This window comes from Salipiger thiooxidans (assembly GCF_900102075.1).
Taxonomy (GTDB): domain Bacteria; phylum Pseudomonadota; class Alphaproteobacteria; order Rhodobacterales; family Rhodobacteraceae; genus Salipiger; species Salipiger thiooxidans.
This window is the reverse complement of record NZ_FNAV01000018.1, coordinates 1-54,754: the sequence shown is the minus strand read 5'-3', so window position 1 is coordinate 54,754 and position 54,754 is coordinate 1. Positions and strand designations below refer to the sequence as shown.

General features: G+C 67.9%; 56 protein-coding genes, 1 tRNA gene and 2 pseudogenes (1 of these 59 cut by a window edge). 33 read left to right on the top strand and 26 right to left on the bottom strand.

Going from position 1 to position 54,754, the window contains the following annotated elements; genetic code table 11:
- Together BLQ77_RS22690 and pbpC are read left to right on the top strand one after the other, a co-directional pair.
- Positions 1-328, top strand: partial view of a putative glycolipid-binding domain-containing protein gene (locus tag BLQ77_RS22690; RefSeq protein WP_008886098.1) — the 3' portion only. The gene continues 224 nt to the left of window position 1, outside the view; the window shows 328 of its 552 coding nt (coding positions 225-552); its start codon lies off the left edge, out of view; it ends in the stop codon at positions 326-328.
- The gene (pbpC, locus tag BLQ77_RS22685) at positions 321-2,339 is read left to right on the top strand and encodes a penicillin-binding protein 1C (protein WP_089963042.1); all 2,019 of its coding nucleotides are present in this window, start codon (positions 321-323) and stop codon (positions 2,337-2,339) included. The genes BLQ77_RS22690 and pbpC overlap by 8 nt, the downstream gene beginning before the upstream one ends.
- Before the next feature lie 71 nt (positions 2,340-2,410).
- Here pbpC and BLQ77_RS22680 read toward each other — a convergent pair whose 3' ends face one another.
- Together BLQ77_RS22680 and BLQ77_RS22675 are read right to left on the bottom strand one after the other, a co-directional pair.
- The gene (locus tag BLQ77_RS22680) at positions 2,411-3,589 is read right to left on the bottom strand and encodes an acetyl-CoA C-acyltransferase family protein (RefSeq protein ID WP_089963040.1); all 1,179 of its coding nucleotides are present in this window, start codon (positions 3,587-3,589) and stop codon (positions 2,411-2,413) included.
- A gap of 505 nt (positions 3,590-4,094) precedes the next feature.
- Positions 4,095-5,441 (bottom strand): mechanosensitive ion channel family protein, encoded by a 1,347-nt coding sequence (locus tag BLQ77_RS22675; protein WP_008884344.1) that lies wholly within the window; start codon positions 5,439-5,441, stop codon positions 4,095-4,097.
- A gap of 325 nt (positions 5,442-5,766) precedes the next feature.
- Between BLQ77_RS22675 and leuC the strand changes: the two genes are divergently transcribed.
- The 3 genes from leuC to leuD are packed head-to-tail and all read left to right on the top strand — an operon-like array spanning position 5,767 to position 7,944.
- The gene (leuC, locus tag BLQ77_RS22670) at positions 5,767-7,188 is read left to right on the top strand and encodes a 3-isopropylmalate dehydratase large subunit (protein WP_089963038.1); all 1,422 of its coding nucleotides are present in this window, start codon (positions 5,767-5,769) and stop codon (positions 7,186-7,188) included.
- Positions 7,188-7,310, top strand: a complete 123-nt coding sequence (locus BLQ77_RS29720; protein WP_008884646.1) for a hypothetical protein — start codon at positions 7,188-7,190, stop codon at positions 7,308-7,310. The genes leuC and BLQ77_RS29720 overlap by 1 nt, the downstream gene beginning before the upstream one ends.
- Positions 7,311-7,338: 28 nt before the next feature.
- On the top strand, positions 7,339-7,944 hold the full coding sequence (gene leuD, locus BLQ77_RS22665; RefSeq protein WP_089963036.1) for a 3-isopropylmalate dehydratase small subunit: 606 nt from the start codon (positions 7,339-7,341) through the stop codon (positions 7,942-7,944).
- Positions 7,945-8,224: 280 nt separating this feature from the next.
- On the opposite strand, the gene BLQ77_RS22660 is transcribed toward leuD, so the two are convergent.
- Both BLQ77_RS22660 and BLQ77_RS22655 read right to left on the bottom strand, forming a co-directional pair.
- Positions 8,225-8,905, bottom strand: coding sequence for a 3-oxoacid CoA-transferase subunit B (locus BLQ77_RS22660; protein ID WP_083791766.1), 681 nt, complete (start codon positions 8,903-8,905; stop codon positions 8,225-8,227).
- The gene (locus BLQ77_RS22655; protein WP_008885812.1) at positions 8,905-9,558 is read right to left on the bottom strand and encodes a CoA transferase subunit A; all 654 of its coding nucleotides are present in this window, start codon (positions 9,556-9,558) and stop codon (positions 8,905-8,907) included. Before BLQ77_RS22655 ends, BLQ77_RS22660 begins: the two co-directional genes overlap by 1 nt.
- A 379-nt stretch (positions 9,559-9,937) precedes the next feature.
- On the opposite strand from BLQ77_RS22655, the gene BLQ77_RS22650 reads away from it, so the two are divergent.
- Both BLQ77_RS22650 and BLQ77_RS22645 read left to right on the top strand, forming a co-directional pair.
- Positions 9,938-10,756, top strand: coding sequence for a hypothetical protein (locus BLQ77_RS22650; protein ID WP_375360213.1), 819 nt, complete (start codon positions 9,938-9,940; stop codon positions 10,754-10,756).
- Positions 10,639-11,694, top strand: a complete 1,056-nt coding sequence (locus BLQ77_RS22645) for an endonuclease/exonuclease/phosphatase family protein (RefSeq protein WP_165617181.1) — start codon at positions 10,639-10,641, stop codon at positions 11,692-11,694. The genes BLQ77_RS22650 and BLQ77_RS22645 overlap by 118 nt, the downstream gene beginning before the upstream one ends.
- On the opposite strand, the gene BLQ77_RS22640 is transcribed toward BLQ77_RS22645, so the two are convergent.
- Positions 11,633-12,400 carry a Rossmann-fold NAD(P)-binding domain-containing protein gene (locus BLQ77_RS22640; protein WP_242661822.1) on the bottom strand — a complete coding sequence of 256 codons (768 nt, stop codon included), beginning with the start codon at positions 12,398-12,400 and terminating at the stop codon, positions 11,633-11,635. The genes BLQ77_RS22645 and BLQ77_RS22640 overlap by 62 nt on opposite strands.
- Positions 12,401-12,413: 13 nt before the next feature.
- On the opposite strand from BLQ77_RS22640, the gene BLQ77_RS22635 reads away from it, so the two are divergent.
- Positions 12,414-13,184: a LysR family transcriptional regulator gene (locus BLQ77_RS22635; RefSeq protein ID WP_242661821.1), complete on the top strand. Its 771-nt coding sequence runs from the start codon at positions 12,414-12,416 to the stop codon at positions 13,182-13,184.
- Between the two features lie 56 nt (positions 13,185-13,240).
- On the top strand, positions 13,241-14,344 hold the full coding sequence (leuB, locus tag BLQ77_RS22630) for a 3-isopropylmalate dehydrogenase (protein WP_089963035.1): 1,104 nt from the start codon (positions 13,241-13,243) through the stop codon (positions 14,342-14,344).
- A 259-nt stretch (positions 14,345-14,603) separates the two neighbouring features.
- On the opposite strand, the gene BLQ77_RS22625 is transcribed toward leuB, so the two are convergent.
- Positions 14,604-15,029 carry a hypothetical protein gene (locus BLQ77_RS22625; protein WP_165617180.1) on the bottom strand — a complete coding sequence of 142 codons (426 nt, stop codon included), beginning with the start codon at positions 15,027-15,029 and terminating at the stop codon, positions 14,604-14,606.
- Positions 15,030-15,181: 152 nt separating this feature from the next.
- On the opposite strand from BLQ77_RS22625, the gene BLQ77_RS22620 reads away from it, so the two are divergent.
- Together BLQ77_RS22620 and BLQ77_RS22615 are read left to right on the top strand one after the other, a co-directional pair.
- Positions 15,182-16,159, top strand: a complete 978-nt coding sequence (locus BLQ77_RS22620; protein ID WP_089963032.1) for a DMT family transporter — start codon at positions 15,182-15,184, stop codon at positions 16,157-16,159.
- Between the two features lie 44 nt (positions 16,160-16,203).
- Positions 16,204-16,280: transfer RNA gene (locus BLQ77_RS22615), tRNA-Pro, on the top strand.
- 128 nt (positions 16,281-16,408) lie between these two features.
- Here BLQ77_RS22615 and BLQ77_RS29715 read toward each other — a convergent pair.
- The 6 genes and pseudogenes from BLQ77_RS29715 to BLQ77_RS22585 form a co-directional block, all read right to left on the bottom strand.
- Positions 16,409-16,516, bottom strand: a pseudogene (locus BLQ77_RS29715) (tyrosine-type recombinase/integrase); the annotation flags it as partial.
- Positions 16,517-16,584: 68 nt separating this feature from the next.
- Positions 16,585-17,633, bottom strand: a pseudogene (locus BLQ77_RS22605) (IS5 family transposase).
- A 281-nt stretch (positions 17,634-17,914) separates the two neighbouring features.
- On the bottom strand, positions 17,915-19,186 hold the full coding sequence (locus BLQ77_RS22600) for a TRAP transporter large permease (protein WP_089963030.1): 1,272 nt from the start codon (positions 19,184-19,186) through the stop codon (positions 17,915-17,917).
- Positions 19,183-19,803 (bottom strand): TRAP transporter small permease, encoded by a 621-nt coding sequence (locus tag BLQ77_RS22595; protein WP_008883842.1) that lies wholly within the window; start codon positions 19,801-19,803, stop codon positions 19,183-19,185. The genes BLQ77_RS22600 and BLQ77_RS22595 overlap by 4 nt, the downstream gene beginning before the upstream one ends.
- A 10-nt stretch (positions 19,804-19,813) precedes the next feature.
- Positions 19,814-20,809 carry a TRAP transporter substrate-binding protein gene (locus BLQ77_RS22590; RefSeq protein WP_089963029.1) on the bottom strand — a complete coding sequence of 332 codons (996 nt, stop codon included), beginning with the start codon at positions 20,807-20,809 and terminating at the stop codon, positions 19,814-19,816.
- 119 nt (positions 20,810-20,928) lie between these two features.
- The gene (locus BLQ77_RS22585) at positions 20,929-22,143 is read right to left on the bottom strand and encodes a CaiB/BaiF CoA transferase family protein (protein ID WP_089963027.1); all 1,215 of its coding nucleotides are present in this window, start codon (positions 22,141-22,143) and stop codon (positions 20,929-20,931) included.
- Between the two features lie 120 nt (positions 22,144-22,263).
- Here BLQ77_RS22585 and BLQ77_RS22580 point away from each other — a divergent pair, with 120 nt between their 5' ends.
- Positions 22,264-23,172: a hydroxymethylglutaryl-CoA lyase gene (locus BLQ77_RS22580; protein ID WP_089963025.1), complete on the top strand. Its 909-nt coding sequence runs from the start codon at positions 22,264-22,266 to the stop codon at positions 23,170-23,172.
- A 59-nt stretch (positions 23,173-23,231) separates the two neighbouring features.
- Positions 23,232-23,921, top strand: coding sequence for a GntR family transcriptional regulator (locus BLQ77_RS22575; RefSeq protein ID WP_165617179.1), 690 nt, complete (start codon positions 23,232-23,234; stop codon positions 23,919-23,921).
- Between the two features lie 279 nt (positions 23,922-24,200).
- Here BLQ77_RS22575 and BLQ77_RS22570 read toward each other — a convergent pair whose 3' ends face one another.
- On the bottom strand, positions 24,201-25,826 hold the full coding sequence (locus tag BLQ77_RS22570) for an AMP-binding protein (protein ID WP_089963024.1): 1,626 nt from the start codon (positions 25,824-25,826) through the stop codon (positions 24,201-24,203).
- 176 nt (positions 25,827-26,002) lie between these two features.
- A complete protein-coding gene (locus tag BLQ77_RS22565) occupies positions 26,003-26,626 on the bottom strand; it encodes a ribonuclease T2 family protein (protein WP_008883881.1) in 624 nt (207 codons plus the stop codon).
- A gap of 142 nt (positions 26,627-26,768) precedes the next feature.
- On the opposite strand from BLQ77_RS22565, the gene BLQ77_RS22560 reads away from it, so the two are divergent.
- On the top strand, positions 26,769-27,545 hold the full coding sequence (locus tag BLQ77_RS22560) for a DUF1013 domain-containing protein (RefSeq protein ID WP_008884479.1): 777 nt from the start codon (positions 26,769-26,771) through the stop codon (positions 27,543-27,545).
- A 333-nt stretch (positions 27,546-27,878) separates the two neighbouring features.
- Here BLQ77_RS22560 and recR read toward each other — a convergent pair whose 3' ends face one another.
- From recR to BLQ77_RS22535, 5 genes are all read right to left on the bottom strand, one after another.
- Positions 27,879-28,472, bottom strand: coding sequence for a recombination mediator RecR (gene recR, locus BLQ77_RS22555; RefSeq protein ID WP_089963023.1), 594 nt, complete (start codon positions 28,470-28,472; stop codon positions 27,879-27,881).
- 123 nt (positions 28,473-28,595) lie between these two features.
- A complete protein-coding gene (locus BLQ77_RS22550) occupies positions 28,596-28,940 on the bottom strand; it encodes a YbaB/EbfC family nucleoid-associated protein (RefSeq protein ID WP_008884730.1) in 345 nt (114 codons plus the stop codon).
- 101 nt (positions 28,941-29,041) lie between these two features.
- Entirely contained in the window at positions 29,042-31,096 is a 2,055-nt protein-coding gene (locus BLQ77_RS22545) for a capsule polysaccharide biogenesis protein (protein ID WP_089963021.1), read from the bottom strand.
- Between the two features lie 10 nt (positions 31,097-31,106).
- The gene (locus tag BLQ77_RS22540; protein ID WP_207545878.1) at positions 31,107-32,246 is read right to left on the bottom strand and encodes a polysaccharide biosynthesis/export family protein; all 1,140 of its coding nucleotides are present in this window, start codon (positions 32,244-32,246) and stop codon (positions 31,107-31,109) included.
- Positions 32,247-32,342: 96 nt separating this feature from the next.
- A complete protein-coding gene (locus BLQ77_RS22535; RefSeq protein WP_089963019.1) occupies positions 32,343-33,635 on the bottom strand; it encodes a capsule polysaccharide biogenesis protein in 1,293 nt (430 codons plus the stop codon).
- Between the two features lie 90 nt (positions 33,636-33,725).
- Between BLQ77_RS22535 and BLQ77_RS22530 the strand changes: the two genes are divergently transcribed.
- Positions 33,726-34,313, top strand: a complete 588-nt coding sequence (locus BLQ77_RS22530) for a riboflavin synthase (protein ID WP_089963018.1) — start codon at positions 33,726-33,728, stop codon at positions 34,311-34,313.
- A gap of 16 nt (positions 34,314-34,329) precedes the next feature.
- Here BLQ77_RS22530 and BLQ77_RS22525 read toward each other — a convergent pair whose 3' ends face one another.
- The 3 genes from BLQ77_RS22525 to BLQ77_RS22515 form a co-directional block, all read right to left on the bottom strand.
- Positions 34,330-35,388: a YeeE/YedE family protein gene (locus BLQ77_RS22525; protein ID WP_008884545.1), complete on the bottom strand. Its 1,059-nt coding sequence runs from the start codon at positions 35,386-35,388 to the stop codon at positions 34,330-34,332.
- Between the two features lie 113 nt (positions 35,389-35,501).
- Positions 35,502-35,837 carry an ArsR/SmtB family transcription factor gene (locus tag BLQ77_RS22520; RefSeq protein WP_040384218.1) on the bottom strand — a complete coding sequence of 112 codons (336 nt, stop codon included), beginning with the start codon at positions 35,835-35,837 and terminating at the stop codon, positions 35,502-35,504.
- Positions 35,838-35,842: 5 nt separating this feature from the next.
- Positions 35,843-36,250: a thioredoxin family protein gene (locus BLQ77_RS22515; protein ID WP_089963017.1), complete on the bottom strand. Its 408-nt coding sequence runs from the start codon at positions 36,248-36,250 to the stop codon at positions 35,843-35,845.
- A gap of 74 nt (positions 36,251-36,324) precedes the next feature.
- On the opposite strand from BLQ77_RS22515, the gene BLQ77_RS22510 reads away from it, so the two are divergent.
- The 18 genes from BLQ77_RS22510 to BLQ77_RS22425 all read left to right on the top strand — a co-directional run bounded on the left by BLQ77_RS22510 (position 36,325) and on the right by BLQ77_RS22425 (position 51,205).
- Positions 36,325-37,062 (top strand): cytochrome c biogenesis CcdA family protein, encoded by a 738-nt coding sequence (locus BLQ77_RS22510; RefSeq protein WP_008883632.1) that lies wholly within the window; start codon positions 36,325-36,327, stop codon positions 37,060-37,062.
- 20 nt (positions 37,063-37,082) lie between these two features.
- The gene (locus BLQ77_RS22505; RefSeq protein ID WP_207545877.1) at positions 37,083-37,667 is read left to right on the top strand and encodes a thioredoxin family protein; all 585 of its coding nucleotides are present in this window, start codon (positions 37,083-37,085) and stop codon (positions 37,665-37,667) included.
- 145 nt (positions 37,668-37,812) lie between these two features.
- On the top strand, positions 37,813-38,286 hold the full coding sequence (gene soxX / locus BLQ77_RS22500) for a sulfur oxidation c-type cytochrome SoxX (RefSeq protein ID WP_008884149.1): 474 nt from the start codon (positions 37,813-37,815) through the stop codon (positions 38,284-38,286).
- A 39-nt stretch (positions 38,287-38,325) separates the two neighbouring features.
- Positions 38,326-38,745: a thiosulfate oxidation carrier protein SoxY gene (gene soxY / locus BLQ77_RS22495; protein WP_089963016.1), complete on the top strand. Its 420-nt coding sequence runs from the start codon at positions 38,326-38,328 to the stop codon at positions 38,743-38,745.
- Positions 38,746-38,772: 27 nt separating this feature from the next.
- Positions 38,773-39,102 (top strand): thiosulfate oxidation carrier complex protein SoxZ, encoded by a 330-nt coding sequence (soxZ, locus tag BLQ77_RS22490; RefSeq protein WP_089963014.1) that lies wholly within the window; start codon positions 38,773-38,775, stop codon positions 39,100-39,102.
- A gap of 64 nt (positions 39,103-39,166) precedes the next feature.
- Positions 39,167-40,021, top strand: a complete 855-nt coding sequence (gene soxA / locus BLQ77_RS22485; RefSeq protein ID WP_175583523.1) for a sulfur oxidation c-type cytochrome SoxA — start codon at positions 39,167-39,169, stop codon at positions 40,019-40,021.
- Positions 40,022-40,118: 97 nt separating this feature from the next.
- The gene (gene soxB, locus BLQ77_RS22480; RefSeq protein ID WP_089963013.1) at positions 40,119-41,816 is read left to right on the top strand and encodes a thiosulfohydrolase SoxB; all 1,698 of its coding nucleotides are present in this window, start codon (positions 40,119-40,121) and stop codon (positions 41,814-41,816) included.
- Positions 41,817-41,845: 29 nt separating this feature from the next.
- A complete protein-coding gene (gene soxC / locus BLQ77_RS22475) occupies positions 41,846-43,123 on the top strand; it encodes a sulfite dehydrogenase (RefSeq protein WP_008883974.1) in 1,278 nt (425 codons plus the stop codon).
- Positions 43,107-44,324 carry a c-type cytochrome gene (locus tag BLQ77_RS22470; RefSeq protein ID WP_089963011.1) on the top strand — a complete coding sequence of 406 codons (1,218 nt, stop codon included), beginning with the start codon at positions 43,107-43,109 and terminating at the stop codon, positions 44,322-44,324. The genes soxC and BLQ77_RS22470 overlap by 17 nt, the downstream gene beginning before the upstream one ends.
- A 725-nt stretch (positions 44,325-45,049) precedes the next feature.
- Positions 45,050-45,625: a hypothetical protein gene (locus BLQ77_RS22465; protein WP_089963009.1), complete on the top strand. Its 576-nt coding sequence runs from the start codon at positions 45,050-45,052 to the stop codon at positions 45,623-45,625.
- A 126-nt stretch (positions 45,626-45,751) separates the two neighbouring features.
- Positions 45,752-46,279 carry a hypothetical protein gene (locus BLQ77_RS22460; protein ID WP_089963008.1) on the top strand — a complete coding sequence of 176 codons (528 nt, stop codon included), beginning with the start codon at positions 45,752-45,754 and terminating at the stop codon, positions 46,277-46,279.
- A 141-nt stretch (positions 46,280-46,420) separates the two neighbouring features.
- Positions 46,421-47,341: a cation diffusion facilitator family transporter gene (locus BLQ77_RS22455; RefSeq protein ID WP_089963006.1), complete on the top strand. Its 921-nt coding sequence runs from the start codon at positions 46,421-46,423 to the stop codon at positions 47,339-47,341.
- Between the two features lie 108 nt (positions 47,342-47,449).
- Positions 47,450-48,082: an ATP-dependent Clp protease proteolytic subunit gene (locus BLQ77_RS22450; protein ID WP_008885278.1), complete on the top strand. Its 633-nt coding sequence runs from the start codon at positions 47,450-47,452 to the stop codon at positions 48,080-48,082.
- Positions 48,083-48,234: 152 nt separating this feature from the next.
- Positions 48,235-49,500, top strand: coding sequence for an ATP-dependent Clp protease ATP-binding subunit ClpX (clpX, locus tag BLQ77_RS22445; protein ID WP_089963004.1), 1,266 nt, complete (start codon positions 48,235-48,237; stop codon positions 49,498-49,500).
- A 63-nt stretch (positions 49,501-49,563) separates the two neighbouring features.
- Positions 49,564-49,929 carry a RidA family protein gene (locus BLQ77_RS22440; protein WP_008884747.1) on the top strand — a complete coding sequence of 122 codons (366 nt, stop codon included), beginning with the start codon at positions 49,564-49,566 and terminating at the stop codon, positions 49,927-49,929.
- A gap of 85 nt (positions 49,930-50,014) precedes the next feature.
- Positions 50,015-50,398, top strand: a complete 384-nt coding sequence (locus tag BLQ77_RS22435) for an NADH:ubiquinone oxidoreductase subunit NDUFA12 (protein ID WP_089963002.1) — start codon at positions 50,015-50,017, stop codon at positions 50,396-50,398.
- A gap of 4 nt (positions 50,399-50,402) precedes the next feature.
- Entirely contained in the window at positions 50,403-50,849 is a 447-nt protein-coding gene (gene mlaD, locus BLQ77_RS22430) for an outer membrane lipid asymmetry maintenance protein MlaD (protein ID WP_089963000.1), read from the top strand.
- Positions 50,846-51,205 carry a DUF2155 domain-containing protein gene (locus BLQ77_RS22425; protein WP_008884503.1) on the top strand — a complete coding sequence of 120 codons (360 nt, stop codon included), beginning with the start codon at positions 50,846-50,848 and terminating at the stop codon, positions 51,203-51,205. Before mlaD ends, BLQ77_RS22425 begins: the two co-directional genes overlap by 4 nt.
- Here the strand turns inward: BLQ77_RS22425 and aat are convergent.
- From aat to BLQ77_RS22405, 4 genes are all read right to left on the bottom strand, one after another.
- The gene (gene aat / locus BLQ77_RS22420; RefSeq protein WP_089962999.1) at positions 51,169-51,804 is read right to left on the bottom strand and encodes a leucyl/phenylalanyl-tRNA--protein transferase; all 636 of its coding nucleotides are present in this window, start codon (positions 51,802-51,804) and stop codon (positions 51,169-51,171) included. The two genes, BLQ77_RS22425 and aat, sit on opposite strands and share 37 nt — an antisense overlap.
- Before the next feature lie 49 nt (positions 51,805-51,853).
- Positions 51,854-53,209, bottom strand: a complete 1,356-nt coding sequence (gene accC / locus BLQ77_RS22415; protein ID WP_089962997.1) for an acetyl-CoA carboxylase biotin carboxylase subunit — start codon at positions 53,207-53,209, stop codon at positions 51,854-51,856.
- A gap of 10 nt (positions 53,210-53,219) precedes the next feature.
- Positions 53,220-53,714, bottom strand: a complete 495-nt coding sequence (gene accB / locus BLQ77_RS22410) for an acetyl-CoA carboxylase biotin carboxyl carrier protein (protein WP_089962995.1) — start codon at positions 53,712-53,714, stop codon at positions 53,220-53,222.
- A 232-nt stretch (positions 53,715-53,946) separates the two neighbouring features.
- Positions 53,947-54,363, bottom strand: coding sequence for an outer membrane protein, OmpA family (locus BLQ77_RS22405; protein WP_008885042.1), 417 nt, complete (start codon positions 54,361-54,363; stop codon positions 53,947-53,949).
- Positions 54,364-54,754 lie beyond the last annotated feature (391 nt).

The following is a 54,754-nucleotide window of genomic DNA, read 5'->3' as shown; positions in this document are numbered from 1 at the left end:
GAAGCTCGTCTGCGAGGGCGGGGCATGGTCGCTGAACGGCGCCCCGCAGCCGCAGCTCGACGGGTGCGAGGACGTGGATTTCGCCTTCACCCCTGCCACCAACCTTATGCCGCTGCGGCGGATGCCCGATGTCGGCCGGCTCTCGACCCGCTCGGCCTGGCTGCGGCTGCCGGGACCGACCGTGTCGCCGCTCGACCAGAGCTACATCCGCGAGCGCGGCAACATCGTCTCCTACCACGCCGAGCAGAGCGCCTACGCCACCCAGCTCGTGGTCGATCCCACCGGCTTCGTGACGACCTACCCGGGCCTGTGGGAGACGGATGCGTAAGCTCTTCGCGCTTGTCGTCGTCCTTTGGGCGGCGGCGCTGGGCCGGGACGCCGCCGACGACTGGATCGAGCGGACCGAGCTGCCGGTGCTGGTCCGCGCCACCTCGACAGAGATCCGCGACCGCGACGGCCAGCTCCTGCGCGCCTACACCGTGAGCGACGGGCGCTGGCGCATGGCGCTGTCGCTCGACCAGGTGGACCCGCTCTTCTTCGACATGCTGATCGCCTACGAGGACCGGCGCTTTCCCGACCACCCCGGCGTCGATGCCATCGCGACGGCGCGCGCGGTGTGGCAGGGGCTGCAGGCCGGGCGCATCGTCTCGGGGGCCTCGACGCTGACCATGCAGGTGGCGCGGCTGCTCGAAGAGGGCACCACCGGCGCATGGTCGGGCAAGCTGCGGCAGGTGAGGCTGGCGCTGGCGCTCGAGCGGCGGCTGTCGAAGCCGCAGATCCTGCAGCTCTACCTCGAGCACGCGCCCTATGGCGGCAACCTCGAGGGGCTGCGCGCCGCCACGCTGGCGTGGTTCGGCAAGGAGCCCTCGCGGCTCACGCCCGCCGAGGCGGCGCTTCTGGTGGCGCTGCCACAGGCGCCCGAGGCGCGGCGGCCCGACCGCCACCCGCAGGCGGCCCGCGACGCCCGCGACCGGGTCTTGGCGCGGATGCAGCGGGCCGGGGTGATCGACGGCGACACCGCGCGCGCCGCCCTGCGCGATCCCTCTCCCGAGGGGCGGTACGACTTCCCGCTGATCGCGCCGCATCTGGCCGACCGCGCGCTGGCGCTGGGGCCGGGGCGGCACGACCTGACCATCGACCGCGGGCTGCAGCAGAGCCTCGAGCGGCTGGCGACGGACTACATGGCCGGGCGCGACCGGCGCCTGTCGATGGCGCTCATCGTCGCGGATCACCGCAACGGCGAGGTGCTCGCCAGCGTCGGCTCGCCCGCCTATTCCGAGACCCGCGGGCAGGGTTTCGTCGACATGACACGGGCACTGCGCTCGCCCGGCTCGACGCTGAAGCCGCTGGTCTACGGGCTCGCCTTCGACCGCGGGCTGGCGCATCCCGAGACGCTGATCGCCGACACGCCGGTGCAGTTCGGCACCTACGCGCCGCGCAATTTCGACGGTCAGTTCCGCGGCGAGCTGCGGGTCTCGCGGGCGCTGCAGCTATCGCTCAACATCCCCGTGGTGCGGCTGACCGAGGCAATGGGCCCGGCGCATCTGATGGCCGCGCTCGAGACGGCGGGGCTGCACCCTGAGCTGCCGGGCGGCCAGCCGGGGCTGGCGGTGAGCCTCGGCGGGGTGGGGCTGACGCTCTGGGACATGGTGACGCTCTACGCCGGGCTCGCCAACGGCGGCGAGGCGCGCGACCTGCGCTGGCTGGCGGATGCGCCCGAGGCTGCCCCCGCCCGGCTGATGAGCGCCCGCTCCGCCTGGCAGGTGGGGCACATCCTCGCCGGGCTGCCGCCGCCGCCGCAGGCCGGACCGCCGGGGCGCGTGGCCTACAAGACCGGCACGTCCTACGGGCACCGCGACGCCTGGGCGCTGGGCTGGGACGGGCGCTACGTGGCGGGTGTCTGGATCGGGCGCCCGGACGGCACGCCGGTGCCGGGGGCCTTCGGCGGCGACATCGCGGCGCCCTTGCTCTTCGAGGCGCTGGGCCGCGCCCGCGTCACGCCCGAGCCCTTGCCCGCGCCGCCGCCCGACACGCTGCTGGTGAGCAACGCCATGCTGCCCGCACCGTTGCAGCGCTTCGGGCGGGACAGTGCGTCCGAACCGTCGCTGACCGTGACCTTTCCGCCCGACGGGGCGGCGCTGATCGCCGGGGGCGAGGGCGTGCCCCTGAAGCTGCGTGGCGGGGTGGCGCCCTTCACCCTGCTGGCCGACGGCGAGGTGGTGGCCACGCGGCTGCGCGGGGGCGAGCTGGTGGCGCCGATCCGGGGGCGGGGCTTCACCACGCTGTCGGTCATCGACGCCACCGGGCAGTCGGGGCGGGTGTCGATCGAGCTGCGCTGACGGCGGCCGGGTCTGCCCCGCGCCCCGGTCAGGGGCACGGGTGGTGCGTTCGCGGGCCAGGGCGCCCGGGATCAGATCCGCTCGATGGCGAGCGCGATGCCCTGGCCGCCGCCGATGCACATGGTGATCAGCGCCTTGCGGCCGCCGATGCGCTCAAGTTCGTATAGCGCCTTGACGGTGAGGATCGCGCCGGTCGCGCCCACCGGGTGGCCAAGCGCGATGGCACCGCCGTTGGGGTTCACCTTCACCGGGTCGAGACCCAGCTCGGCGTTCACCGCCAGTGCCTGCGCGGCGAAGGCCTCGTTCGACTCGATCACGTCGAAGTCCGGGGCGCTCAGCCCGGTGCGGGCCAGCAGCGCCTTCACCGCGGGGATCGGGCCGACGCCCATCACCTCGGGGCGGACGCCGGCATGCGCGTAGCCGAGGATGCGCGCGCGCGGCGTGAGCCCCGCGTCACGGGCGGCCGAGGCGCGGGCCAGCACCAGCGCCGCGGCGCCGTCGTTGATGCCGCTGGCGTTGCCGGCGGTGACGCTGCCGTCCTTCTGGAACGCCGGGCGCAGCCCCGCGAGGGTCTCGGGCGTGGTCGGCTTGGGGTGCTCGTCGGTGTCGAAGCTGATCTTGCCCTTGCGCGAGGCAATTTCGACCGGGACGATCTGGTCGCGGAAACGGCCCTCGGCGATGGCCTTGGCGGCGCGGGCCTGGCTCTCGACGGCGAAGGCATCCTGAGCTTCGCGGCTGATGCCGTGCTCGGAGGCCACGTTCTCGGCGGTGACGCCCATGTGGCCGGTGCCGAACGGACAGCTGAGCGCGCCAAGCATCATGTCGACGGTGCGGATGTCGCCCATCTTGCGGCCCCAGCGCTGGTCCTGGAGGATGTAGGGCGAGCGCGACATGCACTCGGCGCCGCCCGCCAGTGCGAAATCGGCATCTCCCAGCATCAGCGACTGCGCCGCCGAGACGATGGCCTGCAAGCCCGAGCCGCAGAGCCGGTTGACGTTCATCGCGGGCACGCTCTCGGGGGCGCCGGCCTGCATCGCGGCGACGCGGCTGAGATACATGTCGCGCGGCTCTGTGTTGATGATGTGGCCGAAGACCACGTGGCCGAGCTGGGCGCCCTCGACGCCCGAACGTTCGAGCGCCGCCCTTGCGGCGGTGGTGGCAAGGTCGATGGGCGGCACGCCGGCCAATGCTCCGCCGAACGTGCCGATGGCGGTGCGCGCACCGCCGAGAATGACGATCTCTTCCGTCATGATGACGCCTCCCTTAATTGGTCGAGGCGCACTATGGTGGCAGCGGTCGCGGATGTCAGCCGCGACGCGCCGTCATTGGCGGAATTTGCCGTCCGGACCCCCGTCAGCGCTTGCAGGGGGGGGGGGGACCGCGCGAATGGCCGAGGTGCCTGGGCGGTGGACCGGTCAGCCGCAACGTTCGGAGTGGTGCGGAAATCGGGAGCGCCGCGTCCGGGTCGGGGCCTCGCTGCGGCACATGCAGGCCGGACGCGTTGCCATGAGGGGGGCTGGCGGCATCGCGCCAATCGTCGGTTCGCTGTCTCATGACAACAGCTTGGCCCGACTCGGCTTGCGGAACGGTAAACGCCCGCCTCAGCCGGTTGTGCCGAACAGAACGGCGAATGGCCTGACGCTGAAAAGCCCGACGCCGAGCGGCCGGGTGCCGAAGAGGCAACCGCAGAGCGACCGGATGTCCAACGCCCAGACGACGAGCCGCACGTTGCCGATCCGTCAGCGACCGGACAGATCAGTCCGGAGTGCGCGCCACCGGCAGGCTCTCGTTCAGCACGCGGACCTCGCGCTGGGGGAAGGGGATCGAGATGTCGTTTTCCTTGAACGCGTCCCAGAGCGCCAGGTAGACGTTGCCGCGGATGTTGGTGAGCCCGCCCGTCGGGTCGCGGATCCAGAACCGCAGGATGTAATCCACAGAGCTGTCTCCGAAGCCGACGATGTGACAGACCGGCGGGCGGTTGGCGAGCACCCGGTCCACCCCCAGCGCGGCCTCGACCGCGATCTTGCGCACGGCATGGGGATCGTCGCCGTAGGAGGTGCCGAAGGAGATGTCGAGCCTGACGAACTCGTTGGAATGTGACCAGTTCACCACCTGACCGGTGATCAGGTCCTCGTTCGGGATCAGGTATTCCTTGCCGTCGCGGGTGGTGATCGAGACATAGCGGGCGCCGAGCGCGTTGATCCAGCCAAAGGTGTCGCCAAGCGAGATCACGTCGCCGGGCTTGATCGACTTGTCGAGCAGGATGATCACGCCGCTCACGAGGTTCGAGACCACCTTCTGCAGGCCGAAACCGAGACCGACGCCGATCGCGCCGGACAGCACCGCAAGGCCGGTCAGGTCGACGCCCACCAGCTTCAGCGCGAGGAAGAAGGCCGCACCGTAGAGCGCCACCTGCAGGAACTTCACCGAGAGCACCTGCATCGAGGGGCTCATGTTCTCGTTCTGACGGATATTCGCGGCGGCGGCGGCGGCCAGGAAGCGCGCCGCGGCCACCAGCGCGATCAACAGCGCCGCGGCCTGCAGCATCAGCCAGATCGAGAGCCGCGTGCTGCCGATCTCGATGGCGAGCCCGTCGAGCACGGCCTGCGTCTCATCGGCGAGCCCGAGGATCGAGATCGTCACCCAGGCCCAGGCGGAGTAGCGCACCAGCAGCCGCAGCGTCGGGTTGCGGATCAGCCGGGTCGCGAGCGCGATCAACAGCCACGCGGTGCCGAGCTCGGCGATGATGGTCAGCAGGTAGGAGCGTGACGGCCATGTGAGCTGCTTCATGATGCCGATCACGTGCCAGATCAGGATCACGAAGAAGATCATCCGCAGCCGGCGCTGCAACACGATCAGGATGCGCAGGCGCCACGCGGGCCAGCCCTCGCGGGTGCGCATCCATTCCCGCATGTGGGGCGTCACCAGCTGCGCGAGGATATGGGCCACGACGAAGACCGCGAGCGCGATGCCGACCTGGTAGAAGTTCCAGGGCCTGAGGAAGATGCCCGCGTAGGTCTCGCCCTGCGACAGCAGCTGCAGCGCGATGGCGCGAAGGGCCTCGAACGGGGTCTGGTCGCCCGTGGCGTCAAGCGGGTTCATCGTGTGGCGGTCCTCCTTCCGAACCCAAGAGTTGCATCGCGCCGGCGCTCGGGCAAGTCCCGTGACAGCCCCGGGCACGCTCGCGAGGCCGGGGCCGTCACGGGCCGGGGCCGTCGTTCCCCTTGATCGGAGAGGGGAGACCCTGTATCTCGCCTGTCATGACTCGGGTTCTCGACCTCGGCGACCGCGTGCGTTTGCGCGAACGGTTCTACGGCGCCACCTTTTCGGTGCTCGCGCGGCTATAAGCCTGTCACGCCCGCCCCGGCGCGGGACATCTGACCTGCGCCCAGCCTGCAAGACCATTCCAAATTCCGGAGAGGAACCCATGTCCGGCAAGACACTCTACGACAAGATCTGGGACGCCCATGTCGTCCAGCGGGACGAAGACGGCACCTGCCTGCTCTACATCGACCGTCACCTCGTGCACGAGGTGACCTCGCCGCAGGCCTTCGAAGGGCTGCGCATGACCGGTCGCACGGTCCGCGCCCCGCAGCGCACCATCGCCGTGCCCGACCACAACGTGCCGACCACGACCGACCGTGAGAACGGCATCGAGAACGAGGAAAGCCGCATCCAGGTCGAGGCGCTCGACAAGAACGCCCGCGAATTCGGCGTCAACTACTACCCGGTGAGCGATATCCGTCAGGGCATCGTGCACATCGTCGGCCCCGAACAGGGCTGGACGCTGCCCGGCATGACCGTGGTCTGCGGTGACAGCCACACCGCCACCCACGGTGCCTTTGGCGCGCTGGCCCACGGCATCGGCACCTCCGAGGTCGAGCACGTGCTCGCCACGCAGACGCTGATCCAGTCCAAGTCCAAGAACATGAAGGTCGAGATCACCGGCCAGCTGCGTCCGGGCGTCACCGCCAAGGACATCACGCTCTCGGTCATCGGCCACACCGGCACCGGCGGCGGCACCGGCTACGTCATCGAGTATTGCGGCGAGGCCATCCGGTCGCTGTCGATGGAAGGCCGGATGACGGTCTGCAACATGGCCATCGAGGGTGGCGCCCGCGCCGGCCTGATCGCGCCGGACGAGACAACCTTCGAATACGTGAAGGGCCGCCCGCACGCGCCGAAGGGCGCCCAGTTCGAGGCCGCGATGGCGTGGTGGAAGACGCTCTACTCCGATGACGACGCGCATTGGGACAAGGTCGTCACCATCCGCGGCGAGGACATCGCGCCGGTCGTCACCTGGGGCACCTCGCCCGAGGACGTGCTGCCGATCTCGAGCACCGTGCCTGCGCCCGAGGACTTCACCGGCGGCAAGGTCGAGGCGGCCAAGCGCGCGCTTCAGTACATGGGCCTCGAGGCCGGGCAGAAGCTCACCGACATCAAGATCGACACGGTGTTCATCGGCTCCTGCACCAACGGGCGGATCGAGGACCTGCGCGCCGCGGCCGAGATCCTGAAGGGCAAGAAGATCAAGGACGGCATGCGTGCCATGGTCGTGCCCGGCTCGGGCCTCGTCCGTGCGCAGGCCGAGGAAGAGGGCCTCGCCCAGATCTTCATCGATGCCGGTTTCGAATGGCGGATGGCGGGCTGCTCCATGTGCCTTGCCATGAACCCCGACCAGCTGTCTCCGGGCGAACGCTGCGCGGCCACCTCGAACCGCAACTTCGAGGGACGTCAGGGCAAGGGCGGTCGTACCCATCTGATGTCGCCCGCGATGGCGGCGGCGGCGGCGATCACCGGCCACCTGACCGACGTGCGCGAACTGATGAGCGAGAAAGAAACCGCCTGATGACGCGCCTTGCCGTCCCCATGACCTGTCTCGCCTCGCCGACGGCTCTTGCCGCCGCCGGGGCCGGGGAGGCATGGGACGTCAAGGGCACCCCCTACGCGGGCCCCTGCACCGCCGGGTGACGGGCGTCCTGACAATAGGACAAGACATATGGAAAAGTTCGAAAAACTGACGGGGATCGCGGCGCCCATGCCGCTGGTGAACATCGACACCGACATGATCATCCCCAAGCAGTTCCTGAAGACGATCAAGCGCTCGGGCCTCGGGGTCCATGCCTTCGACGAGATGCGCTATCTCGACGACGGTTCCGAGAACCCCGATTTCGTGCTCAACAAGCCGCAGTACCGGGACGCGCAGGTCATCGTGGCCGGCGACAACTTCGGCTGCGGCTCCTCGCGCGAGCACGCGCCGTGGGCGCTGGCGGATTTCGGCATCAAGGCGGTGATCTCCACCTCCTTCGCCGACATCTTCTACAACAACTGCTTCAAGAACGGCATGCTGCCGATCGTGATGCCGCAGGAGGTTGTCGACGTGCTGATGAAAGACGCCGACAAGGGCTCCAACGCCCGCATGACCGTGGATCTCGAGCGGCAGGTGGTCACCACCTCGGATGGCGAGGAATTCACCTTCGAGGTCGACCCGTTCCGCAAGCACTGCCTGCTCGAGGGGCTCGATGACGTGGGCCTGACCATGGAGAAGGTCGGCGCCATCGACAGCTTCGAGGCCGAGGCCGCGCAAAGCCGTCCCTGGGTCTGATCCCGGGCAGGATGCACTCTGCGGGGCAGGGCGGTTCGTGGCCGCCCTGCCTTGCCATTTTCCGGCGCAGGTGCGTGTGGCAGAGGTCCGGACGCCTCTGGCGGGAGTTTTTCTGGCAAGATGAAGAGGCGGACGTGGCCCTGTGGGGACGGACGTCGGGCATCTGTCCGGGTTTTTCAGATGGTTTCACCTGTGCGGGCAGGGGTACCTGACGGGGCGACCGGCACGCGCTGTGTTGGCGCGACCGCGCGTCGCGACCCCGCCGTGATTCACAGGCTATTCAGGTTGTGCGGGAGAGGTCCATCTCCGGGATGTCGCCCTCGATGATGAGCTGCGCCTCGGTGTCGGCCTCGACCTCGGCGACGCTGATCCCCGGACCGGTCTCGAGCAGGTGAAGCCCGTCGTCGCGAGGCTGTATCACCGCCTTCTCGGTCACGATGAGATCGACCCGCCGTTGCGAGGTCACCGGCAGGTTGCATTCCTGCACGATCTTCGACTTGCCCTTGGTCGAGTGGATCATCGCCACGATCACCTTCCTGGCGCCGGTCACCAGGTCCATGGCGCCGCCCATGCCGGGCACGAAGACGCCCGGGATCATCCAGTTCGCCAAATGCCCCTGTGCGTCCACCTGCAGCCCGCCCAGCACCGTCAGGTCGAGGTGACCGCCGCGGATCAGCCCGAACGAAAACGCCGAGTCGATGATCGAGGCGCCGGGCACGGCGGAGGTGAAGCTGCCGCCGGCGTCGGTGAGGTGGCGGTCGGTCATGCCCTCGGGCGGACGGTGGCCGAGCCCGACCACGCCGTTCTCGGACTGGAAGAACACGCCCATGCTTTCGTCGAGGTGGTCCGAGACCAGCGTCGGAATGCCAATCCCGAGGTTCACCAGCATTTTCGGCCGGATCTCGAGCGACACCCGGCGGGCGATGATCTCCCTCGGATCCATGATCTGGATGTCTTTCATCACGCAGCCCTCTTGATCACATGGTCGACGAGCACGCCGGGGGTCTTGACCGCGTCCGGGGGGATCACCCCTACCGGCACGATCTCTTCCGGCTCGGCGATCACCACCTCGCCCGCCAGCGCCATGATCGGATTGAAGTTCGTCGCCGAGAGCATGTAGGTCAGGTTGCCCACGTAATCGCAGCTCCGTGCCGCGATCAGCGCGAAATCCGCGCGCAGCGGCGGCTCGAGCAGGTAGGTCTTGCCCTCGACCTCGACGGTCGGCTTGCCCTCGGCCACCAGCGTGCCGAGCCCGGTGGGGGTGAGCACGCCGCCGAGGCCCATGCCCGCGGCGCGGATGCGTTCGACCAGCGTGCCCTGCGGCACCAGCTCGACCTCGATCTCGCCCGCGTGCATCTTCTCCTGCAGCACCGGGTTCACGCCGATGTGGCTGCCGATAAACTTGCGCACGCAGCCGGCGGACACCAGCGGGCCGACCCCGGTGTCCGGGCGTGCCGCGTCGTTGACGATCATGGTCAGGTCCTTCTTGCCGGCCGCGGCCAGCGCCCGAACCAGCCCGTCCGGGGTTCCGACGCCCATGAAGCCCGAGAGCATCACGCGCGCGCCGTCGGGAATCATCGCGACGGCTTCTTCAGTTGTAATCGCCAGATGCATCTGCACGTCCCTCCTGATCGGCCCAGTATAGTCACGGCCCGTTCAACCCCTGTTTGACTCATTCGGCCCCGCGTTAGGTCAAACCCCTCGAAATTCGGTCGAACAGGCGAAGACCCGCGGCTTTTCAACATCTTGTGGCTCCCTGGAACATCTGCGCAACGGCGGCGTAACAATGATGCAAAAAGGCACCGTTTCCTCCACGTAAGTATCGCATTCCGGGCGCCTAGCTGAAGAGTTCCTTGCTGAGCCTGGGGAATGTGGGCAGAAATTGGGCAAAAGTGAGATGCGCCGCGTCGGTTTGCGGGATCAGGTACAAGCGGGGCCCCGATACGGATCAGGGCCCGGCGCGACCGAAGGGGTTTGGGTGGTGTTCAAGCGTTTGGTGCAGGCCGGTGCGCGGGCCTTTCTCATCGCGTTCCTGATCGCGATGCCTGCGGTGTTCCTGCCGGGGGTGACCGCGGACGGATCCCAGATGATCGCGCTGCTCGCCCTGGTCGCGGCCCTCCTCACCTTCGTCGAATATGTCGGGGACTACCCCTCGTTCATCGAGTTCCGCGATGCGCCGCCGTTCAACCGCCTGCGTTTCGTGGCGCTCTTCGTCGCGGTGCTGGTGCTGGTGCTGATCTGGCGGCAGGATGTGCATCCGACGCGGCTCGGCGCGGCGCTGGCGGGGTTCGGTGCCGGCGTGGGACAGCTGCTCGATTTCCCCTATTCGCCGGTGCGGCTGATGGTGCTGGCGGCGGACAGGGACATGCGGCCAGAGCGGGTCGGGATGGTGCGCATCGGGGCGGGGCTTTCCTATCTCGTGTCGCTGATTGCCGTTCTTTCGTTTGTCGTGATCGTGCGGCTGCTGAACTGGCCGATCCGCAACGGAGCGTTCAATTTCTGGGTGAACCTGCCGCTCTTCGACCCGACCGCCGGTGCGGACATCCTCTATCGCCTGCGTCGGGACGCCCACGTTAACGTCGCCTTAGGGTTTCTTCTGCCATTCGTTATTCCGGCGGTGATGGAGCTGGCGTCCGAGATGATCGACCCGCTGTCGCTGGCCAATGCACAGACGATGATCTGGACGATGAGCGCATGGGCCTTTCTTCCCGCAAGCCTGATCATGCGCGGCGTGGCGCTGGGGCGGATCGCCGGGCTGATCGAGGAAAAGCGTCGCCGCGCCCACGCGCAGGCGGATCTGCAGGCGGCCTGATCGTCTCGCTGCTCCTTGCCGGGGCGCTGCATGCCGACCCCCTGAGCCTTGCCACCTGGAACGCGGACCTGTCGCGCGACGGTCCCGGCCTGCTGCTGCGCGACATCGGCGGCGGAGAGCTTGCGGCGGTGGTGACTGAGATCGCCGAGGTCGCGCCCGACGTGCTGCTGCTGACGGATGTGGACTACGATCACGGCGGTGTCGCGCTGAGGGCGCTGGCCGACGCGCTGGATGCCGCGGGCGCGCGCTATCCGCACCGGTTCGCGCGGCGGCCGAACGCGGGAAGGCCGACGGGGCTGGATCTCGACGGGGACGGGCTGCTCGGCGGGCCGCGCGATGCGCAGGGGTATGGCGAGTTCTCGGGGCAGGGCGGCATGGCGGTGCTGTCGACGCGCCCGCTGTCGCTGGTGGCGGCGTTCACCGACCTGCTCTGGAGCGACCTGCCGGGAAACCTGCGGCAGGCGGAGGACCCGGCGCCAAAGGTGCAGCGGCTGTCCTCCTCGGCGCATTGGGTGCTGTCGCTCGACACCGGGAGCACGCCGCTCGCGTTGCTGGCATGGGCTGCGACGCCGCCGGTCTTCGACGGGCCCGAGGACCGCAACGGGCGCCGCAACCACGATGAGCTGGGGCTCTGGATGCAGTGTCTCGACGGCGGGCTCGGTTGTGCGTTGCCCGGTGCTCCGGTGTTGATCGGCAATGCCAACGTCGACCCGGTGCGGGGCGACGGCCGCCACGAGGCCATCGCGCAGGTGCTCGCGGACCCGCGGCTGCAGGATCCGCTGCCCGATGCGCCGACGGTGGTCTGGGACGGCCCGGGCCCGATGCGGGTGAGCTACATCCTCCCCGCCGCCGGGCTCGAGGTCATCGGGGCCGAGGTCAGGCCGCCCGTCGAGGGGCAGCGGCATCGGCTGGTGTCCGTGACCCTGTCCCTGCCGTGAGATGCGCGGTGGCGCGGCGCAGCGCCTCGTCGACCGGGGTGGCGCGGAACTCCGGCAGCAGCCTCGCCAGCGGCGCCGGGTCGAGCCGGTGCGGCATGTCCCAGAGGTAGCGCATCTCGAACAGCCCTCCGGCGCTGCCGCAGACCGGCTGGGCAAGCTGCAGCATCCACCAGCGCAGCGGCCGGATCGCGATGTCGCGCCCGACGATGCGGCCGAGTTGCGCCGCCATCTCCTGACCGGAGAGCGTGAAGCCGGGGAAGGGGATGTCGGCGAAGCGCGGCAGTTCGGTGCGGCAGTCGGCCAGCATCCGCGCCGCTTCGGCGAGGTCGGGCAGCCAGGCCCAGGCATGTGGGATCATCGGGTTGCCCGGCCAGGTCAGAGTGCCCTTCCGAAGGTTGGGGACCATCACCTTGTCGAACCAGTTGCCCGACGGCTCGTCGTCGAGGAAATTGCCCGCCCGCAGCAGGATCACCGGCAGGCCGGAAGCGCGCAGGCGCTCTTCCATCTCGATCCGCACCCGCCCGAGCCGGTTGCGGGCGCGGTGCGGCGTGTCGGTGCCGAGAAGCTTGGGCGCGCCCTCGCCAAAGACGTAGACGTTGGCCGGCTGAAGGATGGTCGCGCCCGAACTGCGCGCGGCGTCGATGAGCCGGTCGGTGAGCTCCGGCATCTCGGCCTCCCAGCGCTGGTAGGGCACCAGCCAGCCCACGGTCGGCCGGCAGGTGCGCGGGATCGAGCGGCAGCTCGGGGTCGAGCTGTTCCGGCGTCAGCCGCGCGGGCTCGACCTCACCGAGACCGGTGCCGCGCTCCTGCCCCATGCGCAGGCAATGCGCGACAGCCTGCAGTCGCTGCGGCTGGCGGCGGAGGGCCGCTCCGAGCGGCTGGCGGGCACGGTGCGGATCACCGCGAGCGTGATGTCCGCCCGCTACCACCTGCCGCCGATCATCGCCCGGATCCGGACGCTCGAGCCCGAGATCGCCATCGACCTCGTGCCGACAGACCAGACCGAGAACCTGCACTACCGCGAGGCCGACATTGCCGTCCGCATGTACCGCCCCGAGCAGCTCGACCTCGTGTTGCGCCACCTCGGCGATCTCGAGATGGGCGTCTATGCCGCCCGGGACTACCTCGACCGCCGGGGGCGCCCGGACACGGTCGAGGCGCTCTGGCAGAGCGATCTGGTGGGGCTCGACCGCCGGGACATGATGCTGCGCGCCATGCGCGACATGGGGCTGCCGGCGACCCGCGACTGGTTCAGCACCCGCTGCGACGACTTCGTGACCGGCTACGAGCTGGTAGTCTCGGGCTGCGGCATCGGGGTGCTGCAATGCAACATCGCCGACCGCGATCCGCGGCTCGAGCGACTGCTTCCCGGGCTGCGGCTGCCGGGGCTTCCGGTCTATCTCACGGTGCACGAGGCGATGCGGCGCACGCCGCGCATCGCGCGGGTCCGGGAGCTTCTGGAAGACGGGTTATCACCGTTGTTTTCTTGACCATTCCGGCCCCAAGGGATACCCGATGCGGGACATTCCGAGGAGAGGATATTCCCATGAGCAACCCTTCGCTTCTGATCCTGCCGGGCGACGGCATCGGCCCCGAAGTCATGGCCGAGGTGCGGCGGATCATCGACTGGTATGGCGACAAGCGCGGCCTCACCTTCGATGTGAGCGAGGATCTCGTGGGCGGCGCCGCCTACGACAAGCACGGCACGCCTCTGCATGACGACACCATGGCCAAGGCGCAGGAGGTCGACGCCGTCCTGCTCGGCGCCGTGGGCGGTCCGAAATACGACGTCCTCGACTTCTCGGTGAAGCCCGAGCGCGGCCTGCTGCGGCTGCGCAAGGAGATGGACCTCTACGCCAACCTGCGCCCCGCCCAGTGCTTCGACGCGCTGGCCGATTTCTCGTCGCTGAAGAAGGACGTGGTGGCCGGGCTCGACATCATGATCGTGCGCGAACTGACCTCGGGCATCTACTTCGGCGAGCCGCGCGGCATCATCGAAGAGGGCAACGAGCGCGTCGGCATCAACACCCAGCGCTACACCGAGTCCGAGATCGACCGCGTGGCCCGCTCGGCCTTCGAGCTGGCGATGCGCCGTGGCAAGAAGGTCTGCTCGATGGAGAAGGCCAATGTCATGGAATCCGGCATTCTCTGGCGCGAGGTCGTCACCGAGGTCGGCAAGGAATACCCCGAGGTCGAGCTCAGCCACATGTATGCCGACGCCGGCGCCATGCAGCTCTGCCGCTGGCCCAAGCAGTTCGACGTGATCGTGACCGACAACCTCTTCGGTGACCTGCTGTCGGATGCCGCCGCCATGCTGACCGGTTCGCTGGGCATGCTGCCCTCGGCCTCGCTCGGTGCCCCGATGGCCAACGGCCGTCCCAAGGCGCTCTACGAGCCGGTGCACGGCTCCGCGCCCGACATCGCGGGGCAGGGCAAGGCGAACCCGATCGCCTGCGTCCTCTCCTTCGCCATGGCGCTGCGTTACAGCTTCGACCAGGGCGCCGAGGCCGAGCGCCTCGAGAAGGCCATCGAGACGGTGCTCGCCGACGGTGTCCGCACCGCCGACTTGCTGGGCGAAGAGGGTGCGACCCCGGTCTCGACCTCGGGCATGGGCGACGCGATCCTCGCCGCCCTCGACGCGAGCCTCTGAGGCGCCCCTGCGGGCACTGGTTCCAGCCGGTCCCGGTCCGGCGTTGCAGGCATATCGCTTGCGGGAAGCTCACCTTACTGCATTGACCGGGCGGCGTACCGCGCCGCCCGCTTCCGCCACCGCATAGAGTTGGCGAGCTCAAAACCTCGCACATGCCGACCAGCCCCGCGTGCTCCCTCAGCCAAGCCTGCCGCCGCAGTCTTCGGGGGCGCCCGGCGTCCAGCCGCGCGAGCCTCTGAAGCTCCGCGGCGCGCCGCTCTCACTGTGCGGCCCGTTGCAGCACCGCGCCGAAGGCCAGAGCGGGTCGGTGCAGCCCGATGCCTGTGAGCGGCCGCTGCATCCCGTCCTCGCGGGTCATGCGCGGCGCGAGGCGGTTCATATGGTGGTACTGCTGCAGGAGCGCCGAGCAGCGCTTGGTCGCGGTCACCGCATCGGCGGGCTCGCGGATCCGCGCGAGACAGCCGTGCAGCTCGTCCAGCGCCGCCGCGGCTCCGGCGCTCGGGGACTGGATGACCGCGGTGGTGACCGTACCCGAGGTCGCGCTGGTCAGCGGCGAGGTGCTGGACCGCGCGAGAATCGCCCGCACCTGGCGACTCCCGAGGCCGCGCAGCGCGCCGGTCATCGCCAGCATCCCGAACAGGAACAGCCCGACGCCGCCCGGCACCGACAGTATGTCCGGATCCATTGTCCGATCCCCCATCCGAGAGCCTGGCATTCGCGCAAACCTGCAGCAAGCGCACGCGAGGGTGGCAACTGCCCTTGTTAGCGCTCGCGAGCGGTGACAGACTCGAAGCCGTTTCCCTCCTCCTCCTCTCTTCTGTCGCGGCACTCTCCAGAATGGCACATAATGCAAAAGGCGCACTTCTCGCGCTGCTTTCCTTCGCGCTCTTCGCCTCGCACGACGTCGTCGTGAAATTCCTCGGCGGAAGCTACGCGCCCTTCCAGATCGTCTTCTTCTCGGTGCTCTTCAGCTTTCCGCTGGTGAGTCTCATGCTGATCCGCGACACCACCCCGGGTCACCTGCGGCCGATCCACCCGTGGTGGACGGCGCTGCGCACGGTCTCGGCGGTGATCACCGGGATCTGCGTGTTCTACGCCTTCTCGGTGCTGCCGCTGGCGCAGACCTACGCCATCCTCTTTGCGCAGCCGCTGGTGATCACCGTGCTGGCGATTCCCATCCTGGGCGAGCGTGTCCGGCTGCGGCGCTGGATCGCGGTACTGGTGGGGCTCGCGGGCGTCATCGTGGTGCTGCGCCCCGGCCGGACCGAGCTCACGCTGGGTCATGCCGCGGCGCTGGTCGGTGCGTGTACCGGAGCGCTGGCCGCCATCGTGGTGCGCAAGATCGGGCAAGAAGAGCGCTCGGTCGTGCTGCTGCTCTACCCGATGCTGACCAACTTCGTGATCATGGCCTGCGCGCTGCCCTTCGTCTACCAGCCGATGCCGATCGAGCATCTGGGCGCGGTGGGGGTTATGGCGGTGCTGGCCATCACCGGGGGCTTCGTGCTGATCGGCGCCTACCGCAACGGCGAGGCGGTGATCGTGGCACCGATGCAGTATTCGCAGCTCCTGTGGGCGACGCTCTACGGGGCGCTGTTCTTCGACGAATGGCCCGACGCGATGACTCTTGCGGGGGCGGTGCTCATCATCGGCTCGGGGGTCTACATCGTGCTCCGCGAGAGCCGCAGCACGGCCTCGGAGAACACGCCCGTGCTGCGCACGCGCACCCGTTTCGAGACCGGCACCTCGCTGCGGATCGGGCCGCTTCTGCGTGCCTTGGGGCGGCGTGAAAAAACCCTGCAAGAAACCCCGCAATGAGCCTTGCCAAACCCCTGCGGCTGGGGTATCCCGCCCGCCACGGTCGGAGTGTAGCTCAGCCTGGTAGAGCACTGTCTTCGGGAGGCAGGGGCCGGAGGTTCGAATCCTCTCACTCCGACCAATGAAACAAGGCGCCTTCGGGCGCCTTGTTCGTTTCTCAAACAGTTCCCCCTGGTTCGTTGAACCGGACGCCTGGTCGAACTCCAGTGTCTTTGCCGCTCTGCGCAGGTGCTCGGGGCTGTGACGCGCGTGGGTCGAGGCGGTGATCCGGGTGTCCGAGTGGCCGAGATACTGGGCGATCTCGTCCATCGAGATGCCAGCCTCAGCCATGTGAACAGCAGCGGTGTGCCTGAGCACGTGTGGAGTCACGCCGGCATTGTTGCAGAAGTCGGCTTCAGGACATGAGGGCTCTTTCCCAGCTGAGGTCAGGCCACGCGTTCGATCTCGGCTGTCGGGGGTCCGGAGGCCCTCGAGGTGATCCGCTGGCCGAAGGATTTCAGGGTCCTCATCCGGGCCTCGACCCGGCTGCGGGCATGATAGCGGGACCACCTTTTCCAGATCGCCCGGCCGAGGCGCCGGGTTGCCCTCAGGATATCGTTGCGGACCAAGGCGGCGGGGCAATCTTCTTTCCAGAGGCGGCCATTTCTGCGGATGGGAGCGAGGGCATGACTGCCCCCGGTCCGAAGGAGTGCCCGAGCCCCTGTGCCGCCGCGTGCAAGGATCGCCGCATGGCAACGGTGGGTGTCGAAGGTGCCATCACCGGTAACGGTGCCGATTTCCTCGTTTTCCGGGATCTGGTCCAGAAGATCGAGGTGTCCACTGCCTGACAGTGGTTTGCGCAGCAGAACCACGAGAGGGGCCCTCGCGGCTAGAGGTGAATTCCACCGCCCCGATGTCGCCGGTCTCCGTGTCCATCGCCAGATGGGCCTTGCGGTACTGGCGGCGGCGGTGGGTGCCATGCTTCCTCGCCAGCCACTCTCCGTCGCCTAGGAACCTGATCCCGGCGCGGTCTGTCACCCGGCAGGGTATTGCGAAGCAATGTCCCGAGAGGGCACCAGCAGGTTCAGAGGGCCCGGAACCCGGCGCGACGAAAGCTGGACCGCGATTGTCTTCTGGCGGCGGCTGAGCGTGGAGAAGTGCGGGACCGGCCAGTCCAGACCAGCCATCTCGAGGATGCTGGCGACCATTCCGGTCGTTTGCCGAAGCGGCAGGCCGAAGAGCCCGGGGCAGAGCCCGTTCAGGGCTGGCAACAGTCCACCGGACTGTTGCCCGGGCGCCCTTCACCCTTGATCATCAGGCAGAACTGGATGGCGGCGTCGGAGAAGACCGGCGGACGTCCGGGCTTGCCAGCCTTCGGTGCAAGCCAGTCCATGTCGCGGTCTAGCCAGACGAGCAGCGATCCGCGCCGCTCCAGCGCGTCGTTATAGGATTTCCAGTTGGTCGTACGGTAGCGAGCGGGTTCGGGCTTGCTCATGGCAGGCTCTCAACCCACCGGATTCACGCCGTGAATCCCGGAAGCTGATGAGTTCTGCAACAAAGCCATTCTGAGCTCAAAATCGACCTTATAGGTTTCAATGGCTTATCCGAGGCCGAAAGCGCAAAATCGGTGGCTCTCGACACAAAAGGCGCCCCTGGGGGCGCCTTTTTCGTTTCCAGCATTCATTACCAGTGTTCGTTCCTCTGAGGTGTCGCGATCGTCTGCAGCACCCAGGTCTCTGGCGGCGCGGCGGGGGTCTGGGCCCCGCTGTCGGGACGCTAGAGGTGGAACGGCAGCCACAGCACGATCTGCGGGAACAGCGACAACAGCGCCGCCACGAAGAGCATCATCAGCACGAAGGGCACCACGCCCCGGACCACCACGACCAGCGGCTTGTTGGCGATGGCCTGGATCACGAAGAGGTTCAGCCCCACCGGCGGCGTGATCAGCGCGATCTCGATCAGCAGCACGAAGTAGACGCCGAACCAGATCGGGTCGAGCCCGAGCCCCAGCACGGTCGGCAGCAGCACCGGCACCATGATCAGCAGCATCGACATGCTCTCGAGGAAGAGCCCGATAAACAGCAGGATCAGCGAGACGATGACGATGAAGCCCACCGTGCCCGGCACGTGGGTGTCGAAGATATGCGCCACCTGCTGCGGGATCTGGTAGAGCGTAATCGCCTGGCCGAAGATCTTGGCGCCCACGACGATGAGGAAGATCACCGTGGTGGTCTGCACGCTGTCCTTCACCGCCCGGAGAAAATCGCTCCAGCTCAGTGAGCGCTGCGCCACGGTGATCGCCAGTGCCATGGCCGCGCCGATGGCGCTCGCCTCGGTCGGCGTGAAGGCTCCGGCGTAGATCCCGCCCAGCATCACCACCGCCAGCAGCACCGTCGGCAGCGCCCGCAGCGTGGCCTCGGTCCGTTCGGACCACGAGGCGCGGGGGCTGGCCGCGGCATTGCCGCCGAAGGCCGCCGACAGCACGGTATAGAGCCCGAAGACGGTGATCAGAAGGATGCCCGGGCCGACCCCCGCAAGGAACAGCTTGCCGATGCTTTCCTCGGCGATGACTCCGTAGACGATCAGCGGGATCGACGGCGGGATGAGGATGCCCAGCGTGCCTCCCGCTGCCAGCAGCCCGAGGGTGAAGGACGGCTTGTAGCCGCGCTTCGTCATTTCGGGCACGGCGACGGTGCCGACGGTGGCGGCGGTGGTCACGGAGCTTCCCGAGATCGCCGAGAAGATGCCGCAGGACAGCAGCGCCGCAACCCCGATGCCGCCCGGCCAGTGGCCGACCCAGCTTTGCACCGCGCGGAACAGGTCGCGTCCGACGCCGCCCTTGAGCAGGATGTTCGACATCAAGAGGAACAGCGGCACCGCCAGCAGTACGAAATCGTTGAGCGAGCCGAAGAGGTTGGTCGGGATCAGCGCCAGCGGAAGCCCCTTGAGCACGATGAGCCCGGTCCCCAGCGCCGCCAGCGCAAAGGCCACCGGCAGGCCGGTGAGCAGCAGCAGGACCAGCGCGGAAACGATGTAGATGGGGATCATCGGGCGTCCTCGGTCATGGAGTGAAGCTCCGCCTCTTCATGCGAGACGAAGGCGGGCGCGGGCCGGAACGGCAGGCGGACGAGATCGGCCAGCGCCTGCAGCGCGAGGCAGGCATATCCCACGATGATCGGCGCCTCGGCGATCCATTCGGGCATCTGCAGCATGGTGGGCTGGCGGCGGCCCATGGTGAAGCTCTCGACCATGGCGCCGAAGCAGAGCCAGACGGCCAGCAGCGAGAAGCCCCCGATGACCACCAGCGTGAAGCCCTGCGACAGCTTGCGCAGCGGTGCCGGCGCGTTGGCCACGACGGCGGTGATGCGGATCATGCCGTCGCTGCGCAGCGATTGTGCCATGGCGAGGAAGGTCAGCCAGATCATCAGCGTGGTGCCCACGTCCGAGGTCCAGCGCGTCGGCGCGCGGAAGACGTAGCGGGCGAGCACCTCGTAGGCGAGGATCACGGCGATGATCACGATCATCACGGCCGCGATGCGCGCGGCGGTCACCGAGATGCCGTCGACGATGCGCAGGGCGCGCAGCGACGGCGGCAGCCTGGCGCCATCTGCGGATGCGGGAGCGCCATGCGCTCCCGATCCCTTGTGCGTTGCCTCATGTGCCATGGTGGCGGGCTCAGTAGAGCGCCTGGACGGCGTCGACCAGCTGCTTGCCGAGGTCGCCGCCATCCTTGACGAAGACGTCGACCGCGGGCGCGGCGGCCTCCTGCCAGGCGGTGACCTGCTCCGGCGTCAGCTCGGTCACCGTGGCGCGGCCGTCGGCCAGCCATTCGGCGGAGGCCATGTTGTTGGCCTCGGTCTGGTCGCGCAGGCTCTGCTCGGCGGTCATCGCGGCCTCGGTCACCCAGGCCTTTTCCTCGTCCGAGAGGCTGTCGAAGAGGCCGTCGTTGATCACCACGATGAACTCGGCCAGCGAGTGGTTGGTCATGGTCACGTGGTCCATCACCTCGTAGAGCTTGCGCGATTCCACCGCGGTGGTGCCGCTCATGCCCACGTCGACGGTGCCGCGCTGGTAGGCCATGAACTGCTCGGAGCCGCCGATCACCACCGGGGTGCCGCCCACCGCATCGATGAAGTCGCCCGAGGGCTTGCCGAGCGCGCGGACCAGCTTGCCTTTCATCTGGTCGGGCGAGGTCAGCGCCTCGCCCTTGGAGAGCAGCTGCACGGGGCCGTAGTCCTGCCACCAGAGCACCTTGGTGCCGGTCGAGCCGATCATGCCGTCAAATGCCTTGCGGAAGTCGCCTTCCGGGTCGGCGGCCTTGGCGAGAACCTCGTAGGTCGGGAACAGGAACGGCACCGAGAAGATGCCTGCGGCGGGCAGGGTGCCCGAATATTCGTCGGCCAGCACCACGCCCATGTCGATGGCGCCGCTCGCCACGGCCTTGGGCACTTCGCTGCCCTTGAAGAGCTGGGCGCTGTCGTAGATCTCGACCGACATCTCGCCGCCCGAGATCTCTTCGAGCTTCTCCTTGAAGGTGACGACGTTCGCGCCGATGGGGTGGTTCACCGCCACCTGCACGGTCGCGCGCAGGGTGCGCTCGGCCATGGCGGCGGATGTGGTCGCGACGATCGCGGTGCTGGCCAGCAGCAGGCCGGTGACGAAGGCTTTCATGACGTATCTCCTCCCAGAGACTCCAGGGGCCGTGGCCCCGGTCGTTGCCCGGTTCGGGCGGTTGCTGTGACCGGCGGGGACCTCCATCCCGGTGCTCCGGCCACGAATTCGGATGCGGGTCAGACGATCCCGTTCTCGCGCAGCTCGCCCAGTCGCTCGGGCGTCACCGACAGCAGGTCGCGCAGAATCTGCTCGGTGTGCTCGCCCAGCTCCGGGCCGACATGGCGCAGCTTGCCGGGCGTTTCCGACAGGCGCGGCGCCACGTTCTGCATCTTGATCGAGCCGAAATCCCGGTGCGGCAGCTCGACGATGGCCTCGCGCGCGGCGAAATGCGGGTCCTTGAGCATGTCCGCGGCCGAGTAGATCAGCCCGCAGGGCACGCCGTGGTCCTCGAGCAGGTCCTGAAGCGGTTCCAGGTCGATGGTCCGCGTCCAGTCCTCGATCAGCCCGTCGAGTTCGCGCATGTTGGTGCCGCGCGCCGCGTGGGTGGCGTAGCGCGGGTCCTCGGCAAGCTCGGGGCGGCCCATGGCGGCGGCGAGGCGGCGGAACACCGTGTCCTGGTTCGCCGCGATCAGCAGCATCTTGTCGTCACGGGTGCGGAAGACGTTCGAGGGCGAAACGTTGGGCAGGGTGGCGCCGGTGCGCTCGCGGACGTAGCCCGCCACGTCGTATTCGCTGACCGTGCTCTCCATCATCGCGAGCACCGCCTCGTAGATGGCGCTGTCCACGACCTGCCCCTCGCCGCTGGTCTGGCGATGGTGCAGTGCCATGAGCGCGCCGATGCAGGCGTAGGTGGCGGCAAGCTCGTCGCCGATCGAGATGCCCATGCGGCTGGGCGGGGTCGACGGATCGCCCACCACGTAGCGCAGCCCGCCCATCGCCTCGCCGATGGCGCCGTAGCCGGCGCGGGCGGAGTAGGGGCCGGTCTGGCCGTAGCCGCTGACCCGCACCATGATGAGCCGCGGGTTGATCTTGCGCAGGGTCTCGTAGCCAAGGTTCCAGCGCTCCATGGTGCCTGGCCGGAAGTTCTCGATCACGATGTCGGTGTCGCGCACCAGATCGTGGATCAGCGCCTGTCCCTCGGCAGTGCGCAGGTTGATGGTCAGCGACTTCTTGTTGCGCCCGACCACCGGCCACCACAGCGACTTGCCGTAGGGCTTTTCCTGCCCCCAGACGCGCAGCGGATCGCCGGATCCGGGCTGCTCGCACTTGATCACCTCGGCGCCGAAATCCGCCAGCAGCTGGCCGCAGAACGGCCCCGCCAGAAGCTGGCCCATCTCGAGCACGCGAATGTTCGAAAGCGGCCCCTGCCGCGGCTCCTCGGCCTGCTTCATCAGCGCTCTCCCCCTCGCTTCGGTGCCTGTCGCCAGTGCGCGACGCGCATCGACAAGCCTGCGCTAAATGGATACATTTTTGTGAGCCGTGTAAACAGCAATTTTCCGGAGGAGGGAGAGATGCTGCCAAAAAAAGCTGAAATCGTTGAGGTTTCCCCGAGAGATGGGATCCAGAACGAAAAAACGATTCTGACATTGGATGCAAAAATTTCACTGATCGACCGCGCAATTGCTGCAGGTGCAAAGCGGATCGAGGTCACCAGCTTCGTGAATCCGAACAAGGTTCCGCAGATGGCCGACGCCGAGCAGGTGGCCGCAGCCCTGCCGCGCGGGAAGGCGCGCTACATCGGTCTGGCGCTGAACCGGCGCGGCTTTGACCGGGCGCTGGCGGCGGGTCTCGACGAGGTGAACTTCGCCGTGGTGCTGAGCGAAACCTTCAGCCGCCGCAACCAGGGCATGAGCACCGACGATGGCATCGCGCTCTGGCACGAGGTCGCGCGCGCGGCCGAAGGCCGGATCGGCGCCGGGATGACCCTTGCCGCCGCCTTCGGCTGCCCGTTCGAGGGCGAGATGCCGATCCCGCGCATGATGGCGGTGCTCGAGCGCGCGCTCGAGGTGCCGCCCGCCGAGCTGACGCTGGCCGACACCATCGGCGTGGCCAGCCCCGCCGACATCACCGCGCGGGTGGGGGCGGTGCGCGAGCGCTGGCCGGAGCTGCCGATCCGCCTGCACCTGCACAATACCCGCAACACCGGCTTCGCCAATGCCTGGGCCGGGATCCTGAGCGGGGTCACCGCCTTCGACGCTTCACTGGGCGGGGTCGGCGGCTGCCCCTTCGCGCCGCGGGCCACCGGCAATGTCGCCACCGAGGACCTCGCCTACATGCTTCACCGCGCAGGCATCGACACCGGCTGGGACGTGGAGCGCGCGGCCGAGGCGGCGCGCTGGCTCGAGGCGCAGCTTGGCCACGAGGTGCCGGGCATGGTAATGAAGGCCGGATCCTTTCCGCCCGCCGCGCTGGCCTCGTGAGCGCGCCGCCGGACGCCGGAACGCCGACGGGGAGGAAGCCGACTGCCAGAAAGAGGCTCATGAAAGACCCCAAGCCAGTGCCCCCCAAGGGCCCAGCCGCCGAGCAGGCCTACCACGCGATCCGCGACAGCATCTTCTCGGGCCAGCTCAACGAGAACGACCGGGTCACCGAGCTCGAGCTGGCCGACACGCTGGGCATGTCCCGCACGCCGGTGCGCGAGGCGGTGAAACGGCTGCTGCTCGAAGGGCTGCTGACCCGCGACGCGGGGCCGGGGCTGCGGGTCGTGGCGCTGCAGGACGACGACGTGCAGCAGATCTTCGAGATCCGTCTGATGCTCGAATCCTACGCCGCGCGGCGCGCGGCGAAATACGCCACGCCCGAGGAGGCGGCCGAGATGCGCGCCCTCGCGCAGCGCATGGCCGACCGGGTGCCGCCGCGCACGGAAGAGGATTTCCGGGCGCTGTCGGATGCCAATGAGGCCTTCCACGGGCTGGTGCTGCAGGCCGCCCGCTCGCCGCGTCTCAAGGCGATGCTCTCGGTGGTCGTGCACCTCGCGCTGGTGGCACGGACGTTCCGCATGTACCGCGAGGCGGACATGCAGCGCTCGGCCCGGCACCATATCGAGATCGCCGAGGCCATCACGGCGCGCTCTCCGGAATGGGCGGCGATGGCGATGTCGATCCACCTGCAGGCCGCCGCCGACATCGCCCGCGCCGACCGCGAGGCCGCGGCGAGGGCCGAGGGCTGAGCGTCGCCGGGGCAGGGCGCCCGACGCCCTTACCATGTCACCGGAGCGTGGATCGCCGTGACGCATGGCAGCGACAACGGACCGAGGTGCCCGGACCCGTCTCGCCCGCCGGCGTCCCGCTGCTCTGGCCGTGGATCGCCGCGGGCATCGCGCTTTACCTAGACGCAGGCGTGCCGGTCTTCGCCGACAACCTTTTTGAGAAGCACGCCGTGGTGCAGGGCAGCGACCCCTCGCCGGCGGGCGATCCCCGGGGCCGCCCGGGGCCCCGGGACGCCACGGTCAGAGCTCGCGGGCCCGGCTGCGCAGCTGGAACTTCTGGATCTTGCCGGTCGAGGTCTTGGGAAGCTCCTCGAACACCACCGCCTTGGGGGTCTTGAACCCGGCCAGCCGGTCGCGGGCAAAGGCGATGAGCTCGGCCTCGGTCGCCGCGTGGCCGGGCTTCAGCTCGACGAAGGCGCAGGGCACCTCGCCCCATTTCTCGTCGGGCTTGGCCACCACCGCGCAGAGCAGCACGGCTTCATGCGCCATGAGCGTATTCTCGACCTCGACCGACGAGATGTTCTCGCCGCCCGATATGATGATGTCCTTGGCCCGGTCGGCGATCTGCAGATAGCTGTCAGGATGCAGCACGGCGATGTCGCCCGAGTGGAAATAGCCGCCCTCGAAGGCCTCGCGGGTGGCCTTGGGCGCCTTGAGGTAGCCCTTCATCACGCCATTGCCGCGGTGCATGATTTCGCCCTTGGTCTCGCCGTCGGCCTCGATGATGTTCATCTGCTCGTCCATGACGGTGACATGCTCCATGAAGGGCATGGCCACGCCCTGACGGGCCTTCATCGCGGCGCGCTCGTCGCCCTTGATGTGATCCCACGTCCCCTGCCACGCGCATTCCACGTCGGGCCCGTAGGTCTCGGTCAGCCCGTAGACCTGGGTGACGTTGAAGCCCATGGTCTCGATCTTGGCGAGCGTCGCGGGCGCGGGCGGGGCACCGGCGGTGAACACCTCGACCACGTGCTCGAAGCTGCGCTTCTCGTCCTCGCGGGCGTTGACGATCATGTTGAGCACGATGGGCGCGCCGCCGAAGTGGGTCACGCCCTCGTCGGCGATGGCGTCGTAGATGTTGTGCGCGGCGATGTCCCGGCAGCAGACCACGGTGCCGCCGACCGCGGGCATCATCCAGGTGTGGCACCAGCCGTTGCAGTGGAAGAGCGGCACGATGGTCAGGTAGACCGGGTGCAGCACCATGCGCCAGCTCAGCACCTGTCCCATGGCGTTCAGGTAGGCGCCGCGGTGGTGGTAGACCACGCCCTTGGGCCGCCCGGTGGTGCCGGAGGTGTAGTTGAGCGCGAGGCTCTCCCACTCGTCCTCGGGCATGATCCACGTGAAATGCGGGTCGCCGGTGGCGAGGAAATCCTCGTATTCGAGGTAGTCGCCAAAGGCCTTGGCGCCGCCGTGCGGGTCGGCGACCTCGATGACGGTGGGCGGGTCCTGCTCCATCTGCTCCATCGCCTCGGCGAGATGGGGGATGAACTGCGGGTCGCAGAGCACCACCTTGGCCTCGCCGTGGTCGAGGATGTAGGCGATGGTGTCGATGTCGAGCCGGGTGTTGATGGCGTTCAGCACCGCGCCGCAGGCGGGCACGCCGAAATGGGCCTCGGCCTGCGCGGGGATGTTGGGCAGGATGGTGGCGACCACGTCGCCGGGCTCCACCCCGATCTTGGTGAGCGCCGAGGCAAGGCGGGAGACGCGCTCGTGGTACTCGGCGTAGGTCTTGCGGTGCGGGCCGTAGACCACCGCCATGTGGTCGGGATAGACCTGCCGCGCCCGGTGCAGGAACGACAGCGGCGTCAGCGGAACGTAGTTCGCTTCGCATCTCCCGAGTCCGGTTTCATTGGCAAGCCAACCCATGGTGTCTCCTCCCTGATCTCACTCCTGCGGGGGACTATGCGCAGACTCGCCTGTCCGGGAAAGCCCCGAATGGCGAAGTTCCGCGGCGCGGCGGGTGGTTATTCTGTCGCAGAGCATCCGCGCGCGCGGAGCAGCCTTATCTTCGTGCAGGGACTCGGGCGCGGGCCGCGGCGAAGTCAGCGCACCGGGTCGAGCAGGGCGCTGCCGAGCGTGCAGTCCTTCACCACGTCGCTGCCGCAGGGCACCGGGGCGAGTCCCTTCGAGAGGCAGATCCGCACCTCCTCGATGCGGCCTGCGTCGCAGGTCACAGTCAGCATGTCCGGCTCGAGCCCCGGGTTCTCGGCTATGAACGCCTCCTCGACCAGCGCCGCTGGCAGCGTCACCGGCGCCTGCAGCTTGCGGAAGACCTCGGGGCGGGTGACGTTGCCGAAGGCGGTGCGGGCGAGGCGGAAGTAGTCCCCCGCCGCGAGGCCGGAGCAGGTTCCGTGCTTCTTCCACTGGTGCCACGCAAGGCCGCCGCTGCCCATGATGTCGGCCATTCCGGCGGTTTCCGAGCGTGCCGGCGGCGGTGCGGACGTCGGGCAGAAGGCAGGGTAGCCGCGGTGATACTGCGGCCAGAGCCCGTGCAGGATCCAGCCATGCGCGGCGTCGCATTGCTCGGCGTCGCGCGCATCGCCTTCGAGGGCGCACCATGTGGGGGACCAGCTCAGCGACAGGACGTAATAGTCGAACGCGCCGGATTCCTCGCCATCAGCACGGGCAAGTGATACCGTCAAGAGCAGGGCAACCAGCCAGCGCATTTTCTCTTTCCTCTTGGCTCGGGCGCCACTATATAGGCCGGAAGTTCCCCGACAACGGTAACCTGTCCCGAAGAAGATTCGGGACCTCCCGGCCCAGAAGACGGCCTGGGAGCGGGGGAGAAGAATTGCAAGGAGACGTGACATGGCCAAACTGCTGCACCCCAAGGCGACCGCCGTCTGGCTGGTCGACAACACCACACTGACCTTCAAGCAGATCGCCGATCTCACCGGCATGCACGAGCTCGAGGTGCAGGGCATCGCGGACGGCGACGTGGCTGCCGGCGTCAAGGGCTTCGACCCGGTCGGCAACAACCAGCTCGAGCAGTCGGAGATCGACAAGGCCGAGAAGAACCCGATGCACAAGCTGAAGCTCAAGTACAACGCCGCCGCTGTCGACGAGGACAAGCGCCGCGGCCCGCGCTACACCCCGCTGTCCAAGCGTCAGGACCGCCCGAACGCAATCCTGTGGCTGGTGAAGTTCCACCCGGAACTCACTGACGGCCAGATCTCGAAGCTCGTCGGCACCACCAAGCCGACCATCCAGTCGATCCGCGAGCGCACCCACTGGAACATCCAGAACATGCAGCCAATCGACCCGGTTGCGCTGGGCCTCTGCCGCCAGTCCGAGCTTGACGGCGCCGTCGCCAAGGCCGCGAAGAACCGCGAAGAGGTGATGACCGACGACGAGCGTCGCAAACTGGTCTCGACCGAGCAGAGCCTCGGCATGGACACCGAGCCGCGCCTGCCGACCGCGATCGAAGGGCTCGAGACCTTCTCGCTCTCCGATCCGCGTGGCGACGACGACGAGGACGACCACAAGGGCCCGAGCGACTTCTCGGATGCGGACAGCTTCTTCAACCTGCCCGCCGGCGGGGACGACGATGACGAGGATGACGACAGCGACGATCCCCGTCGCTGAGCCCGTCGCTCACCGAATGACAAAAGGCGCTCCGCTCTGGCGGGGCGCCTTTTTCTTTGTGGCGTGGGTCTGACTGGAAACGGCCCGGAGATCGGGTCTCAGGGCGGCTCCTGCTGGTCGTGAGGGCTCGGAACGACAGGTTTGCCGACAGCTTGAGCGCGGTGTCGCCGTCGCCGTCGTCGAGCTCGCCCTTGCCGCCGCCGTAGCCGAGGAAGACCGAGAGCCTGCCGGTGCAGAGCCCGTAGCCGGCCACAACGTCTGCCTCGCGGTGGTCGAAATCCCGCGTGGACTGGCCTGCCTGCGCGACAAGTTTGAGACAAAAGGGAAAAACGGTCAGATCCGTTTGCGGGCGTTCAGCGCCGCGGTGATCGTGCCATCGTCAAGGTAGTCGAGCTCGCCCCCGATCGGCACCCCCTGCGCCAGCGAAGTCAGCTCGACGCGCGTCTCGAGCTGGTCGGCGATGTAATGCGCGGTGGTCTGGCCGTCGACGGTGGCGTTGAGCGCGAGGATGACCTCGGTGATCGCCTCGGTCTCGACACGGTGCACGAGCTGCGGGATGCGCAACTCTTCGGGGCCGACGGAATCGAGCGCCGAGAGCGTGCCGCCCAGCACGTGGTAGCGGCCCTTGAAGACGCCCGAGCGCTCCATCGCCCAGAGATCGGCCACGTCCTCGACCACGCAGAGCTGGCCGTTGCCGCGGCGCTCGTCGGCGCAGATCGGGCAGATCTCGGCGGTGCCGACATTGCCGCAGTTGAGGCATTCGCGGGCGCTGGCGGCGACGGCGCCCATGGCATCGGCAAGCGGCTGCAGCAGCAGTGCGCGTTTGCGGATGAGGTGCAGCACCGCCCGACGCGCCGAGCGCGGTCCGAGACCGGGCAGGCGGGCCATCAGGTCGATCAGCGCGTCGATCTCGTTGCGGTCGGACAATGTGGGGGTCCCTCGAGGGTGCCGGAGGTCTTGCCGGATCTCGCTCCGGCGTTCTCAGGGCCCCCGCAGGGGCCCCGCCCGGACCGGCCGCGCGGGCCGGTCGTCATGCCTGCGCCTGACGGGTCAGAACGGCAGCTTCATGTCCGCGGGCAGGCCCATCTCGGAAGTGAGCTTCTGCATTTCCTCCTGCGCGCGCTCCTGCGCCTTGGCCTGCGCGTCCTTCACCGCGGCGAGGATCAGGTCCTCGACCACTTCCTTGTCGTCGGCGTTGAAGATCGACGGATCGATATCGAGCGCGCGCAGCTCGCCCTTGGCCGAGGCCGTGGCCTTGACCAGGCCGGCTCCGGACTCGCCGGTGACTTCCATCGTCTTCAGGTCTTCCTGAAGCTGGGTCATCTTGCCCTGCATTTCCTGCGCGGCCTTCATCATCTTGGCCATGTCGCCAAGTCCGCCCAAACCTTTCAGCATGTCGTGTCTCCAGATTGCGGGCGCGGTGATCGCGGCCCTGGCACTTGGGGAGACGTTATCGCAGTCACGGCGGGGATCGACAAGGGCCGCGCCCGGATGTGTCAGCGCCAGAGGTGGGCGTGACCGGCGAGCAGCCCCTGCAGCTTCGACAGGCTGCGGTTCAGGGGCCCCGCGCGGGGGATGTGGCCTGCTTCGAGCCGGTCGGCCACGACCTCGACCGGGCAGGGCAGGCCGGTCACCGGGTCGCGGTAGCGCGGGTAGGCGATGAGCGTCGCGTGCACCAGCCCCTCGAGCGTCGGGCGCGGCCCTGCGAGGCGGCGCGCGGGCACCGGGCCAAGATCCCGGGTCAGGCCCCAGCCCGCGTAGAACGGCGCGCCGAGCGTGGTGACCGAAAGGCCACGCAGCAGCGCCTCGAAGCCGGTGAGCGAGGTCATGGTCCAGATCTCGTGCACCTGCTCCAGCAGCGGCCCCATCGCCACGCCCGAGAGCGTCGCGTCGGCCCAGAGATGCGGATCCTCGACCTTGCCGGGGCGCAGCCCGGCCTCGACATCCGGGTGCGGTTTCCACAGCACCACGGCGCCGGGGTTGTCCGCGCGCACCCTCGCCAGAAGGGCGGCGTTGCTCTGCATCCGCGGGCTGCCGAGAAGGATCGAGGCGTCGTCCTCGACCTGCCCGGGCACGAGGATGCGGTGGCCTTCGGGCAGCGCTGGGACCGCGCCCGCTAGGTTGTACTTGGTGAGCCCGCCGCCCACGAGCCGGGCGATGAGGCGGCTGGCGCGCAGGGTCTGGTCGGGGCGCAGGGCGTGGCTTTCGGCGATGAGCCGCTCCAGCCGAGACGGCCGGGTCGGATCGTAGTAGATGCCGAGATCGTCGGCCACCAGCGACAGCGGCGGCACGAGGCTCGCGCCAAGCCCGCGCGAGCGCAGGAACCCGTCCTCGACCCGCACCGCCTCGTCGTCCTTGGCCCTATTGGCCCAGACGATGCGGCGGCGCCCGTCCTTCTTTGCCTGCGTTCGGGCAGCCTCGGGGTCGGCGGCGAAGACCACGGGTTTCTCGCGCCCGAAGAACCCCTGCAGCGGCTTGCGCTTCCAGAGCCGCATGCCCTCTGCCACCCAGCCCTTGCGATCCTCTCGCCACGCCCGCGCCTGCGCCTCGAGGGTCGCGAGCACGTCCTCGAGCTCGCAGAGCCGGTCGCGGTAGGGGTCGTACCACGTGGGGTAGAGGATCATCGCCGCGGCGAAGAGCTGGGCGCGCGTCAGGCGGCGCTGGCGGCGGGCGACGGGCATCTCGTCCTCGGTCAGCCCCCAGCCCGCATAGAACGGCTGGCCGAAGACCCGGGGGCGGTGGCCGGCGAGAATGGCCTCGAACCCCATCTGCGACGACACCGTGTAGACGGCGACGGCGCCTTCGAGCAGCGCCTGCGGCGAGACCGGATCGGTGCAGAGCGTGATGCGCCCCTGCGCGTCATCGGCGGTGAAATGGCCGGGGCGGTGGCCGGCGCGGGTTTCGGGGTGGGTGCGCAGGAGGATGCGCTTGCCGGGGTGCTCTTCCTGCGCCCAGTAGAGCATCTCGAGGAAGCGGTTGCGGTCGGCGCCCGAGGCGCGCACCGAGGCGTCGCCGAGGGTCTGGTCGACCACCAGCACGTAGCCGGGTTCGGGCGCGGGGACGGCGGGATCGGTGGCGGAGTACTTCGACAGCTGCGCCACGCGCATCCGGGCCATGGCACCACGGGCGCGCTCGAGCAGGGCGTGGTCGTCGAGCGGTTCGGTCGCCAGCAGATGCTCGAGATCCGAGGGGGTGCGCCCGTCGAAATGCACGCCGCGCCGGTCGATGAGCAGCCCGAGCGGCGGCTCGCCGTCACGGCCCGGATGCAGCGAGCGCAGGAAGGCGTCCTCGATCCGCACCAGCGGCACGCCGCGACGGACGGCCACCGCCTCGCCGCGCGCGGCATAGGGCGACTGGCCCCAGACGCCGACGAACGCCTCGGGCCCCGGCAGGCCCAGCGTCACGCGCCACCCCGCCAGCGCAAGGATGCGTCGCAGCCGGGGCTGGCGCAGGAAACCGGCGTTGTAGACATGAAGACGCCGGGGGAAATCTCCCCCGGCGCAAGTCTGTCCCTCATTCTTTTTGTTTTTGGTTTTCGGCAGGCGCGTCACGGATGGCGCGTCACTGGTAGAGAACCGCGGTGGTCGCGAGCGTGTTGACGGCGCTCAGCGAGCCGGTCAGCGCCGAGATGGTCTTGCTCCATTGTGCGAAGGGCGCCTCGGTCACGTAGAGCAGGTCCTGGTCGCGCACCACGAAGTCGCGGGCCATGAACATGCCGTTGGGCTTGGTCAGGTCGAGCACGTAGACGATGCGCTGGGCGCCCACGAGATCGGAGCGGCCAAGCACCTGGTTGGCGATCTCGGCGGGCTCGTTGCGGAAGATGAAGACGCCGGTCGGATCCGACGAGGTCGGCACGAGGCCTCCCACCTGCGCGATCGCCTCGACAGCCGACAGCGTCTGGGTATCGAACGGCACCCGGGCCTGTGTGCCGGTGGCGCCGAGCGCGGTGAACGAGCGGGTGTCCGCCTCGACCAGGATCTTGTCTCCGCCGCGCAGCGCGATGTCGTAGCCGGGGTGGGCGTAGAGGTCCTGGAACCAGATGCGCTCGGTCCGGGCGCCGCGGATCACCGAGATCTGCGCGATCTCGGGCTCGATGGTGATGCCGCCAGCGCGTGCGAGCATCGCCGACAGAGTGCGGGTCGGGCGCTCGATGGCATAGACGCCCTGGCCCCCCACCGAGCCTACGAGGCTCACGGTCGAGCCGTCGCCGGCAAGCCTGCGCACCTCGACCTGCGGGTCGGGAGTCTGGTCGGCGAGGCGCTCGGTGATGATGCGGCGCACCGCCTCGGTGGAATTGCCCGAGGCCTTGATGCGGCCGGCGTAGGGGACGAAGATGAAGCCCGAGCCGTCGACCTGCACCTCTTCCAGCGCCGTGGCGTTGGCGGTCTCGGCGACCAGCAGCCCGTCGTCGACGTTCTCCCAGATCGTCAGGCCCAGCGTGTCGCCGGGCTGGATGGTGTCCGAGCCCAGAACCGAGGCGTTGCGGAAGGTCTCGGTGAAGCCGAGGGCGGGGACGATGGCGGTGGCGCGGGTGACGCGGTCGTTGACGGCGATGACGAAGGCATCGCCTTCGCGCATGACGGACCCCGCGTAGATCTCGTTCTTGTTGGGGCCGACGCGCGGCAGGCCACAGGATGCCAGGACCGAAACGGCAGCCATCAGCGCGACGGTTTTCACCCATCGTTTGGAGAGGTAGTTCACTGCCCGGTCTCCTCGACCTGTTCTCGTTGTGCCTCAGTTTTTTGCGCTAAGCTAAAGAAATCGGGCTTCAAAAGCGAGTCTGGCGGGCTGGCGCTGTCATTGGACGAGGCGTAACTGTTGCCGTGGGGCCGCGGTGCCGTGACGCAGGGCATCGTAGGGATCGTCGGCGGCAAGCATCATGTCGACCACCAGCCGCAGCAGCTGGCGGCGCCCGCGGGATGAGTAGAAACCTCCGGAAATCTGGCTGGTTTCAAGCAGGTAGCGCCGATAGTCCCGGTAGGCACGGTTATCTGGCCGCGACGGCTGCGCGAAGAAGGCCTGTAGCGGCTGGTCTGACACGAACTCGGGCTTGCCGTAGACCGCGGCGCCGAAGACGCGCAGCGGGATGCCGCGCCAGAGCACCTGCTGCCCGGCGGTGGAGTTGACCGTGACGGCGCTGCGGGCATCGTTTAGCAGTGCCGCGAGCTTGCCGCCGGGGGCGAAATGCACCCGCTCGGAGATGCCCAGCCGCCGCGCCGCCTCGCGGATCGCGCGCCGCACGGGCGCGCGGCCGTCCTCGAGGGGGTGGGCCTTGAACACGAGGTGGTGGTGCGTCGGCGCGCCCTTGGCGAAGCCCTCTATCACCATCTCGACGAACTCGGTCATCGAAGCGAAGGGCGAATGCTCGCGGAAGCTCGAGTCGTGCTCGAGTTGCAGCAGCACGAGGTGATAGGGAAAGCCGCCGCGCCGGATGCGACGGGTCACGGCAAGTCGCTCGGCCCGGTGCAGGGGCATCAGCAGCAACCGCTTGGCGTAGAGCTGGAACTCCTGCGCGACGGTTTGCTGCCGGTGCGGGCGGAAGCTGCGGTAACCGCCGTTCCGGAACATCACGAACCAGTGGTAGAGCGCGCCGTAGAAGACGTGCTGGCGCATGTCGCCCCAGTGCCCGGGCGGCAGCGGCGCCTCCATGTCGGACTGTTCGAGCGCCGCGCGCATCTCGTCGATCCCCATGCGCATCAGCCGTGAGTGGCCGTTGGCGCCGTCGCGCTCGTAGGTCACCCAGTAGGGCCGCATGTAGCCTTCCTCGAAGACATGCACCGCGAGGCCACGCGCCTTGGCGGCGGTCACCGCCTCGGCATGGATGCGGCGGGTGTCGCCGTAGAGCACGATGTCGGTGACGCCCTTCCCGGTGAGCAGGGCCTCGAGCGTCTCGGGCCAGCTGTCGGGCGTGCCGGTGAAGGGGATGTAGCTTGGGGCGTCGAACCAGAAGGCGCGGTCGCCTGCATTGAAGCCCACGCGCCACACCTCTGCCCCCGCCTTGCGCAGCATCGCGCCAAGCCGGTGAAAGAACGGGCCATGCGGGCCCTGCAGGAACAAAAAGACACGGGGGGATGCGGTTGCCTTGGTCATGACGCCCCGGTAATGGTTACGCGACGCTTCAGGGTTAGCGACGTTTTCCGGCAGAAATAAGGCCCGAAGTGGCGGGTCAGGAGGTAGTGGATGTTCACTGGCATCGTGACGGACATGGGCGAGATCAGGGCCCTGCAGCAGGCGGGCGACCTGACGGCGCGCATCGGCACCTCCTACGACACCGCCGGCATCGACCTTGGCGCCTCGATCGCCTGCGACGGTGTCTGCCTGACGGTGGTCGACCTCGGTGACGACTGGTTCGAGGTCCAGATCAGTGCCGAGACTCTGTCGAAGACCAACCTCGGGTCCTGGGCCGAGGGGCGCCGGATCAACCTCGAGCGCGCGCTGCGCGTCGGCGACGAGCTTGGAGGGCACATCGTCTCGGGTCACGTCGACGGGCTGGCCGAGGTGATCTCGATCGCCGACGAGGGGGATTCCACCCGCATCCAGTTCCGGGCGCCGGACGCGCTCGCGAAGTTCATCGCGCCCAAGGGCTCGGTGGCACTGAACGGCACGTCGCTGACCGTGAACGAGGTGCAGGGCGCGGTGTTCGGGATCAACGTGATCCCGCACACCAAGGACGCCACGACCTGGGGCCAGGTCGCGGAGGGCGACAAGGTGAACCTCGAGATCGACACCATGGCCCGCTACGTGGCGCGCCTCGCCGAGATGAGCTGAGGCCGGCGCGAGCGGCCTATTCCGCCGGCTGGAAGCCGACGATGAGCTGGCGCAGCCCGACGGCGGCGCCGGCGAAGATCGCCACCATCGTGACCGGGGCCGAGTAGGCCAGCACCGACAGCGCCGAGAGGCCCTGTCCGATGGTGCAGCCCATGGCCACCACGGCGCCCGCGCCCATCAGGGCTGCGCCCACGATCTGGCGGCGCAGCTCGCGCGGGTCCTCGCAGGCCTCCCAGCGGAAATGGCCCTTGATCAGCGAGCCCGCGAAGGCGCCGGCCCAGACGCCCGCGACCGAGCCCACGGCGAAGGAAACGGGCCGCACCGATCCGGTCATCCACCAGAGCAGCGACTCGCCCAGCGGCGCGGCAAAGCTGTGCGACACCACCGGCAGCGCCTCGAAGCCGTGGCGTGCCACCCAGGCGGTGCCCCCCCAGCCAAGCACCACGCCGAGACCCACCATCGCGGCCCAGAAGATCTGCGCCGGGCGGCGCCACAGCGCGCGGGAGGCCAGCGACACGCCAAGCAGCACGAGGCCGGTCGCCATGCCGACGACGCTGGGCGAGAGGCCGGTCAGGGCCCCGAGCTCGTGGGCGATGCCGGGCGGGGTGGAGGCCACGACCTCCTGCTGGCTGAAGAGCATGGCGCGCAACGGTGCCAGCGGGCCCGCCAGCACCACGAAGGTCGAGACGCCCATCACCAGCACGATCACGAAGCTCCGGAGGTCGCCGCCGCCCAGCCGCGCGATGGCGCCGAAACCGCAGTTGCCCGCCAGCGCCATGCCGTAGCCGAAGCAAAGCCCGCCCAGCACCGAGGCCAGCGGCATCCAGCGGATCGACAGGTAATAGCTGTCGCGCCCGTCGAAGAGCCCCGTTGCCATCAGGGCGAAGCTGCCGAAGATGGCGAGCCCGCCGGCAACGCCCCACATGCGCATCCGCAGGTCGGAGCCGCCGTAGAGCAGGTCCTCGATCGCGCCCAGCGTGCAGAAGCGCCCGAGCCGCGCCGCGAGTCCCAGCAGCATGCCGCTGCCGAGCCCGATCAGCGCGACAACGTGATGCTCGCTCAGAATGTCGAACATGATTTTCCTCCCGTGGCGCCCGAGGGGCGCCATGACGCGGGAGTATGCGCCGCGCAACGCATCTGCTCAAGCGAAAGCTTGAATATGTTTCTGGAGCAGCGGGAGAGGAAGTGTCAGTCTTCCTTGCAGAACAGCTCGTAGACGCACTCGAGCATTTTGCGCGGGCGGTCGTCCGCCAGCCGGTAGTAGATCGCCTTGCCATCGCGACGGGGCACCACGAGCCCTTCGAGCCGCAGCCGCGAGAGCTGCTGCGACACCGCCGCCTGCCGCGCCGAGAGCAGGTCCTCGAGCTCGGTCACCGATTTCTCGCCGGTGACGAGGTGGCACAGGATCATCAGCCGGCCCTCGTGGCTGATCGCCTTGAGGAAGGCCGAGGCTGCGGTTGCCTTCTCGACGATCTTGTCGAGCTCGTCATCGCTCATGTCTTCATGGATCACAGGCAGAGCCATGTTCATCACCCACCCTCCGGAGAGCTTGGCGGCATGTCGACAGCCGCGTCCGGATCGAAATTCGTGCTGTGCTCGAGCATCCGCGAGAGCAGTGGCCAGAAAAAATCTTCGCCCGGATACCCTTCGAGGCGGGCGAGTTCGCTTCCGTTGTCTACTAGAATGAACGTCGGGGTGAACAGGACTTTCCGCTCATAGGTGATGCCTTCGGGGGCGCCCTGTCGTAAATCTGCACGCAAAAGCGGCGCAAAACGGCCCTCGGTTGTGTTCGGATAGGCCGGAGCGATTTCCGCCTCCCATCGGGCGCAATAGGCGCAGCCGGGCTGGCTGACCATGACCAGCCGCACTTCGGCAATGGCCTGACCTGCGATCAGCGAGACCAGCGCTGCCGCCGCGAGGAGTGCTGAAGTTCTCATTCCACACCAATTGACGTATGTCCTTCGATCAACATAATATGAATAAGTGAATTATTCAAGTTGGGGGAGGCGCCGTGCTTGAGATGTCGTTTGCCGGCGCGGCGCTTGCCGGGCTGCTGAGCTTCTTCACGCCCTGTGTGCTGCCGATGGTGCCGTTCTATCTCTGCTACATGGCGGGGCTGTCGATGACGGAACTGCGCGGCGATCAGGATCTTGCGGCGGGGGCACAGCGGCGGCTGGTGCTGTCGGCGCTGTTCTTCGCCGCCGGCGTCACCACGATCTTCGTGCTGCTGGGCATGGGGGCGACCGCGGTGGGGCAGGCCTTCGCCGACTGGAAGCAGCCGCTGTCCTACGCGGCGGCGGCGCTTCTGCTGGTCTTCGGGCTGCATTTCCTCGGGGTGATCCGGGTGCCGCTGCTCTATCGCGAGGCGCGGCTCGAATCGAAGGCCGAGCCGACCACGGTGCTGGGCGCCTACCTGATGGGGCTCGCCTTCGGCTTCGGCTGGACCCCCTGCGTGGGGCCCGCGCTGGCGTCGATCCTGATGATCGCGTCGGGCATGGGCGACATCGGGCGCGGCGGGCTTCTGCTGCTGGTCTACGGCATCGGCATGACCGCCCCCTTCGTCGTCGCGGCGGTGTTCTCGGGGCCGTTCCTGCGCTGGACGGCGCGGCACCGGAGCAAGCTGCAATATGTCGAGAAACTGATGGGGGCGATGCTGATCGTATTTGCGATCCTCATTGCCACCGACAGCGTCAACATTATCGCTCAGTGGATGATCGACACGTTCCCGGGGTGGACGTCGCTCAGCTGAGGCAATCGTGGGAGGAGAAGATGAGGACTTGGATCGGAGCCGCGCTGGCCGTGGCGATGGCATTCCCGGCGTGGTCGGGCGTGGCCCAGATGGGCGACGACGGGCTCTACAAGGAGCCGTGGATGCGCGACACCTTCAAGGACCTGCGCGAGGATCTCGCCGAGGCCAACGCCGAGGGCAAGCGGCTGGTGCTCTTCGTCGAGCAGCGCGGCTGCATCTACTGCCACCAGATGCACGAGGAGGTGTTCTCGCTGCCCGATGTGTCGGAGTTCATCGAGGAGAACTTCTTCGTGGTGCAGATCAACCTCCACGGCGACACCGAGATCACCGATCTCGACGGAGAATCGCTGTCCGAGAAGCGGGCCACGCAGAAGTGGCGGGTGCTGTTCACGCCCAACATCATCTTCCTGCCCGAAGAGGTCCCCGAGGACAGCAGTGCCATAGAGGCGGCGGTGGCGGTGATGCCGGGCGCCTTCTCCAAGGGCACCACGCTCGACATGTTTACATGGGTCGCCGAGAAGCGCTACGAGCTTGATAACGGAGAGGATTTCCAACGCTACCACGCGCGCCGGATCCAGGAACGTGACGACGGAAACACCGACTGACCAGGCGCGCCGGAGAGCCCTCGGGAGAAACAATAATTCACGTCTGTGAATTTGTTGTTGCGTGTGCGGGGGCCGGTGCACTACGGTATTCTACAGCTACGGAGGAACGGCCCGCAGGGGCCGCGGAGCAGTCAAGGGAGGGAACATGAAGCTTACAGGGCTGACACTTGCGGGTGTGCTCGTTGCGGGCGCGGCACTCGCCAACGTCGTATCGCCGGACGAAGTGACGTTCGGCGAGTATGGCGAGGTCGAGGCCTCGCTGACCGGAAGCGACGGCGACGCCGAGAAGGGTCGCGAGATCTTTTCCGAGAAGTCGCAGGGGAACTGCGTTTCCTGCCACGCGCTTGCGGCGCTTCCCGACGTGCCCTTCCAGGGCGAGGTCGGGCCGGTGCTCGACGGCGTGGGGGGCTACCGTTCGGCGGCCGAGATCCGCGGCATCCTCGTCAACGCCAAGAAGACCTTCGAAGGCACGGTGATGCCGTCCTTCTACAAGACCAGCGGGTTCACCCGACCGGGTGACGGATACACCGGCAAGGCCCCCTCTGGTCCCATCGAACCGATCCTTTCGGCCCAGGACGTCGAGGACGTGGTCGCGTTTCTCATGACCCTGCAGGACTGACCCTGCGGCCGGACCCCAGATTTTAGGAGACACCCAGAGATGAACCTCACCCGACGCAAGACCCTGGCCCTTGGCGGCGCCGCCGCGCTGGCGGCCATGCTGCCCAAGGGGGCGGCCGCGGCCACATCGGAGGAATGGATCGCCGAGTTCACCGGCGGCGCCGACATGGCCGACAGCGGGCTCGAGCTGACCGCGCCCGAGATCGCCGAGAACGGCAACACCGTTCCGATCGAGGTCTCGGCCCCCGGCGCCTCCGAGATCCTCGTGCTGGCCACCGGCAACCCGACGCCCGGCGTTGCGAAGTTCACCTTCGGCGCGCTGGCCGCGTCGCAATACGCATCGACCCGCATCCGGCTTGCCGGAACTCAGGACGTCGTCGCCATCGCCAAGCTTGCCGACGGCACCTTCGCCAAGGCCAGCAAGACCGTCAAAGTGACCATCGGCGGCTGCGGCGGCTGATCGACTTAATCCCAGGAGACACAGAACATGGCAGACGGCGTCAAGCCCCGCGTCAAGGTCCCGAGCAAGGCGGCCGCCGGTGAGGCGATCACCATCAAGACCCTGATCAGCCACCCGATGGAATCGGGTCAGCGTAAGGACAGCTCGGGCAACGTGATCCCGCGCTCGATCATCAACCGCTTCACCTGCGAGTTCAACGGCGAGAGCGTGATCGACATAACCATGGAGCCGGCGATCTCGACCAACCCCTACTTCGAATTCGAGGCCACTGTGCCCGAAGCGGGCGAGTTCAAGTTCACTTGGTACGATGACGACGGGTCGGTCTACAAGGACAGCAAGAAGATCGAGATCGGCTGAGCGAGGAGGAGGTTGCCCTGATCCGCAGAGCTGCGGGCCGGGGTTTTTCAGGGAGGGAACCTACATGCTTTTCAGGACGATGACGGTTGCGGCCGCCATGCTGGCCCTGACCGCCCCGATGTCGGCGGCCGGCGGCGCGGACGATGACGTTCTGGTCATCAACGAGGACATCGAGATCACCACCAAGGCAGCGGCCTCGCCGCTTCTCGACGGGCATCTCGACGAGGTGATCTCGGGCTGGCACTTCCGCGACGACGACACCCAGGCGATGGAGATGGACGACTTCGACAACCCCGGCATGATCTTTGTCGATCAGGCCATCGAGGTCTGGAACACCGCCGAGGGCTCCGAGGGAAAGTCCTGCGCCGATTGCCACGGCGCCCCCGAGGAGATGGCGGGCGTCCGGGCGGTCTATCCGAAGTGGAACGAGGACGCGGGCGAGGTCCGCACGATGCAGATGCAGATCAACTCGTGCCGCACCGAGCGCATGGGGGCCGAGGCGTGGAAATACGACGCCGCGCCCGCGATCAACATGGAGGCACTGCTGGCCTCGGTGTCGCGCGGGATGCCGGTCAACGTCGCCACCGACGGTCCCGCCGCCGAAACGTGGGAAAAGGGCAAGGAGATGTACTACACCCGCTACGGGTTGCTGGAGCTCTCCTGTGCCAACTGCCACGAGCAGAACTATGGCAACTACATCCGCGCCGATCACCTGTCCCAGGGCCAGATCAATGCCTTCCCGGCCTACCGCCTGAAGAACGCCAAGCTCAACGGCGTGCATGACCGCTTCAAGGGCTGCATCCGCGACACCCGCGCCGAGACCTTCTCGCCGGGCTCGCCCGAGTTCGTCGCGCTCGAACTCTATGTCGCCTCGCGCGGCAACGGGCTCGATGTCGAAGGCCCCTCGGTCCGCAACTGACCCATCGCCCCCGTGCGTGAGGACGCGCGGGGGTTTCCTTCCTTAATCAATTCACACATGCGAATGTGTGTCGCGATCCAGACGAAAGATCCCTCCCATGATCTCACGACGCGATTTCCTCCAGGTGTCCATGGCCGCGTCGGCGCTCTACGGCGCCAGCGGCTTCGGCAACTGGGCGCGGCTGGCCGCGCAGCAGAGCCTGACGCAGGACCAGCTCTTGCAATTCGACACTTTCGGCAACGTCTCGCTGATCCACGTCACCGACATCCACGCGCAGCTCAAGCCGATCTATTTCCGCGAGCCCGAGGTGAACATCGGCGTCGGCGGCAACAAGGGCGAGGTGCCGCACGTGACCGGCGCCGATTTCCGCAGGCTCTACGGCATCGAGGACGGTTCGCCCTCAGCCTACGCGCTGACCTGGAACGATTTCTCCTCGCTGGCGAAGAGCTACGGCAAGGTCGGCGGGCTCGACCGCGTGGCGACCGTCATCAACGCCATCCGCGCCGACCGGCCCGACGCCATCCTGCTCGACGGAGGCGACACGTGGCATGGCTCGATGACCTGCTTCAAGACCGCGGGTCAGGACATGGTCAACGTCATGAACGCGCTGAAGCCCGATGCCATGACCTTCCACTGGGAATTCACGCTGGGCTCTGAACGGGTCAACGAGATCGTCGAGGGGCTGCCCTTTGCGGCGCTCGGCCAGAACATCTTCGACGCCGAGTGGGACGAGCCGGCCGAGCTCTTCAAGCCCTACGAGTTCTTCGAGCGCGGCGGCGTGAAGGTCGCTGTCATCGGCCAGGCCTTCCCCTACATGCCCATCGCAAACCCGCGCTGGATGTTCCCCGAGTACAGCTTCGGCATCCGCGACGAGCACATGCAGGAGATGGTCGACGAGGTGCGCGGCATGGGCGCCGAGCTGGTCGTCTGCCTCAGCCACAACGGCTTCGACGTCGACAAGAAGATGGCGGGCATCGTCAAGGGCATCGACGTGATCCTCTCGGGACACACCCATGACGCGCTGCCGGAGCCGGTGCTGGTGGGCGAGACGATCATCGTGGCGTCGGGATCCAACGGCAAGTTCGTGAGCCGTGTCGATCTCGACGTGCGCGACGGCCGCATGATGGGCTTCCGCCACAAGCTGATCCCGATCTTCTCGGACGTCATCACCCCGGACCCGGAGGTCGCAAGCCTGATCGACGAGCAGCGCGCGCCCTATGCCGCCGAACTGGAGGAGGTCATCGGCCACACCGACGACCTGCTGTATCGCCGCGGCAACTTCAACGGCTCGTGGGACGACCTGATCTGCGACGCGCTGCTCTCCGAGCGCGAGGCCGATATCGCCATGTCGCCGGGCGTGCGCTGGGGGCCGTCGCTGCTGCCGGGCGACCCGATCACCCGCGAGGACATCTGGAACGTCACCTCGATGACCTATGGCGAGGCCTACCGCACCGAGATGACCGGCGAGTTCATCAAGGTGATCCTCGAGGACGTGGCCGACAACATCTTCAACCCCGATCCCTACTACCAGCAGGGCGGGGACATGGTCCGCATCGGCGGCATGGGCTACCGCATCGATATCACCAAGCCGCAGGGCGAGCGCATTTCCGAGATGACGCTGCTCAAGACCGGGGAGGCCATCGACGCGGCCAAGACCTATGTCGTCGCCGGCTGGGCCTCGGTCAACGAGGGCACCGAGGGCCCGCCGATCTGGGACGTGGTGGAAAACCACATCCGCCGGCAGGGCACGGTGAGCCTCTCTCCCAATACCAGTGTCGAGGTGGTGGGCGCCTGAGCCCGCCGCGCATCTACAGGAGATCAACCATGACGACTGACAAGACAGGCCCCTCCGCCTCGCGTCGCCAGTTCCTGACGGGCGCGGCCGCCATTGGCGCCGGCACCGTCGCGGCGACCGTGGCGCGGGCGGCGGAACCCGATCCGCTGATCACCGAGGTCCAGAGCTGGGCCAGCAGCTTCGGCGACGGCGTCGATGCCACGCCCTACGGGTTGCCGATCAAGTTCGAGGATGACGTGATCCGCCGCAACGTGGAGTGGCTGACCGCCGACACCATCTCGTCGATCAACTTCACCCCGATCCATGCGCTCGACGGCACCATCACCCCGGCGGGCTGCGCCTTCGAGCGGCACCACTCGGGCGCCATCGAGCTCAGCAAGGACGACTATCGGCTGATGATAAACGGGCTCGTCGAGACGCCGATGGTCTTCACCTACGCCGATCTCGAGCGCTTCCCGCGCGAGAACCACGTCTATTTCCTCGAATGCGCGGCCAACACCGGCATGGAATGGGCGGGGGCGCAGCTCAACGGCGCGCAGTTCACCCATGGCATGATCCACAACATGGAATACTCCGGCATCCCGGTGCGCACCCTGCTGAACGAGGCGGGCTGGTCCGGCGAAGTCGAGGGCAAGTGGCTCTATGTCGAGGGCGCCGACGCCTCGTCCAACGGCCGCTCTATCCCGCTGGAGAAGGCGCTCGACGACTGCCTCGTGGCGATCAAGGCCAACGGCGAGGCGCTGCGCAAGGAGCACGGCTACCCGGCGCGCCTCGTGGTGCCCGGCTGGGAAGGCAACATGTGGGTCAAGTGGATCCGCCGCATGGAGATCATGGACGGTCCCGTCGAGAGCCGCGAGGAGACCTCGAAGTACACCGACACGCTGGCCGACGGCACCTCGCGCAAGTGGACCTGGGTGATGGACGCCAAGTCGGTGGTGACATCGCCGTCGCCGCAGGCCCCGATCACCCATGGCCACGGCCCGGTGGTGATCACCGGTATGGCCTGGACCGGCCACGGCAAGATCACCCGCGTCGATGTCTCCAAAGACGGCGGCAAGACGTGGGAGACCGCCCGTCTGGCCGCAGATTCCGGCGACAAGGCGCTGGTGCGCTTCTATCTCGACACCGAATGGAACGGCGAGGAATGGTTCCTGCAGAGCCGCGCCATGGACGAGACGGGTTATGTCCAGCCGACCAAGGCGCAACTGCGCGAGGTGCGCGGACTGAACTCGATTTATCACAACAACTGCATCCAGACCTGGTGGGTGAAGCCGAACGGTGAGGCCGAAAATGTCGAAGTCTCTTAAGCTCTACGGCGGGACGCTGCTTGGCACCGCTGCGGTCCTCACGCTGGCGGTGAACTTCGCCGACCGCAATATCGCGACGTTCCCCGAGAACCCGCACCGGGTGAGCGCGCTGGCCACGCCCGCGCCCGAGCCCGCTGCAGCGGGCGTCCTCGTGGGCGCCGCCACCGCCGCCACCGCCGACGCCGATGCCCGGCTTGGCCTCGGCCGCGCCGCGCTGCCCGAGGAGGTCGCCGCCTGGAACATGGACGTGAGCCCGGACGGCACCGGGCTTCCCGACGGCTCCGGCGACGTCGCCACCGGCGAGAGCGTCTTCGAGGAGAACTGCGCCGTCTGCCACGGCTCCTTCGCCGAGGGCGTCGACAACTGGCCCAAGCTCGCGGGCGGCGACGGCACGCTAGCCGACGACGATCCGCTGAAGACGGTGGGATCCTACTGGCCCCATCTTTCGACGGTCTGGGACTACGTGCACCGCTCCATGCCCTTCGGCAACGCGCAGACGCTGACCCCGGACGATGTCTACGCGATCACCGCCTACATCCTCTACTCGAACGATCTCGTGGACGACGAGTTTGTGCTCTCGAAGGACAATTTCGCCTCCTTCGAGATGCCCAACGCCGGCGGCTTCATCGTCGATGACCGGGCCGAGACCGAGTATCCGCAATGGCGCACCGAGCCCTGCATGGAAAACTGCAAGGAGAGCGTCGAGATCACCATGCGCGCCACCGTGCTCGACGTGACCCCGGACCACGGCGGAGACGATGCGGCCGCGGCGGCGGAAGAGGCCGCGGCACCGGCTCCCGAAGCGGCCGCAGAGGTCGCGGCAGCGCCCGAGGCCGCTCCGGCCGAGGCCCCGCAGGAGGCCGTCGAGGTCGCCGCGGCAGGCGAGGTCGACGCGGCGCTCGCTGCCGAGGGCGAGAAGGTCTTCCGCAAGTGCAAGGCCTGCCACCAGGTCGGCGACGGCGCCACCAACCGCACCGGCCCGCTGCTGAACGGCATCGTCGGGCGCGAGATCGGGGCGGTCGACGGCTTCAAGTACTCCTCCACGCTCGAGGGCATGTCCGGCGTCTGGGACAGCGACGCGCTGCATGGCTTCCTCGCCAATCCGCGCGGCTACGCGAAGGGCACCAAGATGGCCTTTGCGGGTCTCAAGAAGCCCGAGGACATCGACGCGGTGGTGGAATACCTGAAGACCTTCCCGTGACGCGCTGACCTGGCGCGACCTGAAATGACCTGACCACGCCGGCGCCTCTTCCCTGAGGCGCCGGTTTGCATTCCGCCCCGCCGGCCGCGCCCGCGCCCGGCTCGGGGCAGGGGACCCGGCTCCGGCGCTGGGCACTCCACCTTGCCGCCTTTCGCAAACACCATCGGCCGGAACACGGGCTCCGTGGCCGGCCCTTCCGCGTCTCCCGGCCCCGATAGGGTCAGGAATACCTCAATTGCGCCGCATGGTCCTTCGCGGGCAGGATAGGCTTGGGACCGCCAGACTTCGGTGGAGACCGTCATTTACCGGTCGCTTCCCGCCTGCATTTACCGCCGTCCCCGTGGCGGCACCCTGTCGGAGCATTTGAGCCATGACCTTTCGTTCAAGAGTTCTCTGGTTGTCCGGGCTGATTGCCCTTGCCGCGTCCTTCGGCCTGTTGCCGCGGGGCGAGGTCTCGGGTCCCATCAGGTCACCGGTTCCAAAGGCGGTGGCCTTCCGCCTCTGAGCCCCCGGCGCCAGTCTGTTCAATCGTGCCCGCCCCGTGTCCGGCCCGTCCATTCTGACGGTCCCCGGCGCGGGGCGGTGCACGTCAGCCGTCCTGTTTCCGGCGTGTGAAGTGCGTGGTGATTGGCATTCCCTCTCAGCATAACGTGGGCGGCGCGCGGGTAAGGAAATCTTCACAGGTCTGAAGAAGTCGTAAAGACGCGGCGTGTAGGCCCGTTGCCATGCAACGTCTCGTCCGAACGCTCCTTCTTCTCGCCCTGTGGCTCGTTATCGGCTGCACGCCGCCCCCGCCCGGAGGTCCGGCGCCCGCGACCGATGCGCAGCGTGCCGAGCTGGCGCTTGCCCTGCGCGCCATGAGCCCCGCCGTCGATGCCAATGAGGCAAGGCGGCTCGCGGACGTGGCCTTCGACCATCCGCTGCTGCTCGCCCGCGCATACGAGATCACCGACTCGCCCTTTGTTCACAACATCAAGGTCAATCGCGGCGAGAAGCCGCGCGGCCTCTGCTATCACTGGGCCGAGGACATGGAGACGCGGCTCCTGCAGGAAGAGTTCCGGACGCTGGCGATCCGCCGAGCCATCTCGCCCGTGCGCCCGGCGAACCCGTTCGAGCACAGCACCGTCGTCGCCACCCCGCCCGGCGCGCCGCTTTCGGTCGGGATCATCCTCGACCCGTGGCGCTTTGGCGGGGCGCTCTACTGGACCCCGGTGACCGAGGACACGGGCCACGACTGGCGCCCGCGCAACGAGGTGCTGCGCGAAAAGCAGCTGCGCCGGCTCGCCTTAGCCCCCCGCTGAGCGGGGGCACACGTTAACTGCCTGTTGGGAGCCCATGTGCGAGGCTTGCGCATGCGAAGCCCCATCGGTGCCCTACTTCTGCTCGTCGTCCTCCTTGCCTGCGCCCCGCCGGCGCAGGCCCCGACAATGTCGCGGCGCGATACACTGGTCTCGGGCGTCATGGCGCTGGGGCCGGGCGTCGACCGGGCCGAGGCGATGCGGCTCGCCGACCTGATCTACGGGCCCCCGACCCGCAGCACCGCCGCGGGCGATGCGCTGGTGCCGCTGCCCGCGCCGGGTTTCACCCCGACCGGAAACTCGGTGACCTTCGCCAATCCGCGGACCTGCCACACTCGCGCCTTCGCCCTGCAGTGGCGGCTCGCGGCCGAGCGCTCCCGCACGCTCGACATCCATCTCGCCTCCTCGCCGATGCGCAACATGATGCCCGTCGACCACAGCGCCGTCGTGGTCACCCGCACCGGGCAGCCGCTGCAGACCGGGCTTCTGCTCGACCCCTGCCTCGGCGAGGCGGAGATGCGGGTGAGGCCGGTCTCCGACGACGTCGGCGCGCGCTGGCAGACCGGGACCGAGCGGGCATGGGACCGGCATTTCGGGCGGCGCCCGTGGTATGCGAGGGCACCGTTCTCGGTCACCGTGCGGCCGGGCGCACCGTGACCGGCCTGCGGCATCGCTTGGGCTTGACCTTTCCAGGGCCGGCGGCACTTTCTGGGCGGACACGCCGCATCTGCGGATGCCGCGCCGCGCGGGCTGCGCTCTGCGCCCGTTCCCCGAAGGTCGCCCCGAAAGCCCAAGCCGATGCCACACGATCACCACCATCACCACCACCATGTCGATCCGGCCGCAGGGGACGGGCGCCTGATCGGGGCGATCGCGGTCAACCTGCTGCTCACCGTGGCACAGGTGGCGGGGGGCATCGTCTCGGGCAGCCTCGCGATGATCGCGGATGCGCTCCACAATTTCTCGGACGCCATCTCGCTGGTGATCGCGGCGGTGGCCCGCCGCATCGCCCGACGCCCGGCCAGCGCCGAAATGCCCTTCGGCTATGCCCGGGCCGAGGTGGTGGCGGCGCTCGTCAATTACACCACGCTCATCGTGATCGGGGTCTACCTCGTGGCCGAGGCGGTGATGCGTTTCCTCGAGCCCGAGCCGGTCCGCGGCTGGATCGTGGTCATCATCGCGGGCGTCGCGCTGGTCGTCGACCTCGTCACCGCGCTGCTGACCTGGAGCATGTCGAAGGACAGCGTCAACATCCGCGCGGCCTTCCTGCACAACGTCGCCGACGCGCTGGGCTCGGTCGCGGTGATCGTCGCGGGCACGGTGATCCTGCTCTTCGGCTGGACCTGGGTCGATCCCGCGGTGACGCTGCTCATCGCCGGCTACATCCTGTGGATGGCCTTCGCCGAGATCGGCAGCGTCATCCGCATCCTCATGCTGGGCAGCCCGCCGGACCTCGCGCCGCGCGAGGTCATCGACGAGGTGCTCAAGATCGAGGGCGTGGGCGGCCTGCACAAGGCCCACCTGTGGCAGATCGATGAACGCCGCGCCGCGCTGCAGGCCCATCTGGTGGTCGACGAGGGCGCCTGGGCCCGGGCCGACGCCATCAAGGGCGCCGTGAAGGAGCGCATGGAAACGCGCTTCGGGATCCACCAGGTGGTGCTCGAGATGGAATGCGCGCGGCACGCCTGCGCGACCCCGCAGGAGTGGGGCGACGGCTGAGGCGACATGCCAAAACGCGGGCAGACCCTTGCGGCTCCGGGGGGGCGATACTAAGAATCTGTTAAGACCGACAGGATAGGCATTTCAGGACGAAAGCAGGCAGGCGACATGAAAGACCCCTTTGACACCTATATGAACACGCTCGTTCCCATGGTGGTCGAGCAGACCAGCCGCGGCGAACGTGCCTACGACATCTTCTCGCGCTTGCTGAAGGAGCGGATCATCTTCGTCTCCGGGCCGGTGCACGACGGCATGTCGAGCCTCATCGTAGCGCAGCTTCTGCACCTCGAGGCCGAGAACCCGGCCAAGGAAATCTCGATGTACATCAACAGCCCGGGCGGCGTCGTGACGTCGGGGCTCTCGATCTACGACACCATGCAGTACATCAAGCCCAAGATCTCGACGCTGGTGATCGGCCAGGCCGCCTCCATGGGGTCGCTGCTGCTGACCGCGGGCGAGGCGGGCATGCGCTTCTCGCTGCCCAACAGCCGCATCATGGTCCACCAGCCCTCGGGCGGCTACCAGGGCCAGGCCACCGACATCATGATTCACGCCGAGGAGACGCTGAAGCTGAAGCGCCGCCTCAACGAAATCTACGTGCGTCACACCGGCCAGACCCTCGAAAAGGTCGAGGCAGCGCTCGAGCGTGACAACTTCATGTCGCCCGAGGATGCCAAGGAATGGGGCCTCATCGACGAGATCGTCGAAAGCCGCGGTGCCGCGGAAGCGAGCAAATCGTGATCAGGCGCCCCGCCGCCACGGCGCGGCGGGGCGTTTTTCGGATTGTAGAGCGCAGGGCTGTGCCCTAAGCTTTGCGGAATTGGCGAAGACGATGGGCCTTTGGCTGGCACTCCGGTTCAGCCTAGAGAGAAACAGGCCCCGAAAGGTGTGACATGGCGACGAACTCCGGCGGCGACAGCAAGAACACACTCTATTGCAGCTTCTGCGGCAAGAGCCAGCACGAGGTGCGGAAACTCATCGCCGGGCCGACGGTCTTCATTTGCGACGAATGCGTCGAGCTTTGCATGGACATCATCCGCGAAGAGACCAAGGGCGCTGGCCTGAAGTCTTCCGAGGGCGTGCCTTCCCCGCGTGAGATCTGCGATGTGCTCGACGACTACGTGATCGGCCAGATGATGGCGAAGCGCGTGCTCTCGGTGGCGGTGCACAACCACTACAAGCGGCTCAACCACTCGCAGAAGTCCTCGGACATCGAGCTTGCGAAGTCGAACATCCTGCTGATCGGCCCGACCGGCTGCGGCAAGACGCTGCTGGCGCAGACGCTGGCGCGCATCCTCGACGTGCCCTTCACCATGGCCGACGCCACGACCCTGACCGAGGCGGGCTATGTCGGCGAGGACGTCGAGAACATCATCCTGAAGCTGCTTCAGGCCAGCGAGTACAACGTCGAGCGGGCGCAGCGCGGCATCGTCTACATCGACGAGGTCGACAAGATCACCCGCAAGTCCGAGAACCCCTCGATCACCCGCGACGTGTCGGGCGAGGGCGTTCAGCAGGCGCTTCTGAAGCTGATGGAAGGCACCGTGGCGAGCGTTCCCCCGCAGGGCGGCCGCAAGCATCCGCAGCAGGAATTCCTGCAGGTGGACACCACGAACATCCTGTTCATCTGCGGTGGCGCCTTCGCCGGTCTCGACCGGATCATCGCGCAGCGCGGCAAGGGATCGGCCATGGGCTTCGGCGCCGATGTGCGCGAGCCCGATGAGCGCGGCACCGGCGAGGTGTTCAAGGATCTCGAGCCCGAGGATCTGCTGAAGTTCGGCCTGATCCCGGAATTCGTCGGCCGTCTGCCGGTCATCGCGACGCTCGAGGACCTCGACGAGGACGCGCTCGTGACGATTCTGACCCAGCCGAAGAACGCGCTGGTGAAGCAGTACCAGCGCCTCTTCGAGATGGAGGACACGCAGCTCAGCTTCACCGATGACGCGCTCTCGGCCATCGCCAAGCGCGCCATCGAGCGGAAGACCGGCGCCCGTGGCCTGCGGTCGATCCTCGAAGGCATCCTGCTCGACACCATGTTCGAGCTGCCGGGCATGGACGACGTGACCGAGGTTGTGGTGAACGAAGAGGCCGTGACCTCGGAGGCCAAGCCGCTGATGATCTACGCCGACCAGAAGAAGGAAGGCGCCTCAGCGGGCTGAGCCCCGGCGCAGGGAATTTCGAGAGGCGGGGGCAGTCCCCCGCCTTTTTCATGCGAGGACCACATGACCATCAAGAGAATCCACACGGGCAGCCCCTTCGAGGCCAAGATCGGCTATTGCCGCGCCGTCGTCGCCGGCGGCTTCGTGCATGTCGCCGGCACGGTCGGGCAGGGTGACACGGTCGAGGACCAGTGCCGCTCGGCGCTCGAGACCATCGGCAAGGCGCTGGCTGAGGCGGGCGCCAGCTTTGCCGACGCGGTGCGGGTGACCTACTACCTGCCAGACGCGGCCGAGTTCGAGCCCTGCTGGCCGATCCTCGTCGAGACCTTCGGGGCGAACCCGCCCGTCAGCACGATGATCGAGTGCAACCTGATCGACCCGAAATACCGGATCGAGATTGAGCTCACCACGCTGGCTCCCGCCGCGTAATCGCAGGCTTTTGCAGTGCCCCGCGCTGGACGCGGGGGCCGCAATTCGCCATAAGCGAAACAGGAAGATACTCGAGGAGTCGTCCATGGGCATTCTGAACTCGCTCCTGAAGGCCGTAACCTGGTGGAACGGTGCGACGCTCAACACGCTGATCTGGAGCAGCCGCCACGGCCAGCGGGTCGGCGAGGATGAGCAGGGCAACACCTTCTACCAGAACAAGGACGGCAGCCGCCGCTGGGTCATCTACAACGGCGAGATCGAGGCGAGCCGGGTCAACGCCGACTGGCACGGCTGGCTGCACCACACCTACGACGACCTGCCGACGGACAAGCCGCTGGCGCACAAGTCGTGGGAGAAGCCCCATATCGAGAACCTGACCGGCACGGCGCTGGCCTATGCGCCGCGCGGGTCGATCCGCCAGCCCAAGCCGATGCCGCGCTCGGACTACGAGGCCTGGAGCCCGGAATAACCTGATGACGACTTCCACGACAGAGGTGCTGGTCGGCGGCGCAGTGCTGGCGGCGGCCATCGCTTTCGGCGCCTATGCCGTGACGAGCACCGGGTTCAGCCTGACCGAGCACGGCTACCCGCTCACCGCCAGCTTCCGCTCGCTCGAGGGGATCACGGCGGGCAGCGACGTGCGGCTCGCGGGCGTGAAGGTCGGCACCGTGACCGGCATCTCGCTCAACCCCGAGACCTACCGCGCCGACATGGCGCTGAGCGTTCAGGACGGGGTCCAGATCCCCGACGACAGCGCCATCGTGATCTCGTCCGAAGGGCTGCTGGGCGGCAATTTCGTCGAGATCAGCCCCGGCGGTTCGATGTTTTACTACGAGGCCGGCGACGAGATCCTCGACACGCAGGGCTCGGTCAGCCTGATCTCGCTACTGCTGAAATACGTGGCCGGGGGCAACGAATGATCCGCGCGCTTGCGCTTTCCCTCTGCCTCTCGGCGACGGCGCTTTCTGCGCAGGAGGCAACCAGCAGTGGCTCCGGCGCCGTGCTGCGCGGGCTCGACAAGCTCACGGGGCGCGCCTCGGACATCGAGCTCGGGACCGGCCAGACCGCGCAGTTCGGGCGTATCGAGATTTCCCTCGCTGAATGCCGCTACCCGGTCGGCAACCAGGCGGGCGACGCCTTCGCCTTCCTCACCGTGCGCGAGGCCGGGCACCCGGACCCGGCGTTCCGCGGCTGGATGGTGGCCTCGTCCCCGGCGCTCAACGCGATGGATCACCAGCGCTACGACGTCTGGGTGTTGCGCTGCACCAGCTCGTGACCTGACCGCGCAAGCGGCGTCCCGCTGAAATCCGCCGTTCTCGTCAACGCATCCTGCAACCGCGCGCGGTAGTCCGTGCGGGTGATCTCGATGCCGCCCATCGACGCGAGATGCTCGGTCAGGAACTGGGTGTCGAACAGCGTGAACCCGGCCTCGCGCAGCAGGTCGAGCATCCAGCACAGCGCGATCTTCGACGCATCGCGGCGGCGCGAGAACATAGACTCACCGCAGAAGGCCGCCCCGATCTCTAGCCCGTAGATTCCGCCGGCAAGCTTGTCGTCCATCCAGACCTCGAGCGAATGGGCAAGGCCGCGCTCGTGCAGTTCAAGGAAGAGGGCGCGGATCTCCTGGTTGATCCAGGTCTCGCGCCGGTCGGCGCAGCCGTCGATGACACCGGCGAAATCCGCGTCGACGGTGATCCGGTAGTCGTCGCGGCGAAGTCTGCGGGCCATGCTGCGCGAGATGTGCAGCCCCCGGATCGGCAGGATCCCCCGCCGCCGCGGATCGACCCAGAACAGCTCCGGGTCGTCGCGGTGCTCGGCCATCGGGAAGATGCCCGAGCGATAGGCCTGAAGCAGGAGCTCCGGGGTGATGCTCATCCCCGGCACTCCGTGAGCGCCCGCGGCGTGTATCCGCGGTTCGCCCGTGTCATTTGGCCGAGAACGGGTCCGTTGCCAGCCACTTCTCGAGCCAGTGAATGTTGTAGTTGCCCGCGAGGATGTCTTCCTGCCCGAGAAGCGCGTGGAAGAGCGGGATTGTGGTGTCCACCCCGTCCACGATCAGCTCGCCCAGGGCCCGGTCGAGCCGTGCCAGCGCCTCGTTCCGATCGCGCCCCTTGACGATCAGCTTGCCGATGAGGCTGTCGTAGTAGGGCGGGATCGAATAGCCCTGATAGAGCGCGGAATCCATCCGCACGCCAAGTCCGCCCGGCGCGTGATACTGGGTGATCTTGCCGGGGCAGGGGGTGAAGTTCGGCAGCCGTTCGGCGTTGATCCGGACCTCGATGGCGTGGCCGTCGATGGTCAGGTCTTCCTGGGTGAACGACAGCGGGTAGCCCTCGGCCACGCGGATCTGTTCGCGCACCAGGTCCACGCCGAAGATCGCCTCGGTCACCGGGTGCTCCACCTGCAGGCGGGTGTTCATCTCGATGAAGTAGAACTCACCGTCCTCATAGAGGAACTCGACGGTGCCCGCGCCCGAGTAATTCAGGTCGGCGACCGCCTTGGCGCAGGTCGCACCGATGCGGTTGCGCTCTTCCTCGGTGATGCAGGGGCCGGGTGCCTCTTCGAAGACCTTCTGGTGGCGGCGCTGCAGCGAGCAGTCGCGCTCGCCGAGGTGCACCGCGTTGCCCTTGCCGTCGCCGAAGACCTGGATCTCGATGTGGCGCGGCTTCTGAAGGTACTTCTCGATGTAGACCTCGTCGTTGCCGAAGGCCGCCTTGGCCTCGGCCCGCGCGGTCTGGAAGGCGCGCTCCATCTCGGCTTCGCTGGTGGCGACCTTCATGCCGCGACCGCCACCGCCGGCGGTGGCCTTGATGATCACCGGGTAGCCGAATTCGGCGCCGATCTTCTTGGCCGAGTCGACGTCGGGAACGCCGCCGTCAGAGCCGGGCACGCAGGGCACGCCGAGCGCCTTCATCGTGTCCTTGGCGGTGATCTTGTCGCCCATGACGCGGATGTGCTCGGCCGAGGGGCCGATGAAGGTGAGGTCGTGGTCCTCGACCATCTGCACGAAGCGTGCGTTCTCGGAGAGGAAACCGTAGCCCGGGTGGATCGCCTGGGCGCCGGTCACTTCGCAGGCCGAGATGATGGCGAGCGGCGACAGGTAGCTGTCGGTCGAGGGCGCGGGGCCGATGCAGATGGTCTCGTCGGCCATGCGCACGTGCATGGCGTCGGCATCTGCGGTCGAATGAACGGCCACGGTGCTGATGCCCATTTCGCGGCAGGCGCGTATGACGCGCAGCGCGATCTCGCCTCGGTTGGCGATGAGGATCTTGTCGAACATGGTCCGCCCCTTACTCGAGGATGACCAGCGGCGCGCCGTATTCGACTGGAGCGCCGTCCTCGACGAGGATGCGCTTCACGGTGCCAGCGCGCGGTGCGGGGATGTGGTTCATGGTCTTCATCGCCTCGACGATCACCAGCGTGTCGCCCTCGCGCACCTGCTGTCCGACCGCGATGAACGACGGTGCGCCGGGTTCCGGCTGCATGTAGACCGTGCCGACCATCGGCGAGGTCACGGCGCCGGGATGCGCTGCGGGGTCCTCGGGGGCGGCTTCCGCGGCCGGGGCCGGGGCAGCTGCGGGGGCTGCGGCCATGGGCGCAGCCGGGACCGCGTATTGCGCCGGGGCGGGGGCGGCCTGCGGCTGGACGCGGCTCACGCGGACGTTGAGGCTGTCATCCTCGCCGTAGTCCCGCTTGACTTGAAGCTCGGTCAGGTCGTTATCCCGGAGCAGCTCGGCCAGGGCCTTGATGAAGGCCACGTCGGCTTCGTGGGTGTCTTTGCTCATGCAATCCTCGCCGGTAACAAGACGGGCCCATTGTTTTCCGGCCCATTGATTGCGCGCTTATAGGCCAAGCCTTTGCGCATGAAAAGCAAGCTGAGCCGGGAAAAGCATATGTCAAAGGGCATTTTTGACGCGGGGTCATGATCCGGCGAAACCGCATGCACGCGGGCCGGGAAACTCTCGTGGCACCCAGACGAATCGGTCGCGAGGGGCACCGCACCCTGGGCTGGCAGGCCTATGGGAGCGGTGCGAAAACGTTGTCGCGCGGGTAGCTGCCCTGCTCGCCGTAGGGCCGCGGGAGGGTGTCTGCCTCGACCCGAGGGGCGTCGGGCTGTTCCGGGCGATCCTCGGGTTCGGCCTCGGCAGAGCCGGGAAGCCGCGGGCGCCGATCGGCCTCGGCGGTGTCCTGCGTCTCTTCCGCGGGCTCGCTGCCCGTGGACGCGGCCTGTGCCTCGGCCTTTCGCGCCTCGTCGAGCAGTTTTTCGGCCTGTTTCTCGAGGATTGCCGAGATCTTGATCTGCATGATCGAGGGTGGGGCCACATGCTTGGACGGGTCCGGAAGGCCGGCGAGGCCTCTCCAGAAGTTGGTCGGCGGCTGGCCGCCGGTCCCCGGATCATTGCGCGACTGCGCCTGCTCCGCCACGGGCTGCACCTTGGTTTCGACGGGAGGTCCGTCGGGAACCGCGGGAAGGCCCTGTGGATGCCCGGTGGCCAAAGGTGCCACCGCGGGGGAAACACCTGGGAACTGCATGGAACTGCTCCATCAGATACTGTGCCCCCACGGATCAAGGCTACCACAGGAAACCGCGGTCGGCACCGGCGTCCGGAGAATTTTCAGCGTTTTTCACCTGCTTGGTAAATGCATCCTTGCGAGCCGCGCGGGGGGGGCGGGAACGCGGAACGGCCGCCCGAAGGCGGCCGTTCTTTGGTCCTAGAGGGCGGGTTTAGCCCTTGTTTGCGCGGTTTTCGATGAGGTCGTCGACGACGGAGGGGTCGGCGAGTGTGGAGGTGTCCCCGAGGGCGCCGTAGTCGTTTTCGGCGAT

Excerpts from the sequence above, each read along its gene's own strand:
- pbpC (WP_089963042.1), top strand. The coding sequence starts at position 321 with ATGCGTAAGCTCTTCGCGCTTGTCGTCGTCCTTTGGGCGGCGGCGCTG.
- BLQ77_RS22680 (WP_089963040.1), bottom strand. The coding sequence starts at position 3,589 with ATGACGGAAGAGATCGTCATTCTCGGCGGTGCGCGCACCGCCATCGGC.
- BLQ77_RS22675 (WP_008884344.1), bottom strand. The coding sequence starts at position 5,441 with ATGAACCCGCTTGACGCCACGGGCGACCAGACCCCGTTCGAGGCCCTT.
- leuC (WP_089963038.1), top strand. The coding sequence starts at position 5,767 with ATGTCCGGCAAGACACTCTACGACAAGATCTGGGACGCCCATGTCGTC.
- BLQ77_RS29720 (WP_008884646.1), top strand. The coding sequence starts at position 7,188 with ATGACGCGCCTTGCCGTCCCCATGACCTGTCTCGCCTCGCCGACGGCT.
- leuD (WP_089963036.1), top strand. The coding sequence starts at position 7,339 with ATGGAAAAGTTCGAAAAACTGACGGGGATCGCGGCGCCCATGCCGCTG.
- BLQ77_RS22660 (WP_083791766.1), bottom strand. The coding sequence starts at position 8,905 with ATGAAAGACATCCAGATCATGGATCCGAGGGAGATCATCGCCCGCCGG.
- BLQ77_RS22655 (WP_008885812.1), bottom strand. The coding sequence starts at position 9,558 with ATGCATCTGGCGATTACAACTGAAGAAGCCGTCGCGATGATTCCCGAC.
- BLQ77_RS22645 (WP_165617181.1), top strand. The coding sequence starts at position 10,639 with ATGGGCCTTTCTTCCCGCAAGCCTGATCATGCGCGGCGTGGCGCTGGG.
- leuB (WP_089963035.1), top strand. The coding sequence starts at position 13,241 with ATGAGCAACCCTTCGCTTCTGATCCTGCCGGGCGACGGCATCGGCCCC.
- BLQ77_RS22625 (WP_165617180.1), bottom strand. The coding sequence starts at position 15,029 with ATGGATCCGGACATACTGTCGGTGCCGGGCGGCGTCGGGCTGTTCCTG.
- BLQ77_RS22620 (WP_089963032.1), top strand. The coding sequence starts at position 15,182 with ATGGCACATAATGCAAAAGGCGCACTTCTCGCGCTGCTTTCCTTCGCG.
- BLQ77_RS22600 (WP_089963030.1), bottom strand. The coding sequence starts at position 19,186 with ATGATCCCCATCTACATCGTTTCCGCGCTGGTCCTGCTGCTGCTCACC.
- BLQ77_RS22595 (WP_008883842.1), bottom strand. The coding sequence starts at position 19,803 with ATGGCACATGAGGCAACGCACAAGGGATCGGGAGCGCATGGCGCTCCC.
- BLQ77_RS22590 (WP_089963029.1), bottom strand. The coding sequence starts at position 20,809 with ATGAAAGCCTTCGTCACCGGCCTGCTGCTGGCCAGCACCGCGATCGTC.
- BLQ77_RS22585 (WP_089963027.1), bottom strand. The coding sequence starts at position 22,143 with ATGAAGCAGGCCGAGGAGCCGCGGCAGGGGCCGCTTTCGAACATTCGC.
- BLQ77_RS22580 (WP_089963025.1), top strand. The coding sequence starts at position 22,264 with ATGCTGCCAAAAAAAGCTGAAATCGTTGAGGTTTCCCCGAGAGATGGG.
- BLQ77_RS22575 (WP_165617179.1), top strand. The coding sequence starts at position 23,232 with ATGAAAGACCCCAAGCCAGTGCCCCCCAAGGGCCCAGCCGCCGAGCAG.
- BLQ77_RS22570 (WP_089963024.1), bottom strand. The coding sequence starts at position 25,826 with ATGGGTTGGCTTGCCAATGAAACCGGACTCGGGAGATGCGAAGCGAAC.
- BLQ77_RS22565 (WP_008883881.1), bottom strand. The coding sequence starts at position 26,626 with ATGCGCTGGCTGGTTGCCCTGCTCTTGACGGTATCACTTGCCCGTGCT.
- BLQ77_RS22560 (WP_008884479.1), top strand. The coding sequence starts at position 26,769 with ATGGCCAAACTGCTGCACCCCAAGGCGACCGCCGTCTGGCTGGTCGAC.
- BLQ77_RS22550 (WP_008884730.1), bottom strand. The coding sequence starts at position 28,940 with ATGCTGAAAGGTTTGGGCGGACTTGGCGACATGGCCAAGATGATGAAG.
- BLQ77_RS22535 (WP_089963019.1), bottom strand. The coding sequence starts at position 33,635 with ATGACCAAGGCAACCGCATCCCCCCGTGTCTTTTTGTTCCTGCAGGGC.
- BLQ77_RS22530 (WP_089963018.1), top strand. The coding sequence starts at position 33,726 with ATGTTCACTGGCATCGTGACGGACATGGGCGAGATCAGGGCCCTGCAG.
- BLQ77_RS22525 (WP_008884545.1), bottom strand. The coding sequence starts at position 35,388 with ATGTTCGACATTCTGAGCGAGCATCACGTTGTCGCGCTGATCGGGCTC.
- BLQ77_RS22520 (WP_040384218.1), bottom strand. The coding sequence starts at position 35,837 with ATGGCTCTGCCTGTGATCCATGAAGACATGAGCGATGACGAGCTCGAC.
- BLQ77_RS22515 (WP_089963017.1), bottom strand. The coding sequence starts at position 36,250 with ATGAGAACTTCAGCACTCCTCGCGGCGGCAGCGCTGGTCTCGCTGATC.
- BLQ77_RS22505 (WP_207545877.1), top strand. The coding sequence starts at position 37,083 with ATGAGGACTTGGATCGGAGCCGCGCTGGCCGTGGCGATGGCATTCCCG.
- soxX (WP_008884149.1), top strand. The coding sequence starts at position 37,813 with ATGAAGCTTACAGGGCTGACACTTGCGGGTGTGCTCGTTGCGGGCGCG.
- soxY (WP_089963016.1), top strand. The coding sequence starts at position 38,326 with ATGAACCTCACCCGACGCAAGACCCTGGCCCTTGGCGGCGCCGCCGCG.
- soxZ (WP_089963014.1), top strand. The coding sequence starts at position 38,773 with ATGGCAGACGGCGTCAAGCCCCGCGTCAAGGTCCCGAGCAAGGCGGCC.
- soxA (WP_175583523.1), top strand. The coding sequence starts at position 39,167 with ATGCTTTTCAGGACGATGACGGTTGCGGCCGCCATGCTGGCCCTGACC.
- soxB (WP_089963013.1), top strand. The coding sequence starts at position 40,119 with ATGATCTCACGACGCGATTTCCTCCAGGTGTCCATGGCCGCGTCGGCG.
- soxC (WP_008883974.1), top strand. The coding sequence starts at position 41,846 with ATGACGACTGACAAGACAGGCCCCTCCGCCTCGCGTCGCCAGTTCCTG.
- BLQ77_RS22470 (WP_089963011.1), top strand. The coding sequence starts at position 43,107 with ATGTCGAAGTCTCTTAAGCTCTACGGCGGGACGCTGCTTGGCACCGCT.
- BLQ77_RS22465 (WP_089963009.1), top strand. The coding sequence starts at position 45,050 with ATGCAACGTCTCGTCCGAACGCTCCTTCTTCTCGCCCTGTGGCTCGTT.
- BLQ77_RS22460 (WP_089963008.1), top strand. The coding sequence starts at position 45,752 with ATGTCGCGGCGCGATACACTGGTCTCGGGCGTCATGGCGCTGGGGCCG.
- BLQ77_RS22455 (WP_089963006.1), top strand. The coding sequence starts at position 46,421 with ATGCCACACGATCACCACCATCACCACCACCATGTCGATCCGGCCGCA.
- BLQ77_RS22450 (WP_008885278.1), top strand. The coding sequence starts at position 47,450 with ATGAAAGACCCCTTTGACACCTATATGAACACGCTCGTTCCCATGGTG.
- clpX (WP_089963004.1), top strand. The coding sequence starts at position 48,235 with ATGGCGACGAACTCCGGCGGCGACAGCAAGAACACACTCTATTGCAGC.
- BLQ77_RS22440 (WP_008884747.1), top strand. The coding sequence starts at position 49,564 with ATGACCATCAAGAGAATCCACACGGGCAGCCCCTTCGAGGCCAAGATC.
- BLQ77_RS22435 (WP_089963002.1), top strand. The coding sequence starts at position 50,015 with ATGGGCATTCTGAACTCGCTCCTGAAGGCCGTAACCTGGTGGAACGGT.
- mlaD (WP_089963000.1), top strand. The coding sequence starts at position 50,403 with ATGACGACTTCCACGACAGAGGTGCTGGTCGGCGGCGCAGTGCTGGCG.
- BLQ77_RS22425 (WP_008884503.1), top strand. The coding sequence starts at position 50,846 with ATGATCCGCGCGCTTGCGCTTTCCCTCTGCCTCTCGGCGACGGCGCTT.
- aat (WP_089962999.1), bottom strand. The coding sequence starts at position 51,804 with ATGAGCATCACCCCGGAGCTCCTGCTTCAGGCCTATCGCTCGGGCATC.
- accC (WP_089962997.1), bottom strand. The coding sequence starts at position 53,209 with ATGTTCGACAAGATCCTCATCGCCAACCGAGGCGAGATCGCGCTGCGC.
- accB (WP_089962995.1), bottom strand. The coding sequence starts at position 53,714 with ATGAGCAAAGACACCCACGAAGCCGACGTGGCCTTCATCAAGGCCCTG.